This is a genomic window from Polynucleobacter sp. AM-26B4, from assembly GCF_018882285.1.
In the GTDB taxonomy this organism is placed as follows: Bacteria; Pseudomonadota; Gammaproteobacteria; order Burkholderiales; family Burkholderiaceae; genus Polynucleobacter.
In genome coordinates this window covers 1,598,896-1,652,112 of record NZ_JACVOT010000001.1, presented here as the reverse complement: position 1 = coordinate 1,652,112, position 53,217 = coordinate 1,598,896, and the positions used below count along the sequence as shown (strand labels likewise).

General features: G+C 45.1%; 43 protein-coding genes and 1 tRNA gene (1 of these 44 only partly in view). 14 read left to right on the top strand and 30 right to left on the bottom strand.

Features of this window, described 5'->3' with window-relative positions; all coding sequences use genetic code 11:
• The 6 genes from ICE88_RS08600 to ICE88_RS08380 all read right to left on the bottom strand — a co-directional run.
• Positions 1-5,904: glycine-rich domain-containing protein (locus ICE88_RS08600; protein ID WP_216251662.1), on the bottom strand; the 5,904-nt coding region annotated here is incomplete at its 3' end.
• A gap of 3 nt (positions 5,905-5,907) precedes the next feature.
• Entirely contained in the window at positions 5,908-7,593 is a 1,686-nt protein-coding gene (locus tag ICE88_RS08400) for a ShlB/FhaC/HecB family hemolysin secretion/activation protein (RefSeq protein ID WP_216251658.1), read from the bottom strand.
• A 355-nt stretch (positions 7,594-7,948) separates the two neighbouring features.
• The gene (locus ICE88_RS08395; RefSeq protein WP_216251655.1) at positions 7,949-9,055 is read right to left on the bottom strand and encodes a helix-turn-helix transcriptional regulator; all 1,107 of its coding nucleotides are present in this window, start codon (positions 9,053-9,055) and stop codon (positions 7,949-7,951) included.
• 682 nt (positions 9,056-9,737) lie between these two features.
• A complete protein-coding gene (locus tag ICE88_RS08390; protein ID WP_216251653.1) occupies positions 9,738-10,601 on the bottom strand; it encodes a spermidine synthase in 864 nt (287 codons plus the stop codon).
• 118 nt (positions 10,602-10,719) lie between these two features.
• Complete coding sequence (purL, locus tag ICE88_RS08385) at positions 10,720-14,754, bottom strand: phosphoribosylformylglycinamidine synthase (protein WP_216251649.1); 4,035 nt, start codon at positions 14,752-14,754, stop codon at positions 10,720-10,722.
• Positions 14,755-14,856: 102 nt separating this feature from the next.
• Entirely contained in the window at positions 14,857-15,552 is a 696-nt protein-coding gene (locus tag ICE88_RS08380; RefSeq protein WP_216251647.1) for an ABC transporter ATP-binding protein, read from the bottom strand.
• A 119-nt stretch (positions 15,553-15,671) separates the two neighbouring features.
• Here ICE88_RS08380 and ICE88_RS08375 point away from each other — a divergent pair, with 119 nt between their 5' ends.
• The gene (locus ICE88_RS08375) at positions 15,672-16,259 is read left to right on the top strand and encodes an arylesterase (RefSeq protein ID WP_216252002.1); all 588 of its coding nucleotides are present in this window, start codon (positions 15,672-15,674) and stop codon (positions 16,257-16,259) included.
• Positions 16,260-16,269: 10 nt separating this feature from the next.
• Here the strand turns inward: ICE88_RS08375 and ICE88_RS08370 are convergent, their stop codons facing one another.
• The 7 genes from ICE88_RS08370 to tig form a co-directional block, all read right to left on the bottom strand.
• Positions 16,270-17,715 carry a sensor histidine kinase gene (locus tag ICE88_RS08370; RefSeq protein ID WP_216251643.1) on the bottom strand — a complete coding sequence of 482 codons (1,446 nt, stop codon included), beginning with the start codon at positions 17,713-17,715 and terminating at the stop codon, positions 16,270-16,272.
• Positions 17,716-17,829: 114 nt separating this feature from the next.
• Entirely contained in the window at positions 17,830-19,281 is a 1,452-nt protein-coding gene (locus ICE88_RS08365; protein WP_255535279.1) for a peptidylprolyl isomerase, read from the bottom strand.
• 41 nt (positions 19,282-19,322) lie between these two features.
• Positions 19,323-19,398, bottom strand: a tRNA-Val gene (locus ICE88_RS08360).
• A 123-nt stretch (positions 19,399-19,521) separates the two neighbouring features.
• Positions 19,522-21,948, bottom strand: a complete 2,427-nt coding sequence (gene lon / locus ICE88_RS08355) for an endopeptidase La (protein ID WP_216251636.1) — start codon at positions 21,946-21,948, stop codon at positions 19,522-19,524.
• A gap of 249 nt (positions 21,949-22,197) precedes the next feature.
• Positions 22,198-23,487, bottom strand: a complete 1,290-nt coding sequence (gene clpX / locus ICE88_RS08350; RefSeq protein ID WP_216251632.1) for an ATP-dependent Clp protease ATP-binding subunit ClpX — start codon at positions 23,485-23,487, stop codon at positions 22,198-22,200.
• Between the two features lie 27 nt (positions 23,488-23,514).
• Positions 23,515-24,135, bottom strand: a complete 621-nt coding sequence (gene clpP, locus ICE88_RS08345) for an ATP-dependent Clp endopeptidase proteolytic subunit ClpP (RefSeq protein ID WP_216251629.1) — start codon at positions 24,133-24,135, stop codon at positions 23,515-23,517.
• 43 nt (positions 24,136-24,178) lie between these two features.
• The gene (gene tig, locus ICE88_RS08340; RefSeq protein ID WP_216251627.1) at positions 24,179-25,510 is read right to left on the bottom strand and encodes a trigger factor; all 1,332 of its coding nucleotides are present in this window, start codon (positions 25,508-25,510) and stop codon (positions 24,179-24,181) included.
• A 248-nt stretch (positions 25,511-25,758) separates the two neighbouring features.
• On the opposite strand from tig, the gene mscL reads away from it, so the two are divergent.
• The 4 genes from mscL (at position 25,759) to ICE88_RS08320 (ending at position 27,294) form a co-directional block, all read left to right on the top strand.
• Positions 25,759-26,187, top strand: coding sequence for a large conductance mechanosensitive channel protein MscL (gene mscL / locus ICE88_RS08335; protein WP_216251624.1), 429 nt, complete (start codon positions 25,759-25,761; stop codon positions 26,185-26,187).
• 9 nt (positions 26,188-26,196) lie between these two features.
• The gene (locus ICE88_RS08330; protein ID WP_216251622.1) at positions 26,197-26,544 is read left to right on the top strand and encodes an FKBP-type peptidyl-prolyl cis-trans isomerase; all 348 of its coding nucleotides are present in this window, start codon (positions 26,197-26,199) and stop codon (positions 26,542-26,544) included.
• A 128-nt stretch (positions 26,545-26,672) separates the two neighbouring features.
• Positions 26,673-26,987: a hypothetical protein gene (locus ICE88_RS08325; protein ID WP_216251620.1), complete on the top strand. Its 315-nt coding sequence runs from the start codon at positions 26,673-26,675 to the stop codon at positions 26,985-26,987.
• Complete coding sequence (locus tag ICE88_RS08320; protein WP_216251616.1) at positions 26,965-27,294, top strand: rhamnan synthesis F family protein; 330 nt, start codon at positions 26,965-26,967, stop codon at positions 27,292-27,294. The genes ICE88_RS08325 and ICE88_RS08320 overlap by 23 nt, the downstream gene beginning before the upstream one ends.
• Before the next feature lie 8 nt (positions 27,295-27,302).
• On the opposite strand, the gene ispF is transcribed toward ICE88_RS08320, so the two are convergent.
• Together ispF and ispD are read right to left on the bottom strand one after the other, a co-directional pair.
• Complete coding sequence (gene ispF, locus ICE88_RS08315; RefSeq protein ID WP_216251614.1) at positions 27,303-27,791, bottom strand: 2-C-methyl-D-erythritol 2,4-cyclodiphosphate synthase; 489 nt, start codon at positions 27,789-27,791, stop codon at positions 27,303-27,305.
• Complete coding sequence (ispD, locus tag ICE88_RS08310; RefSeq protein WP_216251609.1) at positions 27,788-28,558, bottom strand: 2-C-methyl-D-erythritol 4-phosphate cytidylyltransferase; 771 nt, start codon at positions 28,556-28,558, stop codon at positions 27,788-27,790. Before ispD ends, ispF begins: the two co-directional genes overlap by 4 nt.
• A gap of 25 nt (positions 28,559-28,583) precedes the next feature.
• Here ispD and mfd point away from each other — a divergent pair, with 25 nt between their 5' ends.
• The 4 genes from mfd (at position 28,584) to ICE88_RS08290 (ending at position 33,765) form a co-directional block, all read left to right on the top strand.
• Positions 28,584-32,150: a transcription-repair coupling factor gene (gene mfd / locus ICE88_RS08305; protein WP_216251607.1), complete on the top strand. Its 3,567-nt coding sequence runs from the start codon at positions 28,584-28,586 to the stop codon at positions 32,148-32,150.
• Positions 32,150-32,998: a phosphoserine phosphatase SerB gene (serB, locus tag ICE88_RS08300; RefSeq protein WP_216251999.1), complete on the top strand. Its 849-nt coding sequence runs from the start codon at positions 32,150-32,152 to the stop codon at positions 32,996-32,998. Before mfd ends, serB begins: the two co-directional genes overlap by 1 nt.
• 124 nt (positions 32,999-33,122) lie before the next feature.
• The gene (locus ICE88_RS08295; RefSeq protein WP_255535277.1) at positions 33,123-33,458 is read left to right on the top strand and encodes a BrnT family toxin; all 336 of its coding nucleotides are present in this window, start codon (positions 33,123-33,125) and stop codon (positions 33,456-33,458) included.
• Positions 33,412-33,765, top strand: a complete 354-nt coding sequence (locus ICE88_RS08290) for a DNA-binding transcriptional regulator (RefSeq protein ID WP_255535276.1) — start codon at positions 33,412-33,414, stop codon at positions 33,763-33,765. Before ICE88_RS08295 ends, ICE88_RS08290 begins: the two co-directional genes overlap by 47 nt.
• A 51-nt stretch (positions 33,766-33,816) precedes the next feature.
• On the opposite strand, the gene ICE88_RS08285 is transcribed toward ICE88_RS08290, so the two are convergent.
• The 7 genes from ICE88_RS08285 to ICE88_RS08255 all read right to left on the bottom strand — a co-directional run bounded on the left by ICE88_RS08285 (position 33,817) and on the right by ICE88_RS08255 (position 41,518).
• Positions 33,817-34,998: an acetyl-CoA C-acyltransferase family protein gene (locus tag ICE88_RS08285; RefSeq protein WP_216251603.1), complete on the bottom strand. Its 1,182-nt coding sequence runs from the start codon at positions 34,996-34,998 to the stop codon at positions 33,817-33,819.
• A gap of 152 nt (positions 34,999-35,150) precedes the next feature.
• A complete protein-coding gene (gene rimO / locus ICE88_RS08280; protein ID WP_215289435.1) occupies positions 35,151-36,509 on the bottom strand; it encodes a 30S ribosomal protein S12 methylthiotransferase RimO in 1,359 nt (452 codons plus the stop codon).
• Complete coding sequence (gene phaR / locus ICE88_RS08275; protein ID WP_216251601.1) at positions 36,510-37,064, bottom strand: polyhydroxyalkanoate synthesis repressor PhaR; 555 nt, start codon at positions 37,062-37,064, stop codon at positions 36,510-36,512.
• A gap of 88 nt (positions 37,065-37,152) precedes the next feature.
• The gene (locus ICE88_RS08270; protein WP_216251598.1) at positions 37,153-37,893 is read right to left on the bottom strand and encodes a 3-ketoacyl-ACP reductase; all 741 of its coding nucleotides are present in this window, start codon (positions 37,891-37,893) and stop codon (positions 37,153-37,155) included.
• A 40-nt stretch (positions 37,894-37,933) separates the two neighbouring features.
• Positions 37,934-39,562, bottom strand: coding sequence for a class I poly(R)-hydroxyalkanoic acid synthase (gene phaC, locus ICE88_RS08265; protein WP_216251596.1), 1,629 nt, complete (start codon positions 39,560-39,562; stop codon positions 37,934-37,936).
• 137 nt (positions 39,563-39,699) lie between these two features.
• On the bottom strand, positions 39,700-40,509 hold the full coding sequence (pgeF, locus tag ICE88_RS08260; protein WP_255535275.1) for a peptidoglycan editing factor PgeF: 810 nt from the start codon (positions 40,507-40,509) through the stop codon (positions 39,700-39,702).
• Positions 40,493-41,518 carry an RluA family pseudouridine synthase gene (locus ICE88_RS08255; RefSeq protein WP_216251594.1) on the bottom strand — a complete coding sequence of 342 codons (1,026 nt, stop codon included), beginning with the start codon at positions 41,516-41,518 and terminating at the stop codon, positions 40,493-40,495. The genes pgeF and ICE88_RS08255 overlap by 17 nt, the downstream gene beginning before the upstream one ends.
• Here ICE88_RS08255 and ICE88_RS08250 point away from each other — a divergent pair.
• The 3 genes from ICE88_RS08250 (at position 41,512) to ICE88_RS08240 (ending at position 43,069) form a co-directional block, all read left to right on the top strand.
• Positions 41,512-42,387 (top strand): outer membrane protein assembly factor BamD, encoded by an 876-nt coding sequence (locus tag ICE88_RS08250; RefSeq protein WP_216251590.1) that lies wholly within the window; start codon positions 41,512-41,514, stop codon positions 42,385-42,387. The genes ICE88_RS08255 and ICE88_RS08250 overlap by 7 nt on opposite strands.
• A gap of 150 nt (positions 42,388-42,537) precedes the next feature.
• Complete coding sequence (locus ICE88_RS08245) at positions 42,538-42,801, top strand: type II toxin-antitoxin system RelB/DinJ family antitoxin (RefSeq protein ID WP_216251586.1); 264 nt, start codon at positions 42,538-42,540, stop codon at positions 42,799-42,801.
• Entirely contained in the window at positions 42,788-43,069 is a 282-nt protein-coding gene (locus tag ICE88_RS08240) for a type II toxin-antitoxin system YafQ family toxin (RefSeq protein WP_216251584.1), read from the top strand. The genes ICE88_RS08245 and ICE88_RS08240 overlap by 14 nt, the downstream gene beginning before the upstream one ends.
• A gap of 1 nt (position 43,070) precedes the next feature.
• On the opposite strand, the gene alr is transcribed toward ICE88_RS08240, so the two are convergent.
• Complete coding sequence (gene alr / locus ICE88_RS08235; protein ID WP_216251990.1) at positions 43,071-44,174, bottom strand: alanine racemase; 1,104 nt, start codon at positions 44,172-44,174, stop codon at positions 43,071-43,073.
• A gap of 50 nt (positions 44,175-44,224) precedes the next feature.
• Between alr and lplT the strand changes: the two genes are divergently transcribed.
• Positions 44,225-45,541 carry a lysophospholipid transporter LplT gene (lplT, locus tag ICE88_RS08230; RefSeq protein WP_216251582.1) on the top strand — a complete coding sequence of 439 codons (1,317 nt, stop codon included), beginning with the start codon at positions 44,225-44,227 and terminating at the stop codon, positions 45,539-45,541.
• A 37-nt stretch (positions 45,542-45,578) separates the two neighbouring features.
• Here the strand turns inward: lplT and ICE88_RS08225 are convergent, their stop codons facing one another.
• Genes ICE88_RS08225 through aceB form a run of 4 tightly spaced genes read right to left on the bottom strand, consistent with a single transcriptional unit; the run spans position 45,579 to position 48,983 of the window.
• A complete protein-coding gene (locus tag ICE88_RS08225; RefSeq protein WP_216251578.1) occupies positions 45,579-46,121 on the bottom strand; it encodes a hypothetical protein in 543 nt (180 codons plus the stop codon).
• A 27-nt stretch (positions 46,122-46,148) separates the two neighbouring features.
• Complete coding sequence (gene rimI / locus ICE88_RS08220; RefSeq protein WP_216251574.1) at positions 46,149-46,631, bottom strand: ribosomal protein S18-alanine N-acetyltransferase; 483 nt, start codon at positions 46,629-46,631, stop codon at positions 46,149-46,151.
• A gap of 18 nt (positions 46,632-46,649) precedes the next feature.
• Positions 46,650-47,405 (bottom strand): tRNA (adenosine(37)-N6)-threonylcarbamoyltransferase complex dimerization subunit type 1 TsaB, encoded by a 756-nt coding sequence (gene tsaB / locus ICE88_RS08215; protein WP_216251571.1) that lies wholly within the window; start codon positions 47,403-47,405, stop codon positions 46,650-46,652.
• Positions 47,406-48,983 carry a malate synthase A gene (aceB, locus tag ICE88_RS08210; RefSeq protein WP_216251569.1) on the bottom strand — a complete coding sequence of 526 codons (1,578 nt, stop codon included), beginning with the start codon at positions 48,981-48,983 and terminating at the stop codon, positions 47,406-47,408.
• A gap of 195 nt (positions 48,984-49,178) precedes the next feature.
• On the opposite strand from aceB, the gene ICE88_RS08205 reads away from it, so the two are divergent.
• Positions 49,179-49,349, top strand: coding sequence for a hypothetical protein (locus tag ICE88_RS08205; RefSeq protein ID WP_180738109.1), 171 nt, complete (start codon positions 49,179-49,181; stop codon positions 49,347-49,349).
• A 118-nt stretch (positions 49,350-49,467) separates the two neighbouring features.
• Here ICE88_RS08205 and ICE88_RS08200 read toward each other — a convergent pair whose 3' ends face one another.
• The 3 genes in view from ICE88_RS08200 to ICE88_RS08190 are tightly spaced (at most 17 nt apart) and all read right to left on the bottom strand, a layout consistent with a single transcriptional unit that may run on beyond the window.
• Positions 49,468-49,929, bottom strand: coding sequence for a VOC family protein (locus tag ICE88_RS08200; protein WP_216251564.1), 462 nt, complete (start codon positions 49,927-49,929; stop codon positions 49,468-49,470).
• A gap of 8 nt (positions 49,930-49,937) precedes the next feature.
• Positions 49,938-51,935, bottom strand: coding sequence for an acetyl-CoA carboxylase biotin carboxylase subunit (gene accC / locus ICE88_RS08195; RefSeq protein ID WP_216251560.1), 1,998 nt, complete (start codon positions 51,933-51,935; stop codon positions 49,938-49,940).
• Positions 51,936-51,952: 17 nt separating this feature from the next.
• Positions 51,953-53,217: the 3' portion of an acyl-CoA carboxylase subunit beta gene (locus ICE88_RS08190; protein ID WP_216251557.1), read on the bottom strand. Its footprint extends 268 nt past the window's final position; only the last 1,265 of its 1,533 coding nucleotides appear in the window; its start codon lies off the right edge, out of view — the gene reads right to left on this strand; its stop codon occupies positions 51,953-51,955.

The window sequence follows — 53,217 nt, the reverse complement described above, 5'->3', positions numbered from 1 at the left end:
GCCAATGCTCAAACCAATATTTGTTGCGGTGATGGCTGTTGTTGATTTATTGAGTGTTAGTGTGTCGCTATCAGAATTGATTCGTACAGCATTTGTTACTAAAGTAATTGCACCACCATAAGTATTATTGCCGCTGATATTTCTTAAGGCACCGCCACTGCTAACGCCTGTGCCATTTAAACTCAATGCTTCGTCACCAATTGTGATACCGCCAGATAATTCAAGCGCAGCACCACTGGCCACAGTAACACCGCCCGCAATAGTGCCTAATGCCGTATTGTTTGACGCCCTAACAACTCCGTTATTGATTGCCGTTGCACCTGTGTAAGTATTTGCACCAGATAAAGTAAGAGTGCCACTACCATCCTTGGTTAAAGCAAACGCTCCAGATATCACTCCGCTTAGGGTGTAATTACCTGCACCACCAAAGGTTGTTGCGGCTGCCAACGTTACAGCGCCGCTTGCAGTTGAGGCTGTTGAACTTGAATTGATCAAAGCACCGTTATTGCTTAAACCGGGACCACTTAAGTTAAGTGCGTTTGCTAGATTAAAGCCATTAAGGTCTGCCGTGAATCCAGTGTTCACTGTTAATGTGCCGGTTCCAAATCCACCATTGGTGACTGAACCAGCCGATCCGGTTGAAGCAATACCAGCTATTAAAGTGCCACCAGAAACAGTCGTGCCGCCTGAATGCTCGTTTGCTCCCGATAACGTGATAGCACCACCTTCAGCATTGACTGTTAGCCTATGTGCACCAGTTACTTTGCCACTTAAGGTTGCTGATAACGCATTAAAAGTCAGCGTTTTACTTCCAACCGTTGTAAATGTATGTACCGTGTAACCAGCAGCAGATCCTGTTCCAGCCATACCATCATCAGTTGTAATTGCTACATCATTACCTGAAGCTGTATCTCCACCTAAATAGCGAACAATCACAATACCCGAGCCGCCCTTACCTCCGGCTCTAGAGCCATTTCCTGCTGTTACAGATCCTCCACCGCCGCCGCCGCCGCCAGTGTTTGAATTAGCTGCTGTACCAGCAGAGTTTGATGAACCTCCATTACCACCAAGCAAAACTGATCCAGAGCTGCCACCTGTAGAACCACCACCCCCGCCACCGAATGAAAATGTTTGACTAGCGCCTGAGATAGTTGAAATTAAACCAATACCGCCAGATCCACCAATCAAGGTACCATCGTTTACAGAAGATCCGGCACCGCCAGCGCCGCCACCACCGCCAGCACCACGCTGTGAATATTGAGCATACAGAGAGCCTGCCCCACCGCTGTTACCCTGAATTGCTGTACCAGCACCGCCAATCTTAATATGATTCTCAGCAGTTCCACCGCCACCACCCGAACCGCCAGATTGCGCATAGCCATTCCATTGACCACCAAGACCACCGCCAATTGCCGATAGATCGAATGCACTACTATTTCCACCACTGCCTCCAAATGAGGCGCCAGACACACCGCCAATACCCCCATCTCCAATAACAACATCGTAAATACTCCTGGTTGCTAGGTAAGTACCCTGAAGCAAACCACCCGCACCACCACCACCACCTGCAGCAGTTAAATCAAAGCCTGAACCACCACCGCCACCACCGCCAACGATGAGATATTCAACGTTGGTATCAAATGCAACTGTAGCGTTACCTGTAAGAGTAATGTCATTTATAAAACTAGAGACTGCTCGACCCAACAATAAAGTAGTATTGCCTGCAAGAGTCAGCGCTCCATTGCCAATAGAATCAGCCTTGTAAATACCTAACGTTCCAGTTGATAAAGTTGTTCCGCCTGTGTAATTACTTGAACCAGTTAATGAAACTGTGCCAGATTGATTCGAGCCATTAATTGTTAAACCAAAACCGCCAGTGATAACGCCGTTATAAACAAGTTTTTTTGTAGATGACGCAGCAAGACCACTATTTGCAGTAAGAGTAATTCCACGTGTACTATTTAAATTGATGTCAGAGCTTGCCTGTAACGTGCCTCCACTCAATGTAATTGAGTTGGCAGTAACAACACCTGGAACTCCACCTAAATTACTGTCAGAGCTGATTAATAAAATACCGCCTGAGATAGTGGTACCACCAGAATAGGTATTTACTCTTGATAAAGCTAAGGTGCCCGAACCCGACTTTGTTAAATTTCCACTACCTGAAATAACACCACTAATTGAATTTGAGTTTCCGTTAGAGTTAACAGTAAGGATGCTTAAATTAGAAACATCAGAACTGATTGTGACATTACCAGAGCCAGAAGAAATTGTTAAGCCGGTACTATTAGATCTGGATGATGCACCAATTGCATAGCGAATAATTACGACACCACTACCACCCGAGCCCCCTGGCACTCTACAACCATTGCCTGAACAGTCATTTAAACCAGTATTAGTCCCTGCAGAACTTGCAGATCCACCACCACCACCACCGCCAGTATTTGTTGTGCCATTAGCCCCCCTGTAAGCAGTATTACTATCTCCGTATGCTGATGCTCCACCACCAGCACCCCCAAGGGCGGCTTCTAAGAAACTCCAGCCAAAATAAGGTCCGCCGCCGCCGCCGCCGCCATAGTTAGCAGCGATTCCAGTAATTCCGGATGTAGGGCCATTACTACCATTACTTCCTTTTGCGCAACAGTTTGATCCTGCACCACCTGCTCCTCCAGAACCTCCAGTAACTCCACCGCCACCAGATGTACCTCCTGCCCCTCCTGCACCACCGGGTGCAACAGGCCCACGTGTGCCGCCATTTGCTGTATAGGTTACCCCACCAAAGTTAATACTGGAAGCCCCGCCATTGCCACCAACACCAGTGGACCACGAACCAGCCGAACCGCCACCACCTACTTCGACAGAAAAACTTACTAATTCAGAAATAGATACAGAACTCAGATCTAATACACCACCACCGCCGCCACCACCGCCGCCATCACCACCACCACCTCCACCGCCGCCAACGATCAGAAAACGAATATTTCCCATTCCAGGCTGTGCAGAAAACCTTCCTGATGAGGTGTATTGAACAAATAGCTCAGTGTTGCTTCCACTAACCAAAGATACAGATGCATCGTAAATATATCCTGCAATTTTTTGGGCATAAGATATAAAGTTGCTTGAATATGCACTAATGCTAGTAAACGAAATTGCACCACCCTGACTTGAAATAGACAAAGGATTTGAAGAGCCAAAGTTTGCAATTTGAACCGCAGAATTAAAGGTAATAGCGGTATTGGTGGTAGTAATGTTCCCTGTTAAGTAAGAAGTAATGCCTGTTCTTGAAACACTATTCACTACAAAGCCACTATTAGCGGTAATGGTGGCTCCAACTCCATTAGATAAGTTAACACCCATGACAAATTCTTTATTTGCACCAGGGTTTACAACCAATTGACCACTTATAGAGATATTGGCGTTAATGACAATGCTACCAACAGCATCAAACGTTAGAGTTCCAGTATTTATTGTTGAGATTGGAGCTATGATGCTGATATTTCCTGAAGCGCCATCCCAGCTAGCAGAGCATGTTGCACCTGAACAATTAGTACCAGTGGATGTTGTTTGAATCGTAACGTTGGACGTTAGGCCATTTTGAATAGCTGTTGCAGTGGTTGAATCAATGATTATATTGAATGGGTCAATCAGCCACATACCACCCCGACCAGCATTAATTGTTCCGAGTAGATTTAATGTGTGAGCTGAGGTTTCAATAAAACCGCCCACATAATCTGGATTAACTTGATTTTGATTATTCAGAGTATCTGTACTAATAACTGAATTAACATTTATATCGGTATAAATAGAAAACGGCAATGTGCCATTATCTGCATCATTGCCGATTAAGATTATGCCACCTTGATTTAATCCTTTTGCTTCGATATTAGAATCTGAGATCAAAGTATTATTAGTGGCGGATATTCCAATAGAACCACCTCGGCCATTTGAACCGTTGGTTTGGATTAATGCATTTTGTAGGATTAAGTCACCAGAGTTGGTAAATATATTGATATAACCACCATTATTACCATTGGATTGGATAATAGCGTTATTAATGTGAATATCGTCAGCTTGTGAGATATTAATCTCTCCACCACGACCATTACCACCATTTGTTTGGATTAATCCTTCGATAGTAATAATGCCAGTGCTATTAGCACTTAATATAATCGTACCACCATTAATATCACCATTGGCTTCTAACTTACCAGTCGATGCCAAAGTTAACTCATCCGCTGTGATGCGGATAGTTCCAACTGTGGCACTGTTACTTGTAACGCCGTTAACCGTAACCTGTGCTCTGGAGTTAACCGTGATGGCGCCATGGAAGTTAAAAATGTTAGCCAAGATGTTAACCAATGGGTTAGCTCCTGCCCCAATGATGCTACCGTAACCTGTTACTGAGTTAACTGCTATGATCGTAACTTTGTTAACTTCTATCTTGCTGTTTTGGGCCAGGTTAATGTTTTGTGCCTGAATCACCACTTCTAAGATTGAATCAGCTGCCTGGTTGATGACACCATAGTTATAGAAGGTGCCATCTGCTAAGAAAGTTAAGACTGTTCTTGTGCTTCCACTCTTCGTGATGGTTACGCCATGGTCAATCGTGAGGTTACCGCTGCCGTTCTGGGTACAGCTACCCCCTGAACAGACGTTGCCCTGCACCTGAACTGTGACGTTGTTGTTTTGCAACGCATCGCTGATTACCTGAGCAAAACCTGTGGTTATTAGGAGATCCATTGGATCCAATAGCCAAGTACCTGCTTTGCCTAGGGTGTTTCTTGCTGAAGTATCAACCTTTGTCTTGCTGCTGATCTCTAGGACTTCCTTAGAGCTGGTGTCAATGAAGCCGCCATTGCCGCTGGTCTTGCCACCCTTGGCTTCAAGCACGCCTGATACCTGGGTCTTCTTTTCTGAGAGGACGATGATCTGACCGCCATTGCCCTGCTCTTTGGCATTGGCCTTGATCTTGCTGCTATCCGCTAGAGCAATGGTGTTGCCTTTGATGTTGATCTGACCGCCATTACCTGTGCTGCTTTTGGCATTGGCCATGATGGCGCCTGAGTTCTGGACGTTATCGGCCAAGATCTCAATCACACCACCGTTGTTGACCATGGAGCTGGTGCTGATGCGCCCGCTGTTCTTGATGACTGAGCCCATCAACTGGGCGGCTGAGTTAGCGGCAATCACCACCAATCCACCTTCTACCTGAACCACTCGCTTGTTCTCAATCAATGATTTGTAGGCAGAAGCGTCGACCTTCACGGTCATGAGCTGATCGCCACGGAAGTCCAAGGTCACTTGGCTTCCACTGGCCAGGGCAACTACGTTAGCTGCTCCGCCCTTAGCAAGGATGTAGCCTTCGTTGCGTACTTCTGGAGCCAATAAAGCGATATAGCCTTTGGGGTCTTTGGTTTGGATCTTACCGTGGTTGACCACAGCGCCTGAGCCATTACCTTTGAAGGTGCTCTTACCTTCCATGAAGTCTTTGTCATTGATGTCCATGGTGGTGGCCACCAAAGCTCCAACATCAACTTGTGAACCTTTGCCAAAGATAACGCCATTAGCATTAGAAACGATGACCTGCCCGTTAGATTTGACCATGCCGTCAATCTGGGAGGCTGTGGCAGAAGTGACACGATTATGAATAACTGCTTGGGCATTAGGTTGAGTGAACTCAACCTTGGCTTGCGCACCAACATTGAAGCTCTGCCAGTTCACTACCGCACGTTGAGATGCTTGAACAACGTTCAATGTGTTGCCAGATTGAACAATGGTCGCAGAACCAGCCATGACCTTACCGCCAGAAGGTAGAGCGTCCGTGGCTACCGCAGATTGAGCGAATACCTCACCCGTTGCCAAAAAGGCAAGGCTCACGAGTAGGTATTTGTTCAGGGCTTTCATGGCTTAGAACATCCACTGGGCTTGAGCCCAAATGTAAGCGCCTTTGGATCGGCCATCGTTGTTAACACCCACGCCCTGTGCTGTGTACAAAGGGTTGTGTCCAAGTTTCCAAGCGACAGAAGTGCTAAAAATAAAATCTTGATCAGCACGCTTCAAGCCAACACCTGCACCGCGCAAGCTGTAGCTATTGTTGGCGTTCGTGTTACCACGCTCAAAAAGATTTTTATTGCGGTTTTGCTCTACAAAGCCGGCATCATAAAAGGCCGTAGCAACAAACTTATCTTCCAACTGTTGCTGAATCTCAATGTTGATCATGGCACCTTGACTACCACCGCCCTGAGAACCAGGATAAGCTCTTACACCAGATGGTCCACCCAAGTAGAACCTTTCAGCTGAGTCAAGATCAACAGAAGCAATTTGACCTGATATCGCTACAGAGAGGACAGTTTTATCAGGAACGATTTGCTGATTACGAGAGATGTTGCCTGTAATTTTTGTAAACGTGGTTGGCTTGTTGTTGCCGTAGTCTGGTGTCTCTGAACCAGCAATCACATGGCCCTTGGTCAAGTTCAGAGCAAGTGCATTTACACCACCCCCACCCCAACCATCAAAGGCATTGCCAGAGAATCCAAAAACCATGTTTTCAATGCGATAGTCACTGGTGGCTGCGCCACTAGACACTGCCTTGTTGATATACATTTTGCGATCAAGACCTGCCGATAAATTCGCGTTCTGAGCAGGACTCCTGAGCAATGGATAAGTCAGATTAAGTCCAACTGTTTTTGCGCGGCCAAAGGCAGCTGATGTGTTTTCTGGAAGGCTGAAATGACCCACGTTTTCGTAGTCTAGGTAGCTCGCAGACACACCAGCTCTGAGGCCATCTGTGTTGAGAGGAACTGAGTAACTGGCGTTTGAGAAATCTGATCCAGATGATTTGATGTTGCTGAAAGAGAGCTGATCACCCATAGACCCAGGGTTATCAAAAGTCATGCTCACAACGCGTTGGCCGATACCAGTACTGCGACTACCGTAATTGTTAGCCTCAACCTTGCCACGGTATGGCTTGGTGTCCGCGAGGTTCACACGTAAATCCACATCACCTTCGTTCTTGCCAGGCTCGAGCTGCGTAGTGACAGCAATACCTGGGGTTTCATTGAGGATGTAGATTGAGCGTTCAATCGATTGTGTTTGAACAATCTCGGAGAGTCTGTTCGCATCGGTGATGTATCGTCTTGCTCGGTCTTCGGTGAAGCGTGATGGGCCATTCGGCATGTCGATATGAACCGCCCCTAGCTTGGCTTCAAGGACCTTAAGAATGACGATGCCATCAGTGATTTTTTGAGGTGGTACTGAAACTTGAGCGAGCTTACCTTGGGTTTGGTACAAGGCTGCCACTGAGTCTGCAGCCTTTTGGAGCTCTTGAAAAGCAACGGTCTTACCAAGCCAAGGCTTGAGAGTTTCTTTGATGACTTCTTCAGACAAAGTCTTATTGCCATCTATTCGGAAGCCCTTGATGGTCACCTTCACCTCACTTGGCTTAGCCTCTTGAGGTTTGGCTGGTGCCTTGGGTGCAGAAGGCGTGGGCAAAGGCTGAAGCTTTGGCACTTGCTTTTGCAGCTCTTGCTGCAAAGCTCCAGCCGCAGGGTAGACTGGGTCGTTGACAGTTGCCGAATGCGCAAGTGTAGTCATGGCTGTAAAGCCAATAGCTACAAGGGGCATAAGGAAACGAAGTCTCATTTTTTCTCTGTTTTTTGCAAAAAAATGTTCTGAAAACTTTTCAGAACGGGTACGCGCATGCGATTTTAGAGGAATTCAACCCTATTAGCAAAAACAAAAGCTTCTAAGTTCTTGAATTAATTAGACTTCCTACAAAAACCTACAGAAATGATGTAGGCTTTTTTCATGCTGAAAAAGGGAAAAATGAACAACTTAGAAAGTTAACCAAGACATTTTTCACAAAAATTGATGGAATACAGGAAGGTTAAGAAACAAAAAAGCCACCCGAAGGTGGCCGTAAATTTACTTTTTCTTAACTTTTGAAAAGTTAATTCTTGGTAAAGAGGTCTGGGCTATCATTTTCAGCTGGTAAAGTTTGGTCAGCTTCTTTACTTTCTCGAACTGAGACTGCCTTAGAGATTAACTTTTTAAGGTCTTCTGGTTTTTTCATACCTAACTTACCAGTCATTCTTGAGCGGTGGACCTTAACACTGGCTTCTGAAGAGTTAAGAATGCTAGCGATCTCGCCATTCTTCTTACCTTCTGCTGCCAATAAGAAAACTTCATGCTCCTTATCGGTTAACTTTTCTAATAAACCTAGCTTTTCAGTGTCTGTTAATAAATCTGGGTTAACAGAAATAGTTTCAGTGGTATCGGCTTTCTTATTAATAGACTTTTCTTTAGCAGGTTTATCTTCTTTATTAAAGAAAGAGGTTTTTTCTGTAGATTTATCCTTGGCTGGAGATTTCTCAGCCAAAGCTGGTTTTACTAATCCATTCTTAATTAACAGGTCTTCTGATATTTGTAGTGACCAAGCAATATTGGCCACCAATGTTGCACCTAGATTAATCAGACTTGTCCAGTAAACCACCTCTGAAGTGACAATAATATAGTCACTTCCTTTGGCTGCTAATGCACCCAAAGTTAATAAGGCCATGAACACACCCTGAACCCAGAAGACACCACTGATTAAATAGATGTATTTACTTCTGGTTTTGAGTGCTTGAACACCGGCGAACCACCCACTATATATAAGTGTCGCAGAAACTGGTGCCAATAGAATGGCTTCAAGGCTTCCCAATGGGGCTTGGAATAATCTGCTGAAATTAAACAATGTAGCGGTCAAAGCCACGCCACCCAAGCATATTAAGGATGCTTTTTTAGGTAATGCATATCCAGACCATATACCTAATGAGCTCAATGTCACCAAACTACCCATTAATACTGCGATTGGACCTGCTACCCATGTATGAGGTAATGGATCTGCGATATTAAGCAGCGTTACGATGTAACCAAGGCCCATCAGTAGGTAACCAGCGGCCCAAAGGTAAGCTGAGAAGCCTTTTTTTCTGAATAGAATCAACTGAGTAACTGCGAAAGCAATGGCTATAAAGCCTGTTAAGTAGATGGTTGTAACGTTATCTAGAGGTAACATGATTAACCTTAACCTTTTTTGTTAATTTAAAGAACTGTGAAATTTACCTCAATTAACTTAATTGGTAAATGTATTCTTTGGTTAATTTCCCAATGTTTTGCCGTGTTTTGAGGCTTTTATTGTGGCCTGAAGGCTGATTACTGGGCTTTTATCGCCCTTATTTTTATCTTCTAGGCCTTTCTTCAGTGGTTTAGATGCTTCTCTTTACTTTTACTTGTCTCTCTACTTCTTCATGGGGCATCTTATATACAGCTTATGTTATTGACTTCAAGTATGTTGTTTCGCTCCCTGTCCTCCTCCCCTTTTATCTGGATTAGTACTTTATATGGATTGGTCCATCTTCTAAATCAGCCCTTTATATACCTTACCTTGCTTAAAGAGAATTATTTCCAGTTCTTTTGTTTACTTAATTAAGCGCATTAATTTCCTAATTAATATCTACGCCATGATCTTTTTAAGCTCTCCTTTATTTACTTTTTAATTGGTTAATCAATTTTTATCTTTTCCTGCTGCTTATCAATTTCACTAGGAATCACTCTTTTTGGTATTTTTTACATTTTTAACGTAATGTTTGCCTTAACGCATTTTAAGTGGCAGTTTATGAATAGCTTTCCAATGGATGTAAAAAAGCCACCCTTGGGTGGCTTTTGGAAATTTCTCAAACTAAGAGAAAAGAGACTATCTATATAGATAGGTAGTTTTCTTGTCGGGCATTCTCAGATCTGAGTCCTGGCACCCACGTTTTGGTGGGCAATCCATATTTCTTCTCTAAATAGGCTGCTCTACCCTTCACATCACTCCAGTCAACTTCCAAATGGGGGCCTTTGAAGGCAATCACGACGATATTGCAGTCATGCACTTGCTGAAAAACCATGACGCGGTTGTTAAAAGCATTACATATATTGATGATGTTGGTTTTATAGCTCTTATGGTTACCAAATAGATTGACCGTCATCACACCAGGTTCTTTAAGACTGTCATAACAGCCCTGATAAAACTCTGGAGAGCTCAAAGCTGGGCCTCTGGCAGTCGCGTCGTATAAATCTACTTGGAGTAGATCGATGCTTTCTTTATGTTTTTTGTTGGTGACGTATTTCAGGGCATCTGTTTGCAGCACATTGAGGTGTTGATTCGATGGTGGCATGTTGAACATGACTCTGGCCGCCACAATCACCGCTGGGTTGAGGTCAATCGCCGTGACTTGAGCCTTTGGAAAATGCTTATGAGCAAACTTGGTCAATGCACCTGTACCCAAACCCAACTGAACCATGTGGAATGGTTGCTGTGGCTTCTTCTTATCTTCTTTTTTGTGTTTAGCTTGATTCAGTCTTTTGTCATTGGGATCTAGGAAGAGTAAGCCAGCCATCATTTGTTGGGCGTACTCTAGTTCAATGAAGTCAGGCTTATTGATGCGCATAGCGCCCTGCACCCACCAAGTTCCAAAGTGTAAAAAGCGCACACCATGCTCTTCAGAGAATGTAACTGGTGCAAATGTTGGTTTGGGATCTTTTTTACTGACTATTTTTTTTGCTTGTTTGCTAGCCATCGCGGCCTCCGATAAAAGAATAAGGCTCAACGCTTGTTGAGCCTTATGGTCTAGTGCTTGCTTCAATTTAGAACGAGTAAGTCTTATTCAATTGTTCGATTGAATACTTTACTTACTCTTACTTTACCCAAGCTCTGGCATTGCGGAACATGCGCATCCATGGGCTTGCACCATCAGCGATGTCATGCCACTGCTTTGGAGCCCAGCTCATTTGTGCTGTTCTAAAGACTCGCTCAGGATGAGGCATCAAGACTGTGAAACGTCCATCCGGTGTCGTCAAGCCAGTGATACCTTCTGGTGAACCATTCGGGTTCAATGGATAAGTCTCTGTGGCTTGTCCTTGGTTATCAACAAATTTGAGAGCCACCAAGCCTTTGGCTTTTGTTTGCTCTTTGTTACCTTGTTGACTGAAGTTGGCAAAGCCTTCACCGTGGGCCACAGCGATTGGCAACTGGCTGCCTGCCATGCCTTGTAAGAAGATCGATGGTGATTGCGTCACTTCAACCATCACCAAGCGTGCTTCGTACTGTTCTGATTTATTGCGTGTGAACTTAGACCATGTATCAGCACCTGGAATGATGCTGGCCAAGTTAGACATCATCTGACAGCCATTACAGATACCTAAACCAAAGGTGTCTGGACGATTAAAGTAGGTTTGAAATTGGTCTTTGATCGCTGGGTTGAAAAGAATGGATTTCGCCCAACCTTCACCAGCACCCAAAACGTCACCATAACTAAATCCGCCACAAGCCACCAAGCCTTGGAAGTCTTTTAGGTTGACTCGTCCAGCAATCAGATCACTCATGTGCACGTCATAGCTTGAGAAGCCAGCCCAGTCCATGGCATACGCCATCTCTAGGTGTGAGTTAACGCCCTGCTCTCTAAGAATCGCGACTTTAGGCTTGGCACCTTTGGCAATGTAAGGGGCTGCCACATTGTCACTTGGATCAAATGTGAGTTTTGGCTGCATGCCTGCATCAGCCAAGTTGTCGACAAGATTGTTTTCGCTATCGGCGCAATCTGGGTTGTCACGCAAACGCGCGATCTGCCAGCTGGTGCTTTGCCATAGTTTTTGTAAAACGTGGCGTGGCACATCCAAAATCTTCTTCGCATCGCGCCAGATTTCTACTTGGCCTGTGGTGTTTGGCTTGGCAACCACATGACTGCAGCTATATAAGTTGTGTTGCTTGAGGATTTCAAAAACGGTGTCGCGGTGCTCGCGTTTCACTTGGATCAAGGCACCCAACTCTTCATTGAAGAGTGCTCTCAAGGTCAAATCGTTTCTTCTGCCAGATACTTGCTGAGCCCAGTTCTTGGCATCACCAAAATCAGATTCGTGATCTTTATCAAGCACCAACATATCCACATTGAGTGAAACACCAACGTGTGATGTGAATGCCATTTCAGTGGCGGCTGCAAATAGACCACCGTCTGAACGGTCGTGATAAGCCAAGAGCAATCCTTGACGGCGCATACTGATGATTGCTTTTGCTAGATTCTTTAGATCCTCTGGGTCATCTAAGTCTGGCGTGCTTTGACCAGCTTGGTCGATCACTTGAGACAAGATACTGCCAGCCATGCGGCTCTTTGAACGACCCAAATCAATTAATACGATTTCTGTATCAAGTGCTTGACCTTGCTCATCTTTGATTTGCAACAAAGGTGTTGTTGTTTGGCGTGTATCAACCACAGGCGCAAACGCTGAGATGATCAATGAAACAGGAGATGTGACTGATTTCTTTTCAGCAGTTTTTTCATCATCCCATTGCGTGCGCATCGACAAGGAGTCTTTACCCACCGGAATTGAAATACCCAAGGCTGGGCAAAGTTCCATGCCCACTGCTTTAACAGAATCAAATAATTTGGCATCTTCACCAGGATTGCCGCAAGCAGCCATCCAGTTAGCAGATAGTTTGATGTCTTCAATGCTGTCAATATCAGCAGAAAGAATATTGGTGATCGATTCAGCCACTGCCATGCGTGCTGCTGCTGGTGCGTTCATCACCGCCAATGGCGTTCTCTCACCCATTGACATGGCTTCACCACGATAGCCTTTGAAGTCCATCAAGGTCACAGCAGCATCAGCCACTGGTACTTGCCACGGTCCAACGAATTGATCGCGGGCGTTCAAGCCACCCACGGTTCTGTCACCAATGGTAATCAAGAATGATTTGCTGGCAACGGTTGGGTGTTGCAAAACCCAACTGGCCACTTGATCTAGTTTGACATCGGTGAGATCAATCTCAGGCAGTTTCTTTTCAAGACGCTTAACATCCCGGTGCATGCGCGGTGGCTTGCCCAACAGAACTTCCATCGGCATGTCGATCGGTAGACGCTCGTCTTTACCTTCGGCCTCTTTGGTGTCAACCAAGAACAATTGACGCTCTTTCGTTGTTTCACCAACAACCGCGATTGGGCAACGTTCACGATCACACATCGCCTGCAAAATTGGCAGACTTTCTTTTGCAATCGCTAATACATAACGTTCTTGAGATTCATTGCACCAGATTTCAGCTGGGCTCATGCCGCTTTCTTCTAGTGGCACTTTGCGCATATCAAAGGTGGCACCTAAACCAGCGCCATCAGCCAATTCTGGGAATGCATTCGATAAACCGCCCGCTCCCACGTCATGGATAGAAACAATTGGGTTCTTCTCACCCATGGCACGACAAGCGTTGATCACTTCTTGAGCGCGGCGTTCGATTTCTGGATTGCCACGTTGCACTGAATCAAAGTCCAAGTCAGCAGTATTCGCACCAGTGGTCATTGAGCTCGCAGCTCCACCACCCATACCAATGCGCATACCTGGGCCACCCAATTGAACCAAAAGGTAACCGGGTTTGATTTCTTTTTTGTGGGTATGACCATCATCGATGGCACCAATACCACCAGCGATCATGATGGGCTTGTGGTAACCGCGGCGCTCACCATCAATGGTTTGCTCAAACACGCGGAAGTAACCACCTAGATTCGGGCGACCGAATTCATTATTGAACGCCGCACCGCCCAAAGGACCTTCAATCATGATTTGTAATGGAGAGGCAATGCGCTCAGGCTTACCATACGCCTCTTGGTCCCAAGGCAATTGACTGCCGGGCAAGTTCAAGTTCGATACTGAAAAACCAGACAAACCTGCTTTAGGTTTACCACCAATACCTGTGGCACCTTCATCACGGATCTCACCGCCAGAACCAGTGGATGCTCCAGGATATGGGGCAATCGCTGTTGGATGGTTGTGCGTTTCTACTTTCATGAGCGTGTGCGTCAAACGTGTTTGCTTCACATACTCTTGTTGTTCATTAGGGGCCCATACTTCAGCTTCACAACCCACCATGATGGCGGAGTTATCTGAATAAGCCACCACCGTGCCTTTTGGTTGCAATTGGTGCGTGTTACGGATCATGGCAAACAAAGACTTGTCTTGCTCTAGACCATCAATGGTCCAAGTGGCATTAAAGATCTTGTGACGGCAATGTTCACTGTTGGCTTGTGCAAACATCATGAGCTCAACGTCACTCGGATTACGGTTCAATTTTTTGAAGTTTTCAACCAAGTAGATGATTTCATCATCAGACAAGGCCAAGCCCATGGTGGTGTTGGCTTGTTCAAGAGCGGCTTGACCGCCTTTGAGAATATCAATACGTGTGAATGCTTTGTCGCTCAAAGTTTGATAGAGCTCAGCTGCTGACTCAATCGATGGCAAGGTGATTTCTGTCATGCGATCATGAATCGCTGCCAAAACTGCTTGGCGCTGAGCTTCGTTCAACGCTTTTTTACTGGTCCAGAAAAACTGCACACCGCGTTCGATGCGCAAGACACGCAAACCACAATGATGAGCAATGTCAGTGGCTTTACTGGCCCAAGGTGAAATCGTACCAATGCGAGGGGCTACAACTGCGTGATCTTGTTTGCCAGCAAATAAGCCTTTGGCCTCGATCAATTGGAATGGTTCACCATAATTCAGTAAGCCGGCCAAAACCTGCTGATGATCACCTGAAAGTTCAGCATCAGACCAGACAAAATGCACAAATTGCGCTTGGATCTGAGTGAGCTCGACGCCTTGCTCAGATAAAGAGCTTAAAAGACGCTGTTGGCGAAATTGAGAGAGGGCTTGAGACCCATTGAGGCTTAAAAAACGACGATTTGCAGGCATCCGAAGATTATAAAACGAATGGCATTCTTGCTATTGTTTTTAAAGCTATTTTTTGCAGAAATGCCCTATTAATCTAGGCTTATCAAGCTTCTTCAGGCTTCTTTAGTCTGATGCCACCACCCGGCCATTATTTAAAACCATTTGACGCTCACAACGGCTGGCCAAGGCCATGTCGTGGGTGACCAAAATCAGGGTTGAAGCCAGTTCTTGGTTGAGCTGGAATAGCAATTGAATGATTTTTTGGCCATTTTGCTCATCCAAGCTACCTGTAGGCTCATCGGCAAACAGAATGTCTGGCTCTGTGACAAAAGCACGCGCCAAAGCCACGCGTTGTTGCTCACCACCTGACAATGTTTTGGGGCGGTGCTTGAGACGCTCAGATAAACCAACCTTTTCTAGCCAAACTTGAGCTTTGGCTGCAGCTTCGGCTCTGGGCATGCCGGCCAGTTCCAGAGGAAGCTGAACGTTTTCCAAAGCGGTCAAATGATCAATTAATTGAAATGACTGAAATACAAAACCCACGTGCTGAGATCGGATTTGGGCTCGCTGATCTTCATTGGCAGCAGAAATATCACGATCCATCAGCAAGACTTGACCTTTGCTTGGAGTATCTAGCCCAGCCAAGAGGCCCAACAAGGTACTTTTACCTGAACCACTGGCTCCCACAATCGCCAAACTTTCACCCTCAGCAACTGAAAAATTAATATCGTGCAAAATAGTCAGAGGACCATCCACCGTATCCACAGTTTTTGCCAAATGTGAAACTTCTAGAACGGTTTTGAGTGATGTTGCATGCATAGGAGCTTAGTTTGAGTCGTTTTTTAAGTTGTCGTTTGAGTTTTAAATCTAAATCCACGGAGCGCAATCGCTATCAAGCACTCATCACACACATGGTAATGGTGTTTACTGTCTTCTGCATGGCTCTTTTGAATAGCCCCACTGTCATGGCGCAATCTTCAAAAATTTTAATCCTTGGAGACAGCCTCTCAGCCGAATATGGCTTGCCCCGTGGCACTGGTTGGGTCAAGTTATTAGAAGATCGTTTAAGGAAGGATCATTCAAGCTGGCAAGTCGTTAATGCCAGCATCAGCGGAGAAACAACGGCCGGCGGTCAAACTCGTCTACCTCTATTGTTAAAAACCCATCAGCCGAAAGTGGTCGTGATTGAGTTGGGTGCCAATGATGCCTTGCGTGGTTTACAGCTACCAGCCACTGAACAGAATTTAAGAAAAATGATTCAGGCATCGAAGCAATCAGGTGCCAAAGTTTTATTGCTGGGCATGCGCATTCCACCAAATTATGGCCTGGACTACACCAATAAGTTTTTTGGCATTTATGGCAAGTTGGCATCAGCCGAACACGTTGAGTTACTACCCTTCTTCTTAGAGCGCGTGGCCACACGCATGGATTTGTTTCAGGCAGATCGGATTCATCCAAATGTGATGGCACAAAGCATCATGCTTGAGAATGTTTGGCCCAAGTTAGAGCCTCTTTTAAAGCCTTAAGACTTAGATCTTAAGTTCCAACGCATTCAATTGGTAACTGAATCAAGAATTCAGCGCCACCCAATGAAGACTGCTGGTAGCTGATGCGGCCTTGGTGTCTATCAATGATGTGCTTGCATAGCCACAAGCCCAAACCCATGCCCTGCTTTTTGTTGGTTTTCATCAAATCAAAAATACTGGCTTTTAATTGATCAGGAATGCCTGGGCCATTGTCAGAAATTTTTAACTCCACATAATTACCAAATACTCGGGTATGGATGTTGATTTCTTTATTTGACTGATTTGAATTTGAAAGTGCCTCAATGGAGTTATTCAAGAGATTGATCAACACCTGACTGATTTCATTGTTATTCATAGGTATTGATTGATTCACATTCAAATCAAACTTTAAGTTGATTTTTAAGTCACGGGCCTGAGGCACGATGATGGATTTGGTTTGCTCGATCAACTCATCCAAATGCACATCACTGGTTTTGATTTCTTCTTGCCTGAAGATATCTCTCAAGGTAGAGACAATTTTGGCAATGCGGTGATTGTCTTGCTGGATACTGGTGATGACCTCTTTGAGACTACTAGGATCAGTTTGACCTTCATTCAATTGGCGCTGGATGAACTCAGCATTAAGACTGATTGCTCCCACAGGCTGATTCAGCTCATGGGCAATCGATGCTGACAGTGCGCCAGTGGCCGCCGTTTTATTAGCAATCAATAGAGATGAAATCAAACCTTCACGTTCTTCGAGAAGCGCCTTAATTTGAGCATTCTCAGTGGAGCTTCTCTCAAGACCAATCCTGGCACTTAATTCACTCTTCATCAAGCGTTGGTACAAATAACTACTGACCGCAATATAAATCAAGAGGTGTGCACTCAAGCTACCCCAAAGAATGAAAGTGCTATCAAATTGAATCAGTTGACTAACACCTCTTGTGTGATTGATGAGTCCGTATACGCCAACAGAGAAAGTAACCGTCAAACTAACCAAAACGATTCCCATCAATACCTTAAGACCAAAACTTTGATCTTTCTTTAGCAATCGGGTTAACTCATTAACTTCCCAAATTGAAAGTATCAAAATCGGAATCGACATATAGCCAGTTCTAATTGCAAAGCCTGCGCCACTTTGCCGCAACACTTCATAAATGATGATCGCAATCAATGAAAATCCTGCCGCCACAAGCAAACTTGAGCGAGTGATCTCAACGCGCCAACTTCTAAACAAGAGGACCAAAAGTACCATCGAAGCCAAGAAGCAAAAATTAGCAATCGTGAGAGAAAAACCAAATAAATAAGGTGAGACGGTCCAAGCAACAAAAGCGGCGGCTCTCAATAAAATTGACGCCTGCCAATAGATTAAATTCTTATCTTTTTTATATCCCGATGGCGTGATCGTGCTGACGTACAAACCCACCAGCATCAGAGCTAGTAGTGAGAAGAAGATTTGATTGGCGGCTTGCATGCAGGGATTATGACTTATTTAGAATTGATTGAAAGTCTTTTATCAATGAAAAAAGCCACTTCTGATTTGAAGTGGCTTTTAGATCATGCATTTAATTGTCTAGCTACTCAATAATTACTTCACAGAATTCACTTGCTTAACACCTGCACGATCTTTCACACTCTCAAAATAAGCGGCTGCTTCAGCTTGGGTGCTGAGGTCTGCTACTTGACGGGCTTGATTGGCACGCAATTTTTGATCTGATTGGCTTGGCTGTTGCAATTTGTTCACTCGGTAAATAGCAAATCCGCCATCATTGGCTTGGGCACTGACCACTGCTGGCAATTGTTTTGCGTTCACTGACATCACAGCATCCATACCGCTGGCAGTCAGATCTGCTGGTTTATTGCGAGATACCCATTTGGCAGAACTAAAACCTGCTGATTCGCTTGGGTTCTTTTGAAGTGCTTCAAATCGTTCTTGACCAGTCTTGAGTGCTAACTCTTGAGCCATTCTGAGTGACACTTGTTTTTTCACATCAGCTTGGATCTGAGACAAAGGCAAAGCAGCTTGTGGCTTGTGAGTTGTGACACGCGCAGAAATGATCTTTCCTGGTGATAACTCTAAGGCTTCAATATTGCGACGATTTTTAACTGCATCATCAGCAAAGATGGCTGCCAATAATTTAGGGTTGTTGAATGGATGATCCGCTGGAGCTCCACGCAAACCACCGCGGGTGATGTTGCTGGCTTTTTGAATTGGCAAGCTCAAGCGATCAGCCACTGGCTTCAAACTATCAGACTGTTCATAAGCCATGTTGGCGAACAAATCTGCTTTTTCTGCGAATTTCTTTGGATCTGCCTTAGCATCACCTTGCAAGATCACGTATTCAACTTCTACGTTCTCAGGCGCTTGGTAAGCATTGATATTGCTTTGATAGAAAGACTCAATGTCTTGCTGTGATGGATTCACTTTAGAAACAAAGTCGTTCGGTGAGAATCGCAATGATTGAACTTCACGTTCTGTTTCAAAGGCGATGGATACTTGCTCAGCCACTTTTCTTGAGCCAATACCTGTAGCAACCACTGCTGTCAAAACATGGCGTGTCATCAACTCATAACGACGACCATTTTCAAATTGGTCGACCGTCAAGTTATTGCTGGCCAAAAGCTTTTTATATCGCTCAGCATCAAACTGACCATTGTTATAAAGCGCTTTGATTTCTGGAATTTGTGTCAAATCACGGGCCAAGGCTTCAGGACTGATAGAGAGCTTGAGGGCTTTCATTTCATAAGCCAACAGGCGCTGTTGAACGATTTCATTCAAAACTGCTTGTTTGAACGGCACGCTGTTGACCAAGGCTGAGTCCACACGACCTTGCTGTTGTTGCAAACGATCAGCTCTTAATTTCACAGCATTATCAAGTTCTTGACGGGTGATGGCAGCACCATCCACTTTGACCAAGGCTGAGTCTTTGCCCATGTCTTTCATGTAACTCTCAACGCCCAAAAAGACGAAAGATGGCAAGATGAGCAAAAGTAAAAGCCCCATCAGTATTTTTTGGTACTTACGGATCGATTCAAGCATGGGTATGTGGTGTTGACGTAGAAAAAGTCAGAAGAAATCTGTGGTGGGTGCTGACGGGGTCGAACCGCCGACATTCGCCTTGTAAGGGCGACGCTCTACCAACTGAGCTAAGCACCCACAGAGAAACGAGAGTATACAGTACCTTCATTCCCACTGCAAATATTTCAGACTGTTTGGTTAAACAAGTCCTTCACACAATGGCTGATGAGGCCATTGTGTGAAGGTTCTTTTAATACAAGATTAGTGCTTGAGGACATCCCCTGAGCTGGCTTGAGCAGATTTACTTGCTTCAGCAGCTTTGGCGATTTCTTCAGCGGTTAACTCAGGCAAGGCTTCTGGCATTTTTTCTAGCGCCAATTCCAAGACCTTATCAATCCATCTGACGGGAACAATCTCGATCGCGTTTTTAACGTTATCAGGAATGTCGGTCAAATCTTTGATGTTTTCTTCAGGAATCAAAGCTAGCTTGATGCCACCTCGGTGAGCCGCCAATAGTTTCTCTTTCAAGCCACCAATTGGCAAAACCTCACCACGCAAGGTGATTTCACCAGTCATGGCCACATCGGCTCTGACTGGAATGCCTGTTAAGACTGAAACCAAAGCTGTGGTGATCGCAATACCGGCTGATGGACCGTCCTTCGGTGTGGCGCCTTCTGGGAAGTGAATGTGAATATCTTTCTTTTCAAAAGATTCTTCAGTGATACCCAATTTGCGACCACGTGAGCGAACCACTGAGCGTGCTGCCTCAACAGATTCTTTCATCACATCACCCAATGAACCAGTGCGAATCGTGTTGCCCTTACCTGGCATCACAGCTGCTTCAATGGTCAATAGATCACCACCCACTTCAGTCCATGCCAAACCAGTGACTTGACCCACTTGGTTTTGCTTAGCGGCTAGACCGTAGTCATAGCGACGCACTGATAGGAACTTATCCAAGTTCGAACCATCGACTTTGATTGGTGCGGCTTCTTTTTTGAGCAACAGTAGCTTGACCACCTTACGGCAGATTTTGCTGATTTCACGTTCAAGCGCACGCACACCTGCTTCGCGGGTGTAGTAACGAATGATGTCGCGAATCGCTGATTCATCCACCACAATTTCACCAGACTTCAAGCCATTGCCTTTGATTTGCTTAGGCAATAGGTAGCTCAATGCAATGTGCGTTTTTTCGTCTTCGGTGTAACCCGCTAAACGAATCACTTCCATACGATCAAGCAAAGGACCTGGAATGTTCAATGAGTTTGAAGTCGCTACAAACATCACATCTGACAAGTCGTAATCGACTTCAACATAGTGATCTTGGAAGGTGTGGTTTTGTTCTGGATCTAAGACTTCAAGCATCGCGCTCGCAGGATCACCACGGAAGTCCATGCCCATCTTGTCAATCTCATCTAACAAGAACAATGGATTGCGCACACCGACTTTGGTCAAGCTAGACAAAATCTTGCCTGGCATTGATCCAATGTAGGTACGACGGTGACCACGGATTTCAGATTCATCACGCACACCACCCAAGGCCATGCGCACAAACTTACGGTTTGTGGCACGAGCAATCGATTGACCCAAAGATGTTTTACCAACACCAGGAGGGCCAACCAAACAGAGGATTGGAGCCTTCACTTTTTCAACGCGTTGTTGAACTGCGAGGTATTCCAAAATACGTTCTTTGACTTTATCTAAACCATAGTGGTCTTCGTTCAATACTTTTTCGGCATTGGTTAAATCATTATTGACCTTGCTCTTTTTCTTCCAAGGCAAGTTCACCAATGTTTCGATGTAGTTACGAATCACTGAAGCTTCAGCTGACATCGGAGACATCAACTTCAATTTCTTCATTTCTGATTCAGCTTTTTTCAAAGCTTCTTTAGGCATCTTGGCAGCTTTGATGCGTTTATCGAGTTCTTCGATATCAGCACCCTCTTCGCCTTCGCCCAATTCTTTCTGAATAGCTTTGACTTGTTCATTCAAATAGTACTCACGCTGACTCTTTTCCATTTGACGTTTGACACGTCCACGGATGCGTTTTTCAACTTGAAGAATATCGATTTCACTTTCAAGGTGGGCCAAGATCGCTTCTAGTCGCTCAACCACCGTTGGCAACTCTAGGAGTCTTTGCTTCTGATCCAACTTGATTGGCAAGTGTGAGCAGATGGTGTCGGCCAAGCGACCGGCATCATCAATGCCTTGCAAAGTCGCCAGGATTTCTTGAGGAATCTTTTTGTTGAGTTTGACGTATTGATCAAACTGAGAAACCACCGCACGACGCAAAGCCTCGATCTCTGGCACTTCGCTGCTAGCGATGGCTTGAGGTGTGGCTTCACACATGAAGTATTCCAAACTATCTTCAACATTGGCAACATCCGCACGTTGAGTTCCCTCAACAAGGACCTTGACGGTGCCGTCTGGCAGTTTGAGCATTTGTAGAATCTTGGCAATACAGCCCACTGTGTACAAATCTTCCACAGCAGGTTCGTCTTTGGCAGCCGTTTTTTGAGCAACCAATAAGACGCTTTTGCCAGTTTCCATGGCAGCTTCAAGAGCTTTGATAGATTTAGGTCTACCCACGAACAATGGAATGACCATGTGCGGGAATACCACCACATCTCTTAGCGGCAACAATGGCAGCTGGATGGGTTCAGAAGGAAGTAACAAGTCACCAGGCATGGTTTATCTCCAAAATGTGTGTTTGTATTTTCCTACGTAGTAAGAATACATTGAATTTGGGTCTGTTTTGCTCAAAAACAAGGGTAAAAACTAAGAAAATTGATAAAAAAATGCATTTTTCTCATTTTTTCATCTATTTTTTCTTTGCCCATGACTGTTTTTGGGAGGAAAAATGAAAAAACCCCCTATTTAGGGGGTTTTTTCTGATTAAACAGTATTAAATACTATATTTAGTTCAATCAGAAGCTCTTAAGAAGCGGCCTTCTCGGATGCTTCTTGGTAGAGCATCAAAGGCTTGCCATCACCATTGATGGTGCTCTCATCGATGACGACGCGTTGAACGTTTTCTAGACTTGGTAAGTCGTACATCACATCCATCAAAGCGTGTTCGATGATCGATCTCAAACCACGGGCACCTGTTTTACGGGCAATGGCTTTTTTAGCAATGGCACTCAGTGCATTAGGACGAATCTCTAATTCAACACCTTCCATGTCCAATAAGGCCTGGTATTGCTTCACCAAGGCATTGTTAGGCTCTGTGAGAATCTGAACCAAGGCAGCTTCATCCAATTGAGCCAAGGTGGCTACCACTGGTAAACGGCCAATCAATTCTGGAATCAAACCAAATTTGATCAAATCTTCAGTCTGAACTTCTTTGAGCAACTCAGAGATAGAACGGTCATCTTTGCCGCGCACTTGAGCACCAAAACCGATACCGGCTGTGACCGTGCGTTGCTGAATCACTTTTTCTAAACCGTCAAAAGCACCACCGCAGATAAACAGGATGTTGGTTGTGTCGACTTGCAAGAAATCTTGATTGGGATGCTTGCGACCACCTTGTGGAGGTACAGAAGCCATGGTTCCTTCAACAAGCTTTAAAAGTGCTTGCTGTACTCCCTCACCTGATACGTCACGGGTGATTGATGGGTTGTCTGATTTGCGTGAGATCTTATCGATCTCATCGATGTAAACAATGCCCTTTTGTGCTTTTTCAACGTTGTAGTCACAAGCTTGTAAAAGCTTTTGAATGATGTTCTCAACGTCTTCACCAACATAACCAGCTTCAGTCAAAGTTGTGGCATCAGCGATCACAAATGGCACATCTAATAATCTGGCCAATGTTTGAGCCAATAATGTTTTGCCTGATCCAGTCGGGCCAATCAACAAGATATTGCTCTTGGCTAACTCAACACCGTTATGAACAGTTTTTTTGTTTTTAGCGGCACCAGTGGTTTCAATGTGCTTCAGGCGCTTGTAGTGGTTGTACACCGCTACTGCCAATTGTTTTTTGGCATGATCTTGACCAATCACATATTGATCAAGACTGGCGCGGATTTCATGAGGAGTTGGCAGCCCTTCGCGAAGATCTGCTTCAGGCAATTGGCTGATTTCTTCGGTGATAATGTCCGTGCATAAATCAATGCACTCATCACAAATAAATACAGATGGGCCTGCAATTAGTTTTTTAACTTCGTGCTGACTCTTGCCACAGAATGAGCAGTAAAGAGGCTTCTCAGTTGAATTGGTTGTATCGCTCATGAGTGAACCCCCTGACTATCTTTTAGATCAGCGCTTTTCGATCACTTGATCGATGAGGCCGTATTCTTTGGCTTGCTCTGCTGACATGAAGTTATCACGATCAGTGTCTTTAGCAATCGTTTCAATGGTTTGACCTGTGCGATCAGACAATACCTTGTTCAAACGTTCGCGCAAATAAAGAATCTCGCGAGCTTGAATCTCAATATCAGACGCTTGACCACGTGCACCACCCAAAGGCTGATGAATCATCACACGTGAATTAGGCAATGAGAAGCGCTTGCCTTTTGTTCCAGCGGCCAACAAGAATGCACCCATACTCGCTGCCATGCCCATGCACAAGGTGCTGACATCCGGCTTGATGAACTGCATCGTGTCGTAAATAGCCAAACCAGCAGAAACAGATCCACCTGGAGAGTTGATGTACAAAGAAATGTCTTTCTCTGGGTTTTCGCTTTCCAAGAAAAGCAATTGAGCAATGACCAAATTAGCTGTTTGATCATTGACTTCACCTACCAAGAACACCACACGCTCTTTTAATAAGCGTGAATAAATGTCATAAGCACGCTCACCACGACCAGATGTTTCTACGACCATTGGAACCATGCCCAAGGCTTGTGTATCTAGTGCGTTATTTTGTGTGTGGTTCATATTCTTTTTGTCTCCAGGGTATCCATCAACAGCAATACAAAAATTACATCTTGCTGAGTTCTTCAAAGCTTACTGCTTTTTCTGATACTTTGGCTAGACCTGTCACATAAGCCACCACATTGTTCTCTAAAACAAGGGCTTCAACATCGGCCAAACGCTTTGGATCGCTGTAATACCAACGCATCACTTCTTTTGGATCTTCGTAGCTGGCTGATTGTTCTTCGATTTCAGCTTTGATTTGTTCTGGCTTAGCTTCTAATGATTGCTGCTTGACCAATTCATTCAAGATCAAACCAAGCTTCACGCGCTGTTCCGCTTGTGAAGTGAATAGTTCTGCAGGAATCGGAGCATCTTTGGCATTAGGTACACCACGAGCAGCTAGGTCTTGACGCGCATTGGCAATCAAACGCTCTTGCTCTTGAGCAACCAAACCTTTAGGCACTTCCATCTCACAAGCTTTTGTCAAAGACTCCATTACCTGGCCTTTTAACAAAGTCTGTGTGCGACGAGCTACTTCACGTGTCAAGTTTGTACGAATTTCTTCGCGCATTTTGGCAACGCCTTCAGCAACGCCCAAAGCCTTTGCAAGCTCATCATTCACTTCTGGCAAATGTGGCCATTCAACTTTTTTCATCACGATGGTGAACTCAGCTGTTTTACCAGCCACGTCTTTTCCGTGATAGTCGGCTGGGAAAGCCAATGGGAAAGTTTTTTCATCGCCCACTTTGAGACCCAAAGCCGCAGCTTCGAATTCTGGCAACATGCGGCCTTCACCCAAAACAAAAGAATAGGTCTCAGCTTTGCCGCCTGTGAACTCAACGCCATCAATCTTGCCCACGAAGTCAACCGTGACTTGGTCACCAGTTTGAGCCGCTGTGTTGGCACCACCATTGCCGTGCTCACCAGCTTCACCACGCACATGGTAGTGAACGCGCTGCTTACGCAAGATGTCTAGAGTCTTGTCGATTTCTGCATCATTCACATCGGTTGTGTGACGAGTGATTTCTACTTTTGATAGATCACCGATCTTTACTTCTGGGAATACTTCGAACTTGGCGTCATAAACGATTGGATCAGCTGTCATGTCGCTCTTTGGCTCAAGACTTGGCTGACCAGCAATTTTCAAACCTTCTTTTTTGCTGATATCAAAGAATAATTTAGAGGCATGGTCAAACTGAACTTCAAAGTCCACTTGCATACCGTATTGGGCTTCAACCATTTTCATGGGAACCTTGCCAGGACGAAAGCCTGCCATCTTTACTGTTTTTGACAGTTTTTGTAAGCGCGCAGCGCGTGCTTTTTCAGTATCAGCTTTTGGAAAGCTTAAAGTAATTTTACGGTCTAAATTGCCGAGGTTTTCAATCGTTACAGACATGCTGGTATCCCGTTTAAGCTAATAAAATTAGGGGCTTAGGAGTCAACCTCTCAAGGGTTTTTCCGCCACCACTAGTGAAACACTACAAAAGCTCACTATTCTACATGATGGGCGGTCCAAAAGGACGTCTTATGATTCAGTGATTTATAGGGCTTTTAGCGCTTATCTCCATGAAGCGGATTGGCTTTCATTTCCAATCTAGCTAAACTACCGACCTAATTGATTTAGCAGACAGAAAGAGCAGCCCTATGAAGATGATTCAAGAATTCCGCGCCTTCGCAGTTCGAGGCAATGTGATTGATTTAGCGGTTGGCGTGATCATCGGTGGCGCCTTTGGCAAAATCGTTGACTCCGTGGTGGGCGATGTGATCATGCCCGTGATTGCCTGGTTGATTGGTGGAAAATTAGATTTTTCTAATTTATTCATTGTTTTAGGCAAAGTTCCTGAAAATGTCCCAATGACATTGGATGCTCTCAAAAAGGCCGGCGTACCATTATTTGCCTACGGTAACTTTTTGACGATCACCCTCAATTTCGTGATTTTGGCCTTCATTATTTTCCAAATGGTCAAAATCATTAATCGCATTAAACTTCAGGACGAAGCAGATGCACCACCACCTCCAGTACCTGAAGATATTCAGCTACTAAGAGAAATCAGAGACAGTTTAAAAAAATAAGGATAGAAGATGATCACCACTCCATCAGGTTTGCAGTATGAAGACACAGTTGTAGGATCTGGCGCAGAAGCCACCAAAGGTCAATATGTGTCAGTTCATTACACAGGTTGGTTGTATGAAAACGGTCAAGCAGGTTCAAAGTTTGATTCAAGCAAAGATCACAACGATCCTTTTGAGTTCCCATTGGGCGGCGGTATGGTCATCCGCGGTTGGGATGAAGGCGTTCAAGGCATGAAAGTTGGCGGCACACGTCGCTTGGTGATCCCATCAGACTTGGGCTATGGCGCATCAGGTGCTGGTGGCGTGATTCCACCAAACGCAACTTTGCTATTTGAAGTGGAATTGTTAGCTGTTTGATCAACTCCCTTCATCAGTTACTGCATCAAGAAAAAGCCTCAATTTGAGGCTTTTTTATTTGAATAACTATTTGGCATTGAAATAAAAAAGGTTTCACTAAATTCATGCCATCATGCTATAATGCAATCATGCTGCATGAATTGGAGAGAACCATGGGCGTAGTCATCGATCATCAAGTTATTAAATCTATAGGCTCAAGTGGACAAATTTCACTTGGGAAGGAGCATGCTGGTCGTCAAGTTCTAATTGAAAATCCTGAACCTGGTGTTTGGGTCATTAGAACCGCCACAGTAATTCCTGATAATGAGAGATGGATTCATACACCAACTGTTAAAAAGAATCTAACTGCAGCCTTGGCATGGGCAGAAAAAACTCCAGCAAAAGCCAGCGATTTATCAAAGTTAAAGATATCAAAAACTCATGGCGCGAAACGTAAAGCCTGAGTTATTAGTAGAAATTGATCTTAATAGCCCCTCATTTCAATCAACCTGGAACAATCTAGAACAAATTGAACAGGAGAAGGCAATTGCTACCTTCGAAAAACTCACCCAACTCACTTGGAATCAAGTCTATAAAGATAAAGGTTTGAGGTGGGAAAAGATTCACAGCATTCAAGCACCACAGGGTATTGATGCACTCTATTCATTCCGGGTTAGTAAATCAATACGCGGAATTGGGTTCAGACAAGATCATTTTTTAAGGGTTTTATTAATTGAACCTGATCATGACGCAGCCTACGGAAAAAAATAAAGGAAACCTTAGGATTTCTGAATCAAAGCAACTGCTTGCACAGCAATGCCCTCGCCCCTACCAAGATGACCGAGCTTTTCATTTGTTTTAGCTTTGACATTGATGTGATCTGGAGTAACACCCAAATCACTGGCAATGTTCTTAACCATCTCAGGTATGTGTGGCGCCATTTTTGGTGACTGACAAATGATGGTTGCATCGACATTGCCCACTGAATATCCTGCTGCTTGAAGTAATGACATGGTGGCACGGAGTAAGACGCGACTGTCCGCACCTTTATAACGATCGTCTGTATCAGGAAAGTGTCTACCAATGTCACCCAAGGCAGCAGCTCCTAAGAGTGCGTCGGTGATGGCATGCAGCAAAGCATCGGCGTCTGAGTGCCCCAATAGACCTTTGTCATTAGGAATCTTCACGCCACCTAAAATCAAATCACGACCAGCCACCAATGCGTGAACGTCGTAACCTTGGCCGATTCGAAATGCGCTGCTTGTCATTGATTCTCTTTCTTTTGAGAGTGATGGGTCAAAATTTGATCCATCAATGCCCAGTCTTGTGGGTATGTGACTTTGATATTACGCCATTCGCCTGGCACCAAGAGCGGTTCACAACCAGCACGCTCCATGGCGCTCGCTTCATCCGTGACTTCAAACTTGTTTTTAATAGCCGCTTCTAATGCTTCAGTCAAAGCCATTAAACGGAACATTTGTGGTGTTTGAGCTAACCACAAGCCATCTCTTGGCAAGGTTTTACCAATGCATTGTGGGTTTTGTGGGGAAATGAGTTTCAATGTATCAGCCATGGGCATGGCCAAAATACCGCCACTGACATACACGTGTTCAGTGACTGCTTGAATCAAACGTCTGGCTGCTTCAACCGTTAAACCAGGTCTGGCCGCATCATGCACCAAGACCCAGGCATCTTGATCAATGCCGGCTTTTGCCATGGCTTTGAGGGTATTAAGCACTGTATCGGCTCTTGCGGCCCCACCCGTTGCGCTCAGCTTAAAGCGAGAGTCCTTTGGCCAAGATGCTTTCGGTAGTTCTTGGGGCAGCTCTTTGCTTTCTTCTGAAACACCCACCCAAACAGACGCAATCTCAGGCATTGATAAGAAGGTACTGATAGCGTGAAGCGCCATCGGCAGACCTGCCAACAACTCAAACTGTTTGGGTTGCTTCAAACCCATGCGACTGCCAGTGCCAGCACAAGGAATCAGAACATGCAGCTTGGGCATCGAATTTGGAGGGGTTTCGGCTAAGTTCATCCCTCAATTCTATAATGTCTAGCTTATGCAGAAGTTATCGGCTGAAATATTGGCCAAATCAAGTTCGGTGACATGGTCACCCCCCCTACCCGGACCGAGGGATGGGCAGCGCTTTACCTTGAGCGGCTTGAATGGTTCTTCTGATGCTGCGGTGATTGCCCAACAGGCCTTGAATCATCGTTCAGCCTTTTCTGTGATGGTGATCATTTGCGCCAGTGCTTTAGATGCTGCGCGCTTGCATGAGGAAATCCCCGTCTTTGCTCCCGATCTGACCGTCAGATTGTTGCCAGATTGGGAAATCCTCCCATACGATGCCTTCTCGCCTCACCAAGATTTAGTGTCTGAGCGCTTAGCCACCCTTCATGAATTATTGATTGGTCATTGCGATATTGTTTTAATGCCCGTGACCACCGCCATACAAAAACTAGGTCCGCCAAGTTTCTTGGCTGCTCACACGTTCTTCTTTAAGAAGGGTGATAAGTTAGACGAGATGGCCTTGCGCTTACAACTTCAGCAAGCAGGCTACGATCCAGTGAGTGCCGTGGTCCGTCCTGGTGAATACAGTTTGCGTGGTGGCTTGATTGATTTATTCCCAATGGGATCTGCCCTACCTTATCGCTTGGATTTGTTTGGTGATGAGATTGACCAAATCAGATCGTTCGATCCAGACACTCAACGCAGTTTGTTTCCTGTGCAAGAAGTGCGTTTGTTGCCAGGCCATGAATTCCCGATGGATGAAGAATCACGCACTGCGTTCCGTGGTCGTTGGCGGGAAGTATTTGATGGTGATCCAAGCCGCTGCAGTATTTATAAAGACATGGGGCTTGGCATCCCTAGTGCGGGCATTGAATCTTATTTGCCACTGTTCTTTGAAAGCACTGCCACGGTCTTTGATTACCTGCCACTGGCCAAGGGTCCAGTTTGGTTAGGCATTCATGGTGAACTAGAAAGCCAAATCAAAGGTTTCTGGCAAGACACGCAGCAGCGTTATAACTTTTTAAGTCATGACTCTTCAAGACCAGTTTTAGCTCCAAAGCAACTGTATCTAGAAAATGATGAGTTGTTTGCTTTATTAAAGCCTCATGCTCGTTTGGTTTTGCAAAAAGAAAATACCGTCGAAAGCACCTTAGAAAGTTCTGATCAAAATAATGAAGTCAGCGAACGAAGCTTTTGGACTTTGCCTGACATTGCTGTGAATCGCAAAGATGCGGATCCAATTTCTAAGCTCAAGCATTTGATCAACAATACCGAATCACGGGTATTGATCAGTGCCGATAGTGCTGGTCGTCGCGAAACCATTCGTCAGTTGTTTGAAGAGAATCAGTTAAAGACTCACTCATCAGATTCTTTGGCTGAATTCATCGCCTCTGATGTGCCCTTGTCGATCACTCACAGCGCGATTCATGATGGCTTTGTGGCAAGTCATGCCAAGATCATTGTGATCACTGAATCTGAGTTATTTGCTGCGAGTGCCAGAACCAGACGCAAGGGCAAAGACAAGGAAGCGAGCAACGTTGATACCTTGGTCAAGGATTTATCCGAGCTCAAGGTTGGCGATCCAGTGGTACATGCTGAGCACGGCATTGGTCGTTACCAAGGTTTGATTTTGTTGGATGTTGGTAATGGCGAAGAAGAATTTCTGCATTTACTTTATGCGCATGCTGCCACCTTGTATGTACCAGTGGCTCAACTCCAACTGATCTCTCGTTATGCAGGCTCTGATCCAGAAACAGCCCCTTTGCATCAATTAGGCTCTGGCCAATGGGAACGCGCTAAGCGCAAAGCGGCCCAACAAATCAGGGACACCGCTGCTGAGCTTTTGAATTTATACGCGCAACGTGCATTGCGTAAAGGTCACGCCTTTGAATTTTCTGCTCATGACTATGAAGCTTTTGCAGAGAGTTTTGGCTTTGAAGAAACGGCTGACCAAGCGGCGGCCATTGCTGCTGTGATCCAAGACATGACCAGCGGCAAACCAATGGATCGTTTGGTGTGTGGTGATGTGGGCTTTGGTAAAACTGAAGTGGCTTTGCGTGCCAGCTTCTTAGCAGTGATGGGTGGCAAGCAAGTCGCCATCATGGCCCCAACCACCCTCTTGGCTGAGCAACATGCTGAGACCTGGAAAGATCGCTTTGCTGATTGGCCTGTGAAGATTGTGGAGCTGTCTCGCTTTAAAACCACCAAAGAGATCAATGCTGCTCTTGAAGCGATGGCCAAAGGTGAAGCAGACATTGTGATTGGCACACACAAACTGTTCTCAGCCGATGTGAAGTTCCCGCGCTTAGGCTTGGTGATCATCGATGAAGAACATCGATTTGGTGTTCGCCAGAAAGAAGCTCTCAAATCTTTGCGAGCTGAAGTGGATGTCTTAACCTTGACTGCCACCCCTATCCCAAGAACCTTGGGCATGGCCTTGGAAGGCTTGAGAGATTTTTCCGTCATTGCCACAGCACCGCAAAAGCGTTTGGCGATCAAAACTTTTGTGCGCAGAGAAAGCGATGGAGTTATTCGTGAAGCCGTGCTTCGAGAAATCAAACGTGGTGGTCAGGTGTATTTCCTCCACAATGAAGTCGATACCATTGAGAACCGCAAACAGTCTTTAGAGAAACTATTGCCTGAAGCTCGTATTGTGGTGGCTCATGGACAAATGCATGAACGAGATCTAGAGCGTGTGATGCGTGACTTCGTCACACAGCGCGCCAATATTTTGTTGTGCACCACCATCATTGAAACCGGTATTGACGTGCCAACTGCTAATACCATCATCATGCACCGTGCTGATAAGTTTGGTTTGGCTCAATTGCACCAATTACGCGGTCGCGTTGGGCGCTCTCACCATCAAGCCTATGCCTATTTAACAGTGCCTGATCCAGAGGCATTGACCAAGCAAGCTAAGTTGCGCTTGGATGCGATTCAGGCGATGGAAGAATTGGGTTCTGGTTTCTATTTGGCGATGCACGATTTAGAAATCCGTGGCGCAGGTGAAGTCTTGGGAGACAAACAATCAGGTGACATTTCTGAAATTGGCTTCCAGCTGTATACCGAGATGCTCAATAAAGCCGTCAATTCTTTAAAGAATGGCAAAGAGCCTGATTTGATGGCACCAATGGAAGTGATCACAGATATCACTTTGGGCGTTCCTGCTCTTTTAACCAATGATTACTGCCCTGATGTTCATGAACGCCTGTCACTCTATAAGCGCTTAGCCACTGTGAGCTCCTTTGAAAAGCTCATGGATATCAAAGAAGAATTGGTGGACCGCTTTGGTGATTTACCAGAACAAGCTCAATCATTGTTTGAAACCCATCGTTTGCGTTTGAATATGGCTGTGTTGGGTATCAAGAAAATTGATGCCAATCCTGCTCAGATCACGATTCAGTTCATCCCCAACCCACCGATTGATCCGATCAAGATCATTCAGCTGGTGCAAACCAATAAACGAATCCAGCTCAATGGCCAAGATAAGTTAAAAATTTTGCCAGCCGATAAAGAAGCATTCATTACCTTGGCTCAACGACTTGAGGCGATTCGACAATTACTCAAGCATTTGAGCGATACTGCTATTAAACCTGAAACACTAAAAACATCATGATGCACATTGCCTTATTCCATCAAGACGTCATTGACGATCAACTCATCCGCGAGATTGAAAAATCTCACACAATCGTTTCTGTTGAAAAAAAGACTCCAAGAACTGCAGTGCTTGAGTTAAAAGAAGCATTGAATATTGAGCATCGTGCTCATCTTCGTAATTTAGGTGTTTTACATCAAACGGATGTTGGTTTTTTACCAAAGCATTTCAAAGGCTCAGACATCAAGGTCTTGGCCATGGACATGGATTCAACCTTGATCAATATCGAGTGCATTGATGAGATTGCTGATGCTGTAGGAAAAAAGAAAGAAGTTTCAGAAATCACAGAAGCTGCAATGCGCGGTGAAATCAAAGATTTCAGCGAGAGCTTGCGCCGACGTGTGGCCTTATTAAAAGGTGTTCCTGCTTTTGCTTTAGACGAAGTCTTCACTCAACGTTTGCGACTCAATCCAGGCGCCAAAGAATTGATAGCTGGTGCGCATGCCAAAGGGATTCACACTCTTTTGGTTTCTGGTGGCTTTACTTTCTTCACGCACAAACTGCAAGCTCAGTTGAATTTATCTGAAACTCATGCCAATCAATTAGAGATTGTTGATGGCTTCTTAACTGGTCAAGTATTAGGCAATATTGTGGATGGTGCAGCCAAAGCAGCTTATGTTGAAGCTCGCTGCTTAGCACTCGGAGCTAATAAGCATGCTGCCATCACCATGGGCGATGGCTCGAACGATTTACCGATGATGCATGGTGCTGGTTTATCAATTGCCTACCGCGCAAAACCAATTGTGAAAGAAAAAGCAGATTTGGCTTTTGATCATGTTGGCTTGAATGCCTGTTTAGATCTTCTTTGATTGAATATGCCGTAAACAATCTGAACACATAAACGTTAATTAATCAGAACCCCTGCTTTTATGAAGCGGGGGTTTTGTCCTTATTGGGCTTCATAAATTAACAAATATGTGAAAAGAGGTTTATTTGATCAATAAAGTACATCTTGACATAAGTAGTTCATTGAACTACATTAAGAAAAAAGGGTTTGAGTGGGATGAAGATAAAAATTCAGAATGCAAAAAATTAAGAGGATTTCAATTTCAAGATATTACGCATGCATTTTTAGACCCTCACCAATGTATCACCCCTGATACTCGACATGATTATGGTGAAGAAAGGTTTGAGTTATTGGCCAAGCATGACGAAATATTGTTTGTTGTCATTTATACCTTCAGAGAAGAAGCCATCAGAATAATTTCAGCGAGGAAAGCAAATGAAAGAGAAAAAAAGAGATATAAAAATCACGCGCATTACGGTTGACTTTAATAATCCAAAGTCTTTTCCAAAATCAACCCTCAACAAGAAATTACTGAATGCTACAGGCGAAAAAGAAATTGCCAAACAAAAAGCTCAAGATGATTTAGAGGCAAAAATGGATGCGGCTTTATATGCAAAGAGCATTCGTGAAAAATTAGGTTTCACCCAAAAAGAGTTATCAGAGAGAATCATGGTGCCTTTGGATACCATCAGAAATTGGGAACAAGGAAAACGTTACCCAACTGGTCCAGCAAGATTACTTCTCAAAATACTAGATAAATCCCCTAAATTAGTTTTACAGGTGATTTAATAAAAAAACCGCTCTGTGAGCGGTTTTTCTTTGAGTAAGTTTGACTGTTGATTACAAGCGTTCAAACACCACAGCAATACCTTGTCCGCCACCGATACACATCGTCACCAATGCATATTTACCGCCAGTACGATGTAATTCATAGATGGCTTTGGTTGCAATGAAAGCACCTGAACATCCCACTGGGTGACCCAATGCAATCGCACCACCGTTTGGATTTGTCTTAGTCATGTCAAGCTCCAAACCTTTTGAAACGGCAATCGCTTGCGCTGCAAAAGCTTCGTTAGACTCAATCACGTCCATCTTGTCGATGGTCAAACCAGCGCGCTTCAAAGCAATCTTAGATGCCGGGATCGGACCTTCGCCCATGATGTCATTAGGCACACCCGCCAATGCATAAGATACCAAGCGAGCCATTGGTTTCTGACCAGCTTTGGCGGCTGCATCTGCAGACGCTAAAACAAAGAAGGCTGCACCGTCATTGATACCTGATGCGTTACCTGCAGTCACCGTGCCGTCTTTTTTGAAGGCTGGCTTCATCTTGCCAAGGCTTTCCATCGTGGTACTTGCCTTAACGTGTTCGTCGGTATCAAACACCACATCACCTTTGCGAGTTTGCATGGTGATTGGTGTGATCTGTGATTTAAAACGACCTTCTGCAATGGCAGCAGTCGCACGACGATGAGATTCAACAGCGAGAGCATCTTGCTCTTCACGGGTGATGTTCCACTTAGCCGCTAGATTTTCTGCAGTGATACCCATGTGACCTGCACCAAATGGGTCTGTCAATGTAGACACCATCAAGTCAATCATTTTGGTGTCACCCATGCGCGCACCAGTTCTCATCGCAGGTGCACCATAAATACCGCGTGACATCACTTCAACACCACCACCAACACCGTAATCGCAATCACCCAACATGATGGCTTGTGATGTGGTCACAATGCCTTGCAAACCAGAACTACATAAACGGTTCACGGCCATCGCCACTGAATCCATTGGTAAGCCTGCTTGAATCGCTGCTACACGCGCAACATACGGGAAACGTGATTCTGTCGGAATACAGTTACCAACAGTCACATAGTTAATTTGTTTAGGATCGACTCCAGAGCGGCTCACCGCTTCTTTCATGACCGTACCAGCCAGTTCAGCAGGCTCCATGCTGCTCAATGAACCACCAAAACCACCAATCGCAGAACGAACTGCGCTAAGAACGACTACATCACGTGCCATCTGGAACTCCTTGAATACTTAAATAATTATTATGAATAGAAAGAACTAGTCTGTAGGGCTAATCTTACGAGTAACTGTCTAAAACAAGCAATTAGAGAATACTAGGGGTAATCACCCATGAAATGCCCTAGATATATAGAGAAAAGGACTAATTACAGCTGAGCAATCAGGTCGTGACCCTGAGTTTGTAGAACCGTGGCTTTGACAAAATCGCCCACTTTGTACTTCTTAGAAATCTTGTCCGTTGGCAATAAATGGACCAAACCATCGATCTCAGGAGCATCAGATTGACTGCGACCGATGCCACCTTTTGAGCTGACTGAGTCAACCAAGACTTTGATGCGCTTACCCACTTTGGCTTGCAATAGTTGGGTCGAGATTTCTTCAGCAACTTCCATGAATCTCGCTTGACGCTCGTTTCTGAGTTCATCAGGCAAGGCGCCTGCCAATTCATTGGCTTTAGCACCCTCCACTGGAGAGTATGCAAAACAACCAGCACGATCAATTTTGGCTTCACGCATGAAGTCGAGCAAGTAATTGAATTCTTCTTCTGTTTCACCAGGGAAACCAGCAATGAAAGTACTGCGGATCGTTAATTCTGGACATGCTTTGCGCCATGCTTGAATGCGATCAAGATTCTTTTCACCACTCGCAGGACGCTTCATGCGCTTTAAAACATCAGGGTGCGCATGCTGCATTGGTATATCTAGATACGGCACAACACCACTGCCTTCATCGGCAAAGTTTGCCATCAATGGCAAGATGTCATCCACGTGTGGATAAGGATAAACATAGTGCAAACGAACCCATGCACCGTGCTGACGAGCTAACTTGCCCAAGGCCTCAACCATGTCAAATAGTTTTGCCTTGACTGGACGACCATCCCAAAAGCCAGTGCGGTATTGAACATCAACACCATAGGCACTCGTGTCTTGTGACACCACCAATAGTTCTTTAACACCAGCTTCAAATAAATGTTGTGCTTCTAATAAGACATCGCCGATCGGTCTTGAAACTAAATCACCACGCAAACTTGGAATGATGCAGAACGTGCAGCGGTGATTACAACCTTCAGATATTTTTAAATAGGCGTAATGCTTAGGCGTTAACTTGATACCAGCCTTTGGCACCAAGTCTGCAAATGGGTCATGCTCTTTAGGTAAATGCTGGTGCACCACTTCCAAAACTTCATCGGCAGCATGTGGGCCTGTGACAGCCAATACTTTCGGATGAACTGAAGTGACCACATCAGAGCCATCAGCGTTTTTCTTGGCTCCCAAACAACCGGTAACAATCACCTTGCCGTTTTCTGCCAAAGCTTCACCAATCGCGTCCAAGCTTTCTTGAACGGCCGAATCAATGAAACCACAAGTATTAACAACCACCAAATCAGAGCCTGCGTAGTCTTTAGCGATCTCATAGCCCTCGGCACGCAACTGCGTGACGATGCGCTCAGCATCAACTAAGGCCTTAGGGCAACCTAAGGAAACAAAACCAATCTTGCCGCTCAATTATTTATCGCTCTTATCGGGAGGTGTGAAAGGAAAACCAGTGAAGACGTTCGCTGGGTCTTTCATCTTCTCTTGCATTTGCGTGAAAAGATTTTTACTTTGCTCTACGTAGCTTCCCATCATTTGTTGCATCATGGGATTTTGCACGTTCATGAACTGCGCCCAACTCTCAGGAGTGGGGCCACCTTGCTTTGACTGCTCAGCAAACTGCGATTGCATGTCAATGAAGGATTGAATATTTTTCTCTAACATGCCACCCACCACACCTTGCATGGAGTGACCATAGAAACGAATCATTTGAGACAACATCGGTGTGGTGAACAAAGGCACACCACCGGCTTCTTCTTCCAAAATGATTTGCAACAAAATAGCCCTGGTCAAATCTTCTTCAGTCTTGGCATCCAAGACTTTGAATTCTTCATGCGCCAATACTAAGTTCTTCACGTCTGATAAGGTGACGTAAGTACTTGTTTGGGTGTCATACAGACGACGATTTGGATACTTCTTAATCGTTCTGACACCAGCAGACTTGGCGGATTGTTTTTTAGTGACCATATTTAGTTATTAGGGCTTGATTACCCATATTGTATGTGTAAATCAAGCCCTTCATTGTTGCGCTGCAATATACCTTTTTGTATATTGTTTAGCCCATGTGTAAACCGCCGTTCAATGAGAAGTCAGCACCTGTGGCAAACCCACCCTCATCTGAAGCAATCCAAGACACGATTGATGCAATCTCATCAGGGGTTCCAAGGCGTTTAACCGGAATGGTGTTGATGATTTTCTCAAGCACGTCTTCACGAATCGCTGTGACCATGTCTGTACCAATATAGCCAGGAGAAACTGTGTTCACAGTCACACCCTTAGAGGCTGTTTCTTGAGCCAAAGACATTGTGAACCCGTGGATACCGGCTTTGGCAGTGGCATAGTTAGATTGGCCAAACTGACCTTTTTGACCGTTCACAGAAGAAATACTGATCACGCGTCCCCAACCAGCTTCAACCATGCCATCGATCACTTGCTTGGTCACGTTGAACAATGAGTTCAAATTCGTGTCGATCACTGCGCGCCAGTCTTCTGGAGTCATCTTACGGAACACGGTGTCACGAGTGATACCGGCGTTGTTCACCAAAACGTCTACTTTGCCAAATTCAGCTTTGACTTTGGTGAATGCTGCAACGGTACTGTCCCAGTCACCCACATTGCCTTCTGAGGCTGTGAAATCAAAGCCAAGGGCTTTTTGCTCAGCCAACCAACGATCTTTACGTGGTGAATTAGGACCGCAACCAGCGATCACTTTAAATCCATCTTTGGCCAAACGCTGACAAATTGCGGTACCAATACCACCCATACCACCCGTTACATATGCAATCTTCTGACTCATGCTAACTCCCTTTTAATTCGATGCTTTAACAATAAAACGATTAATCAATCGCCTTTTCTTTAACGTAAGAACCTGGCGCTTTTTCTAAAACTTTGTACTTCGTGTTGCCATAATTTTTTGGTGCTGTTTTTTTCTTGCCACTCAATGGCTTTAACCAATCAGTCCAATCAGTCCACCAGCTGCCCGGAATTTCCTTGGCGCCATCGAACCATGCATCAGCCGTGGCTGGTGCTTTGGAGTTCGACCAGTAATTGCGTTTTTTCTTGGCTGGCGGATTGATCACACCCGCAATGTGCCCTGATGCCCCCAAAACAAAATGAACTTTGGCGCCCTTCAAGAGCTTGACGGATTCATAAGCAGACCACCAAGGAACGATGTGATCTTCGCGTGATGCATAGAGATAGACAGGGCATTTGATTTTGCCAAGATCTACTTTTTCACCGCAAATGGTTAGCTTGCCAGGAACTTTGAGTTCATTTTGCAAATACAAATGTCTCAAGTACCAAGAGTACATAGCACCAGGCAAGTTGGTGGAATCACCATTCCAATACAAGAGGTCAAATGGCGGTGGTGAGTTACCTTTTAAGTAGTTATCAACCACGTAGTTCCAAACCAAATCATTGGGGCGCAAGAATGAGAATGTGTTGGCTAGTTCAACACCACGCAACATGCCGCATTTGCCACTACCCTTGCCGCCAATGCTGTTCTCTCGAAGAGAAACCAAAGCTTCATCAACAAAGACATCCAAGATGCCCGTGTCAGAAAAATCTAACAAAGTCGTCAATAAGGTCAAGCTGGCCGCTGGGTGCTGATCTCTTGCTGCCATCACTGCCAAAGCAGTGGCAGTGATCGTGCCACCGACGCAGAAGCCTAGGATATTGATTTGCTTTTGACCACTGATGTCTTGAACTGTTTCGATGCCGTGAACAGCGGCTCCAATGTAATCATCCCAAGTGGTATCAGCCATGCTTGGATCCGGATTTTTCCAAGAGATCAAATAAACGGTGTGTCCTTGCTCAACCAAATAACGCACCATGGAACTCTCAGGCTGCAAATCCAAAATGTAATATTTATTAATACATGGAGGGATCATCAAATACGGACGTTCATATACTTGATCCGTCAGTGGCTTGAATTGCAGAATCTGGAATAATTTGGTTTGATAAACAACGGCGCCCTCTGCGGTCGCGACGTTCTTACCCACTTCAAAGGCTGTCTCATCGGTTTGCGACACCTTGCCTTTACCCAAATCTTGCAAAGCATTCAAAATGCCTGTTCGCAAAGATTCACCTTGGGTATCAATCAAACGTTGCTGAGCTTCTGGATTGGTTGCTAAGAAATTAGCCGGTGACATGGCATCAATCATTTGCTCGATGCTAAAACGTATTCTCTGACGCACCTTGGCTTCTGCTTCAACAGCATCAGCCAAATTCAATAAATGACGAGAATTCAGTAAATAGAAATTAACTGTGGCTTGATTCCATGGGTTTTGCCAAGCTTCGCCTTTAAAACGACGATCATTGATGGGCGTCCCAGTTGGATTGGCCCATAGTTCCGATAGGTCTTTGGCGTATTGCTTTTCAATCTCAACCAACTTTTCTGCTGGAATCAAAGCCATGTGCTGAGGGGCGAGGCTTGGCCCTGATCCAAAGCCTTGCGAGTTCATCATAGAACTTCCTTAAATAGAATGTATTTGACCTAGGTCTAATAGCCCTATTTTGAGGGTTTATGAAGAAAATCGTTATAAGAATTAACCCTATCCGAAACTTCGCCGAAGCTTACTTGAGGCTTGTGTGGCTAGGTGTTTTAAGGTGTGTCTATCCAGATAAAACTACCCATGCGACCTGTTTTTTGATCACGACGATAGGAGAAGTAATCCGGATTTTGTACGGTGCACTCACCGCCACCCTCAATGAAATCAATACCCAGGGCATTCAAACGCAAGCAGGCCAAGCCATAGATATCGGCCAGATATTTACCCTTTTCTTGCAATTGTTCAAAGCAAGCAGCGCTTGCTGGGTTCTGTGCGATGAAGACATCTCTTACTTCACTGCCCACTTCAAATGCATGCGGACCAATCGCAGGCCCTAAGTAGGCGAGGATTTCATTTTGAGTTTGTGTTTGAGTGTGATGACCTTGCTTGGCTCGCATCAGAGCAACTGTTTGCTCAATCACACCAGCAGCCAAACCTCGCCATCCAGCATGAGCTACGCCAACAACTTTGCCATCCCTACTGGTCAGTAAAACCGGTAAACAATCGGCTGTCATGATTGCCAGCACCTGTCCAGGTTTGGTGGTAACTGAGGCATCAGCATTTGGTACCCCACCCCCATGCTCATCAGCATCGACCACTTGGACCCCATGAACTTGATTTAACCAAACTGGTTCATTGGGTAAAAGTGCTTTGATAGCATCACGGTTTTTTTGAACTACCACTGGATCGTCACCCACATGCAAACCAAGATTCAGGCTATCAAACGGTGGCTGGCTAAAGCCACCATGACGATTCGTGATCATGGTTCTGATCTGTTCTGGAGCTCCCCACTGAAGCAGTTGAATGGATGATGTCATCGAGTGTTGTGTGGTGTCTTGGTCTTGATTAGTCGTCCAACTCATCCCATACAGGATGCAAGTCTTTATCTGTCATGCCTAAGCGCAAGCCTAAATCAAGCATGTCTTGGGGTATAGGCGCTTGCCAAAGGATATCTTCTTTGGTGCTCGGATGTTTGATGCCAAGGACTGTTGCATGCAATGCTTGCCCTGGTCTTGAAAATACCAACTGAGCAGCATCTGCGGGTGACTTCTTTTTATAAACTGGATCTCCCACCAAAGGATTGCCCAAGGATTCAAGATGCACCCTGATTTGGTGAGTTCTACCTGTTTCTAGGCGACACATCACCAACGACACTTTGGTTTTACCGAATTCTTGGGTGTTCAGGTTTCTGACATGGGTCACAGCTGGTTTGCTGGCTGAGCCAGTGAGCAAACCCATCTTGAGACGATCCCTTGGATCACGACCAATCGAAGCGTGAACGGTCTGGGATCTGACCTCACCCCAAGCGAAGGCCAAGTAGCGGCGAATCACTTGCCGAGACTGTAATTGTCTGACCAAATCTGTTTGCGCTTCCAAGGTCTTGGCAACCATCAATAAACCTGAGGTGTCTTTATCTAAACGATGCACAATCCCTGCTCTTGGAACACCAGCTATGGATGGGTAGCGATAGAGCAAGGCATTCAATAAGGTGCCTGACCAATTACCAGCAGCAGGATGAACCACCATGCCTGCAGGTTTATGGATCACCAAGAGTTCTGAGTCTTCATAAATGATGTCTAAAGGCAGGTCCTCGGGCAAATAAGCCTGTTCTTCAGCGCTGGCTTGAGGAATCACCGTGATTTGGTCACCAGCCTTGGCTGAATACCTGATTTTGAGAGTTTCGCCACCAATTGTGACAAAACCATCCTCAATCCAAGTTTGGAGGCGATTACGAGAATGTTGAGGTATTAATTGGGCCAAAACCTTATCTAAGCGCTCTCCTGCCAAACTATCTGGCACAACAACTGCAATAAAGTCTTCCTCATCGATATAATCAGAAGTATTGTTCTCAGGAGAATCTGGTAATGCCAAAATTGGATGCCTTTCCATCTATCAATAACGCTAGTTTAAGTCGCATTGGCCAAAGACTTGTGACTTCTATTGCCAGCGTTTGTATTCTTGGGTCTGCTGCCCTACTCAGTGGATGCGCTGGCGATGCCAACGATGAAACTGCTGGTTGGTCACAAAACAAATTGTATGTTGAAGCCAAAGATGCCATGGATGGTGGCGATAACGCTAAATGTGTGAAGTATTTTGAAAAACTTGAAGCGCGCTATCCATTTGGTCCTTATGCTCAGCAATCACAAATCAACGTGGCTTATTGCCATTGGAAAGATGGTGAATTAGCTCAAGCCATCACCGCTGTTGATCGCTTTCTACAGTTACACCCAGGTCACCCAAGTGTTGACTACGCTTATTACTTAAAAGGTTTGATCACTTTTAACGACAACATGGGCTTTATGGGCAAACTCACTGGTCAAGATTTGAGTGAGCGTGATCCACGTGCCGCACGTGATGCATTTGAAGCATTCAAAACTTTGACGACTCGTTTTCCACAGAGCAAGTACACGCCCGATGCTTTAGATCGTATGCGTTATATCGTGAATTCATTGGCGGACAGCGATGTGAACACGGCTCGTTACTACTATCGCCGTGGTGCCTATCTAGCCGCGATCAATCGTGCACAACGTGCGATCACTGATTATGACCGTGCACCAGCTACTGAAGAAGCTCTGTACATCTTGCACAAATCTTATGAAGCATTGAACATGAAAGATTTGAGTAACGATGCATTGCGTGTTTTAAAGCTGAATTTCCCTGAAAGTAAAATTTTGGTGACTGGCATTAGAACTGGCGCAGATGAAGTCAAAGCTTCTTGGTGGCAAATCTGGCGCAAGTGATTTTTAAGCCCAACACCTATATAAAGTCTTTTAGCTTTAACTAGTTACCCTTACCAATAGCCCTGCTGAGGCTCCAACCTAATTGGACTCATCAGGGTTTTATTTTTCCCCTTTTTGTGCTACAATGTAGCTCATAAGGAGATTCATTCCATGACCGCAAACGCTGTAGTGAGAGCAAGAATCGATGAAACAATCAAAGAAGAGGCCTCGGTTGTTCTCGCGGCTATGGGCTTAACTCCCTCTTCAGCCTTTCGAATCATGATGACTAAAATTGCCAAGGAAAAAGCCCTTCCTTTTGAACCACTAATACCTAACGGGGAAACTATCGCTGCCATGAAAGAAGCAAGAAAAGGAAAACTCAAATCCTTTGACTCAATTGACGATTTGATGGCTGATTTAAATGCGAAAGATTGAACGAACTGGTCAATTCAAACGAGATTACAAAAGAGAACTAAAAGGAATTTATCGACACAGTCTGGTGTCAGATTTGACCGCCGTTCTTAAGCATCTTCTCGTTGATAAAAAACTTAGCCCTAGATACCATGACCATTCATTGATTGGAGACTGGAAAGATCATAGAGACTGCCACATCAAACCAGACTTGGTCCTGATTTATAGAAAACCAGATCAATGGATATTGCAACTCGTGAGACTAGGGTCTCATAGTGAGTTAGGCATTTAAATTACTGACGTCGAACTCTTGGAGCAACAGCGCACAAGAGCTCATACCCAATGGTACCGGCTGCCTGAGCCACTTTATCCACGGGCAAATGCTTGCCCCACAACTCAACTTTGCTTCCTACTTGCACATGAGGCATGTCTGTCACATCGACAGTGATCATGTCCATCGACACTTGCCCTGTCATCAAACAAACCTTGCCACTGCTTAAACCATCAGTACCAGCCACCCATACCGGTGTGCCATCAGGCGCGTGTCTTGGGTAACCATCGGCATAACCACAGGCAATGATCGCAATCCTTATCGGTACATCGGTGCGATATCTAGAGCCATAACCAATCGACTGCCCTGCCTCAAGGTGTTGAATCCCTATAACTTCAGAATGCAATGACATGGCGGGCTGAAGTTGAGCTTCTTGTATATCTTCATAACGACCCGAAGGCGAAGCTCCGTAGAGCATGATGCCTGGTCTCACCCAATCAGAATAAATGACGTGGTGGTGCCACAAGATGGCCGCTGAATTAGATAAAGAAGTACTGCCCGCTAACCCGTCTCTGGTTTGATTGAATAACTCCGCTTGCTGATCAACGCTTGGAGTTCTATCGATGTAATCAGCATTCGCAAAATGGGTCATGTGAGTTAACTCATAACCAGCTGAGTGCAAACGGTGATAAGCCTCTCGGTACTGCTCTGGGGTAAAACCCAAACGGTTCATACCGGTATTCATTTTTAAATAGATATTCGGCAGTCTTTTCGATGAGCGAGCCTCACTCAGGGCCTCTAGCCAATCAATTTGATTGAAGTCATGAACCACACAGTCGCATTGCAAGTCGGTGGCAGTAAAGATGTCTTCTTGGGCAAATAAGCCCTCTAACAACAAAATCGGACCAGTCCACCCTTTTTCTCTCAGGGTTTTGGCTTCGGCCAAATCCAATAAAGCAAAACCATCAGTGAGAGCTAAACCTTTAAGAGCTGGTTCTAAACCGTGGCCATAGGCATTGGCTTTGACCACTGACCAAACTTTAGAGCCAGGCACGAGCTGTCTGATGCGCTCAAGATTGTGACTTAAGGCATCAGTGTGAATATGGGCATATATTGGTCTTGACAGAAAAAACTCACTTTCGTGTTTTAATGGCATTTCATAACTGAATTGTACGAATGAAACCAGGTTTTTACACAATTATGGCGGCGCAATTTTTTTCGTCGCTCGCCGACAATGCGCTCTTAATTGCTGCCATTGCGCTGTTATACCAACTCCAGGCTCCAGCCTGGATGACTCCGCTTCTAAAACTTTTCTTCGTTCTTTCCTACGTTTTACTTGCTGCCTTTGTTGGCGCCTTTGCAGACTCACGCCCCAAGGGCAATGTGATGTTTTGGACCAACAGCATCAAAATTGTTGGCTGCATCGCCATGCTCTTCACTCTACACCCACTGGCTGCTTATGCGATCGTGGGTTTTGGTGCAGCCGCCTATTCGCCTGCCAAATACGGTATTTTGACCGAATTACTTCCACCTGAGAAGCTCGTTGTGGCCAATGGCTGGATTGAAGGCTTGACGGTTGGCTCGATTATTTTGGGCACTGTCTTAGGTGGCGCTTTGATTTCCAATAGGCTTTCATTGGCTTTATTGGGGCTTGATCTACCATTCATTGATACGGGTATTGATACCCCTCCTGAGGCTGCGATTTGTGTGATTGCCTTCATTTATTTGATTGCAGCCATCTTTAATTTAAAGATTCCGGACACAGGTGCGAGATACCCTCAACAAGGAAAAAATCCACTCCGCTTGATCCAAGACTTCCAGCATTGCTTCAATACACTGTGGAAAGATCGCTTGGGCCAAATCTCTTTATCAGTCACAACTCTGTTCTGGGGTGCCGGTGCAACATTACAGTTCATCGTTCTCAAATGGGCTGAATCTGCTTTAGGCATGAGCTTGTCTCAAGGTGCCATCTTGCAAGCCGTTGTGGCATTTGGTGTTGCGGGCGGCTCCATTTGGGCTGCCTCACGCATTCCTTTGAAGAAATCTCTAAGCGTTTTGATTTACGGTGTGATGATGGGCGCTTTGGTGATGGTCATGGCGATTTATAACCGTGACTTATTACCAGACGTGGCGATTGATTTGGGCTTGTTCCAAATTCCGCTGTATCTATTGATTGCATATATTTTCTTAGCAACGATTGGTTGGTTAGCTGGTTACTTCGTGGTACCAATGAACGCCCTTTTACAGCACCGTGGTCACGTCTTGTTATCAGCTGGACATTCCATTGCTGTTCAGAACTTCAATGAAAATCTTTCCGTCTTGGGCATGCTTTGCTTGTATGCCTTGCTGATCTGGTTAGATGTACCTATTTCGATTGTGATTGTGATGTTTGGTAGCTTTGTGGCTTTGGTGATGATTCAGATCATTCGTTGGCACAAACGCAATCAAGCTGAATACGATTCACTTCACTTGATTGGCGAGCACAAGCATTAATCCTTGTTTCGTTGCCTGCTTGATTAACTTCTAGGTTTTAAATCAAAGAGCGCGCCAAGAGTAAGTCTTGCCAAGTCTTTGCTTTGTCACTCGGCTTCTTCAGTAAATGCTCTGGGTGATAAGTTAAAACCAACGGTAGCTCATCTTCTGCGTGCTCTAAAGAGTGCACAGCACCTCTTAACTCTTCAAAGCCATCGTCCATTTGTAATAACTGTCGACCCATCTGAGAACCCATGGCAATCACGACTTGTCCATTCACTTTTCCAGCCAAGGCTTCTGCACTGCTGAGCAATTGAATGGTGTTTCTGCTCAACATCAATGAGGCCAAGATTTTGTCAAACAATAAAGCAGCATCACCCGAGAGTTGATCAACAACAAATGTCCACACCACCTCTTGATTCTCTGAGGATGACTGTGTCATTTCAGCGGTTGCAGCATTCGCATTACTGGCTTTTGGCTGCTGCGCTTGTTGATTTTCTTGCTGAGCTTGCACAGAGTTCGTCTCGCCCCCATCCTCGGGCTTATTCTTTAGAACCCAGGTACTGATGCCCATCTCATTTAAATAATCAGCTTGACTCATTGGCTTGATAGTTCTTTCTGTAATCGATCAGTTGGATGGTGCGTGCAATACTTTTTTCATGACTTTGGCATCTTCACGACCACCATCTTTTAAAGGATAGTAATCCTTTCTGATGCCAATTTCTTGATATGCAAAACTTTCATACAAAGCAATCGCTGGGGCATTACTCACCCTTACTTCCAATAAAATATCCTGAAATGATTTCGCTTGTGCAGCGTCTTCGATCACTTTCATTATTTTTTTGGCCAGTCCTTGTCTTTTAAACGATGGATGCACTGTGATGTTCAGCAACTGCAACTCATCCAAAGCAGGCATCAAGACACAATATCCTAATAATGGATCAGGCTTTTCATCGTCTACCGATAGTTGACGCAAACAATAAGCCCAATAACCCGCCTCAAGTGAATCTGTGAAGTTACCCAAGGTCCATGGCGAAACATGGCTTTGCTGCTCGATCCCCATGACTTCAGTTAAGTCACGCAAGGCCATTGGCAAAAGACGCAGATCCATGACTTAATTCAATGCCTTTTAAGATTTTTCTTGATTAGATTTTTCAAGTTCGCGCTCAGCAATCGTTTGAGCTACTTTGTCGCGCACATAGATAGGTTGCAATTCCGCCGCACTAACTTGCAGACCTTTTTCTAAGGCATCTAAACCTAGTCGAGCAATCGATCTTGCATGAGGCACAGCGGTTTCATCGATGGCCATGGCTTGTTGCCTGATGGCTAGCATTTCCTCAGGATAAGCAGTCACCGCATTACCCACCAAAGCAAAAGCTGTGGCTGGAATATCTATGTCTTTTGGTGCAGAGAGATAAACATCGTCTTGGCGCTCTGGTAAACCATTTGCTTGCACCATATAACGAGCCCAATAGACTTCACTCATGCGCGCATCAACGGCCACAATCACTTGATCATTTTCTTTGAGCTTGAGTTGATGAATGCCTTCTAGTGCAACGGCATCCAAACAAACAATGGGCAAGCATGGCAGATCAGCAGCAAAGGCCATCCCTTGACCAATGCCCACACCAATCCTGATGCCAGTGAACGCTCCAGGACCAATCCCTACCGCAATACCAGTCAGATCTCTGAAACTGAGCTGAGCCTCTTCTAAAAGAGCCTCTACCCAATCCAAAGCATGTTGACTTGATTCAGGGCCAAGATTTTCATGGCGCACAAGGTCCCCAGATGACAAAGGGGACTGCGGTTGACCCGAGCCCCCTTGTGGGTTGACCAAGGCCACTGAACACCACTGTGTCGAGGTGTCGATGGCCAGAATCGTCAATTAGATTTCCTCGTACAAAGGCAATGTCAAGAATTCTTCAAACTTCTCGCCAGTACTCATCACGTCAAAAATCTCAGCAGCACGATCCCAAAGACCTGTTGCACCACTTGCTTTAACTTTTGGCAATTCTTCAGCGATCAATTGACGAACTAATTCAACAGTCACTTTTCTACCGTCGTCCAAAACACCTTTTGGTGAACGGATCCATTGCCATACTTGTGAACGGCTGATCTCTGCAGTAGCAGCATCTTCCATCAAGTTATGGATAGGTACGCAACCGTTACCGGCCAACCAAGCACCTAGGTAATGAATACCCACGTTGATGTTCATGCGCAAACCAGCTTCAGTGATCGGTGTTTCTGGTTGGAAGTTCAACAAGTCAGCAGCCGTTACATTCACTTCAGGTTTTTGCTTTTCAAATTGGTTTGGACGATCGCCCAATACTGCTTTGAACTCAGCCATAGAAGCTTCAACAAGACCTGGGTGAGCTACCCAACCACCGTCGTAGCCATCAGTTGCATCGCGCTTCTTGTCGTTGATGATGCCTTGCATAGCAATGGCATTTTTCTCTGGATCGTTCTTGATTGGAATCAATGCACTCATACCGCCCATGGCTGGTGCGCCACGATGGTGACATGTCTTCAATAGCAATAATGCATAAGCACGCATGAATGGAGCAGTCATGGTCACTTTTGCGCGATCAGCTAAACAGAAGTTTTTGTCTACTTTGAATTTCTTGATACATGAGAAGATGTAATCCCAACGACCAGCATTCAAACCGGCGCTGTGCTCACGCAACTCATAAAGAATTTCGTCCATTTCAAATGCAGCCAAAATAGTTTCAATCAACACAGTGGCTTTGATCGTGCCACGTGGGAAACCTAATTCGTCTTGAGTCATGCAGAAAATGTCATTCCACAAACGTGCTTCTAAGTGGCTTTCCATTTTTGGCAAATAGAAATAAGGACCAGCACCACGGGCTAATTGTTCTTTAGCGTTGTGGAAGAAGAACAAAGCAAAATCAAAGATACCGCCAGATACGCGTTGACCATCAACAGTCACGTGCTTCTCATCCAAGTGCCAACCACGTGGGCGAACTTGCAATGTGGCAATCTTGTCATTCAACTTGTAGCTCTTGCCGTTTTGCTCAAGGCTTAATTCGCGACGAATCGCTTTTTTCATGTTGATTTGACCTTGAATCTGATTCGTCCAGCTTGGGCTGTTTGAATCTTCAAAGTCAGTCATGTAAGAGTCAGCACCTGAGTTAAAGGCATTGATCACCATTTTGGCGTCTACTGGGCCAGTGATTTCAACGCGACGGCACTGCAATGCTGCAGGAATTGGAGCAACTTTCCAGTCACCCTCACGAATGTGTTTTGTCTCAGCCAAAAAGTCAGGTTTCTCGCCAGCATCTAAACGCTTGGTGCGCTCAACACGTGCTTTTAGGAGTTCTTGACGACGTGGCTCAAAAGCGCGGTGAAGTTTGGCGACCAAAGCCAAGGCTTCAGGAGTCAAAATAGTTGCAAATTCTGGGGTTACTTCGGCACTGATGGCCATGCCTTGTGGCAAGTTAGACATAAAAAACTCCTGTAAAACAAATAGTTATGGTTATAAGTACGTAATGCTATTTCGTGCAAAAGTGACATTATGCCTTTTGGAAGAAAAAATGTCCCGAAAGGCTTATTGAATAAATGATGATTTTGTTGATTCAAGGTCAACCAAACCTAAAACTCACGCGTTAATGGCATAAGGACACTTTTATAGGAGCCTTCTGTGAGATACGGTTTTAACCATTTATCTGATGATGAATTTCTAGTTTTGTGTAAAGAACTGAATAAAAACAAGGGTTTACTGTTGATCGGTAAGATCAAAGAGTTACCGCCTAAGCTGGCCGCTTTTGCTGAATGGCGCAAGGGTCTGAGCTATATGCAAGCGTATGCATGATCAAATTTACAAAAATAACTAAATAAATAGACAAACAATTAGAAGCATTCAATAAAAAACCGCCTGATTAGGCGGTTTTTTATTGTCGGTACTTTACCGATGGTACTTTGGGCTCAATTTAGCTCAGAGCTTGAATCACCTCAGGTGGCGCTTGAACCAATTCAATCAAAACACCCTCACCCCCGATTGGGAACTCTTCGTTACCTTTGGGATGTAAAAAAGTGATGTCATAGCCGGCAGCACCTTTTCGAATGCCACCAGGTGCAAATCTCACACCATTGGCAGTCAACCATTCAACCGCGACTGGCAGGTTATCAACCCATAAACCAATGTGATTGAGTGGGGTTGTGTGCACAGCAGGTTTCTTTTCTGGATCGATGGGTTGCATCAAATCCACTTCGACTTTGTGTACACCCTTGCCCATGGCACAAATATCTTCGTCAACGTTTTCACGTTCTGATTTAAATGTACCAGTCACTTCCAGACCAAACATATCAACCCAAAGCTTTTGCAGTTTGGTTTTGTCTGGTCCGCCAATGGCGACTTGTTGAATGCCCAAAATTTTGAATGGTTTAGTCATCTGTTGGCTCACTCGAATCTGAGGATTTCTTGATCAACAGCAAGACTCTCACCTTTGGCAGCCATCACAGCAGCAACCACACCATCTTGCGTTGCCACCAAAACGTTTTCCATCTTCATGGCTTCAATGGCTGCTAAGCGCTGACCCGCTTCTACTTTTTGACCAACAGTAACAGCGACATCAACCAATAAGCCAGGCATTGGAGATAGCAAGAACTTAGACATATCAGGTGGTTCTTTGAATGGCATCAGTTTTTGCATTTCAGCAGCCTGCGGTGTTAACACCATGCTGTCGACTCTCACGCCATCAAATTGCAAGCGATAGAACATGCCCATGCGCTCAACTTGAAGTGCAATCTCACGGCCGTTCACAGTTGCTTTGTAAATGATCTGACCAGGATTCCAGTCTGAATCAATTTTGTAAACTGAACCATCGACTGTGACTTCATAGCCACGAGCTGTTTCATGAATGGATGTTGGTACGTAATTCATCTTGCCAGCTTCACCAGCTGCCACCACGAATTCAGTTGGGATTTTGACTTCGTGACCTTCAAGCTGACCATAAATACCAGCCGCACGATCCAAGTAACGACGATGAACGGCGGTTGCCAATGCATCCATTAATTTTGGATCTTCCGCTTTCACATCCGATGCTCTGAATCCATGAGGGAATTGTTCAGCAATGAAGCCCGTATTGAAATCACCAGAAATGAAACGCGGGTGCTGCATCAAAGCAGCTTGGAATGGGATGTTTGAGTGAATACCGCGAATCACGAACTCATTCAAAGCAGCGCGCATTTTGGTAATCGCATCCAAACGATCTTTACCGTGCACGATCAACTTAGCAATCATGGAGTCGTAGTACATTGGAATCTCACCACCCTCATACACGCCTGTGTCTACACGCACACCATTCACCTCTTCAGGTGGCTGGTATCTGACCAAACGACCAGTTGATGGCAAGAAGTTGCGGTATGGGTCATCCGCATTGATACGGCACTCCATGGACCAACCATTGCGCTGAATATCTTTTTGACCAAATGATAATTTTTCACCAGCAGCCACTCGAATCATCTGCTCAACAAGGTCAAGACCTGTGATGGATTCAGTCACAGGATGCTCTACTTGTAAACGAGTGTTCATTTCCAAGAAGTAGAAAGACTGATCTTTGCCAACCACAAACTCAACCGTACCTGCCGATTGGTATTTCACAGCTTTGGCCAAAGCCACCGCTTGATCACCCATCGCTTTGCGAGTTTCATCACTGATGAATGGGGATGGCGCTTCTTCGATTACTTTTTGGTGACGACGCTGAATCGAGCACTCACGCTCCCACAAATAAACAGCATTGCCATGACCATCACCCAATACCTGAATTTCAATGTGACGCGGCTCTTCAACAAATTTCTCGATGAACACACGGTCATCACCAAAGCTATTGCGAGCTTCGTTCTTACAAGCTGAGAAACCTTCAAAAGCTTCTTTATCGTTGAACGCAACGCGCAAGCCTTTACCGCCACCACCCGCTGATGCTTTGATCATCACCGGGTAACCAATGCCCTTGGCAATTTCTACCGCAGATTCAGGCGTATCAATCGCGTCGTTGTAACCAGGAATCGTATTGACCTTGGCTTCGTTCGCTAACTTCTTAGAGGCGATCTTGTCACCCATCGCAGCAATCGAATAATGCTTAGGTCCGATGAAAGTAATGCCCTCTTCTTCCAAACGCTTAGCAAATGCCTCGTTCTCAGATAAGAAACCATAACCAGGGTGAACCGCTTCAGCACCAGTGTCTTTACACGCCTTGATGATATTGTCCATCACCAAATAGGATTCACGTGAAGGTGCTGGACCAATACACACTGCTTCATCAGCAAGTTCTACGTGACGTGCGTCACGATCGGCTTCAGAGTAAACAGCCACAGTTTTGATGCCCATCTTGCGAGCAGTTTTAATCACGCGGCAAGCAATTTCACCACGGTTAGCAATCAGAATCTTCTTAAACATGTTCTTGTCCTAATCGATTAAAGGGGAATGTTGCCGTGTTTGCGCCAAGGATTTTCAATATCCTTGTCTTTGAGCATCGCCAGAGAACGTGCAACACGCTTACGAGTTTCATGAGGCATGATCACGTCATCAATGTAACCACGACGACCAGCCACGAACGGATTAGCGAACTTCGCTTTGTACTCAGCTTCGCGCTCTGCTAACTTAGCAGGATCACCTTTTTCTTCACGGAAAATAATTTCAACAGCACCCTTCGGACCCATCACCGCGATTTCAGCTGAAGGCCAAGCAAAGTTCACATCGCCTCTGAGGTGTTTTGAAGCCATCACGTCATACGCACCACCGTAGGCTTTGCGTGTGATCACTGTGATCTTTGGCACTGTACATTCTGCATACGCGTACAACAACTTAGCGCCGTGCTTGATGATGCCGCCGTATTCTTGTGAAGTACCTGGCATGAACCCTGGCACGTCTACAAAAGTAACCACTGGGATATTGAAGGCATCGCAGAAACGCACGAAACGTGCAGCTTTGATCGATGATTTGATGTCCAAGCAACCAGCCAAAACCAATGGTTGGTTTGCAACGATACCGACTGTTTGACCTTCGATACGCGCAAAACCAATGATGATATTTTTCGCATAGTCAGGTTGAATCTCAAAGAAATCGCCATCATCAACTGTTTTGACGATCAACTCATGCATGTCATAAGGCTTATTGGCGTTATCCGGAACCAATGTATCCAATGAATAATCCAAGCGCTCAGCTGTATCGGCACCTTTGCGCACTGGTGGCTTTTCTTTATTTGATAAAGGCAGATAGTTAAAAAAGCGACGCAACATCAAAATCGCTTCAACATCATTCTCAAAGGCTCGATCACACACGCCTGATTTGGTTGAATGAGTGATTGCACCACCCAACTCTTCTGCCGTCACTTCTTCATGAGTCACGGTCTTCACAACTTCTGGACCAGTCACAAACATGTATGAACTGTCTTTGACCATGAAAATAAAGTCAGTCAATGCTGGTGAATAAACGGCACCACCAGCACTAGGACCCATGATCAAAGAAATTTGAGGGATCACACCTGAAGCAGATACGTTGCGCTGGAAAATCTCCGCATAGCCACCCAAAGAAGCCACACCTTCTTGAATACGTGCGCCACCTGAGTCATTCAAACCAATCACTGGAGCACCGACTTTCATGGCTTGATCCATGACTTTACAAATCTTCTCAGCGTGAGCTTCAGACAATGAACCACCGAACACAGTGAAGTCTTGGG

Excerpts from the sequence above, each read along its gene's own strand:
- lon (WP_216251636.1), bottom strand. The coding sequence starts at position 21,948 with ATGCCTGGTGACTTGTTACTTCCTTCTGAACCCATCCAGCTGCCATTG.
- ICE88_RS08395 (WP_216251655.1), bottom strand. The coding sequence starts at position 9,055 with ATGTTACCTCTAGATAACGTTACAACCATCTACTTAACAGGCTTTATA.
- rimI (WP_216251574.1), bottom strand. The coding sequence starts at position 46,631 with ATGGATCTGCGTCTTTTGCCAATGGCCTTGCGTGACTTAACTGAAGTC.
- ispD (WP_216251609.1), bottom strand. The coding sequence starts at position 28,558 with ATGAACTTAGCCGAAACCCCTCCAAATTCGATGCCCAAGCTGCATGTT.
- pgeF (WP_255535275.1), bottom strand. The coding sequence starts at position 40,509 with ATGAGTTGGACGACTAATCAAGACCAAGACACCACACAACACTCGATG.
- ICE88_RS08240 (WP_216251584.1), top strand. The coding sequence starts at position 42,788 with ATGCGAAAGATTGAACGAACTGGTCAATTCAAACGAGATTACAAAAGA.
- ICE88_RS08285 (WP_216251603.1), bottom strand. The coding sequence starts at position 34,998 with ATGGCACGTGATGTAGTCGTTCTTAGCGCAGTTCGTTCTGCGATTGGT.
- clpX (WP_216251632.1), bottom strand. The coding sequence starts at position 23,487 with ATGAGCGATACAACCAATTCAACTGAGAAGCCTCTTTACTGCTCATTC.
- accC (WP_216251560.1), bottom strand. The coding sequence starts at position 51,935 with ATGTTTAAGAAGATTCTGATTGCTAACCGTGGTGAAATTGCTTGCCGC.
- phaR (WP_216251601.1), bottom strand. The coding sequence starts at position 37,064 with ATGGTCACTAAAAAACAATCCGCCAAGTCTGCTGGTGTCAGAACGATT.
- ispF (WP_216251614.1), bottom strand. The coding sequence starts at position 27,791 with ATGACAAGCAGCGCATTTCGAATCGGCCAAGGTTACGACGTTCACGCA.
- ICE88_RS08290 (WP_255535276.1), top strand. The coding sequence starts at position 33,412 with ATGAAAGAGAAAAAAAGAGATATAAAAATCACGCGCATTACGGTTGAC.
- ICE88_RS08390 (WP_216251653.1), bottom strand. The coding sequence starts at position 10,601 with ATGGCTAGCAAACAAGCAAAAAAAATAGTCAGTAAAAAAGATCCCAAA.
- ICE88_RS08400 (WP_216251658.1), bottom strand. The coding sequence starts at position 7,593 with ATGACTACACTTGCGCATTCGGCAACTGTCAACGACCCAGTCTACCCT.
- purL (WP_216251649.1), bottom strand. The coding sequence starts at position 14,754 with ATGCCTGCAAATCGTCGTTTTTTAAGCCTCAATGGGTCTCAAGCCCTC.
- ICE88_RS08245 (WP_216251586.1), top strand. The coding sequence starts at position 42,538 with ATGACCGCAAACGCTGTAGTGAGAGCAAGAATCGATGAAACAATCAAA.
- ICE88_RS08200 (WP_216251564.1), bottom strand. The coding sequence starts at position 49,929 with ATGACTAAACCATTCAAAATTTTGGGCATTCAACAAGTCGCCATTGGC.
- lplT (WP_216251582.1), top strand. The coding sequence starts at position 44,225 with ATGAAACCAGGTTTTTACACAATTATGGCGGCGCAATTTTTTTCGTCG.
- ICE88_RS08375 (WP_216252002.1), top strand. The coding sequence starts at position 15,672 with ATGGCTCTTTTGAATAGCCCCACTGTCATGGCGCAATCTTCAAAAATT.
- ICE88_RS08330 (WP_216251622.1), top strand. The coding sequence starts at position 26,197 with ATGATCACCACTCCATCAGGTTTGCAGTATGAAGACACAGTTGTAGGA.
- ICE88_RS08365 (WP_255535279.1), bottom strand. The coding sequence starts at position 19,281 with ATGCTTGAATCGATCCGTAAGTACCAAAAAATACTGATGGGGCTTTTA.
- ICE88_RS08225 (WP_216251578.1), bottom strand. The coding sequence starts at position 46,121 with ATGAGTCAAGCTGATTATTTAAATGAGATGGGCATCAGTACCTGGGTT.
- mfd (WP_216251607.1), top strand. The coding sequence starts at position 28,584 with ATGCAGAAGTTATCGGCTGAAATATTGGCCAAATCAAGTTCGGTGACA.
- ICE88_RS08320 (WP_216251616.1), top strand. The coding sequence starts at position 26,965 with ATGGCGCGAAACGTAAAGCCTGAGTTATTAGTAGAAATTGATCTTAAT.
- ICE88_RS08325 (WP_216251620.1), top strand. The coding sequence starts at position 26,673 with ATGCTGCATGAATTGGAGAGAACCATGGGCGTAGTCATCGATCATCAA.
- serB (WP_216251999.1), top strand. The coding sequence starts at position 32,150 with ATGCACATTGCCTTATTCCATCAAGACGTCATTGACGATCAACTCATC.
- ICE88_RS08380 (WP_216251647.1), bottom strand. The coding sequence starts at position 15,552 with ATGCATGCAACATCACTCAAAACCGTTCTAGAAGTTTCACATTTGGCA.
- ICE88_RS08370 (WP_216251643.1), bottom strand. The coding sequence starts at position 17,715 with ATGCAAGCCGCCAATCAAATCTTCTTCTCACTACTAGCTCTGATGCTG.
- mscL (WP_216251624.1), top strand. The coding sequence starts at position 25,759 with ATGAAGATGATTCAAGAATTCCGCGCCTTCGCAGTTCGAGGCAATGTG.
- phaC (WP_216251596.1), bottom strand. The coding sequence starts at position 39,562 with ATGATGAACTCGCAAGGCTTTGGATCAGGGCCAAGCCTCGCCCCTCAG.
- ICE88_RS08270 (WP_216251598.1), bottom strand. The coding sequence starts at position 37,893 with ATGAGTCAGAAGATTGCATATGTAACGGGTGGTATGGGTGGTATTGGT.
- tig (WP_216251627.1), bottom strand. The coding sequence starts at position 25,510 with ATGTCTGTAACGATTGAAAACCTCGGCAATTTAGACCGTAAAATTACT.
- ICE88_RS08250 (WP_216251590.1), top strand. The coding sequence starts at position 41,512 with ATGCCAAAATTGGATGCCTTTCCATCTATCAATAACGCTAGTTTAAGT.
- clpP (WP_216251629.1), bottom strand. The coding sequence starts at position 24,135 with ATGAACCACACACAAAATAACGCACTAGATACACAAGCCTTGGGCATG.
- aceB (WP_216251569.1), bottom strand. The coding sequence starts at position 48,983 with ATGTCTAACTTGCCACAAGGCATGGCCATCAGTGCCGAAGTAACCCCA.